The sequence below is a fragment of the Azospirillum sp. A23 genome (genome assembly GCF_042938965.1).
GTDB lineage: Bacteria > Pseudomonadota > Alphaproteobacteria > Azospirillales > Azospirillaceae > Azospirillum > Azospirillum melinis.
Map to the genome: position 1 here is coordinate 57672 of NZ_CP170666.1, position 57671 is coordinate 115342.

The window sequence follows — 57671 nt, forward strand, 5'->3', positions numbered from 1 at the left end:
TGGGCAGCGATGCCGGCGGCGTCGTTCTGCCCGGCCTCCAGCAATGCCGTGACGAGGCCGGGCTCCAGTTGGGCGGACAGCAGCGCTAGCGCATCGCGCGCCTGCTCGGCCATCCCGTCGATGGCGACGCGCAGGCCGAGGCCGAACTCCGCATTGTCCTCGAACAGCGAGTTGGCCCAGGCCGGACCGTGGCCGCTGGCGTCGGTGGTGTAGGGGGTGGTCGGCAGGTTGCCGCCATAGATCGACGAGCAGCCGGTGGCATTGGCCATCACCATGCGGTCGCCGAACAGCTGGGTCAGCATCTTGATGTAGGGTGTCTCGCCGCAGCCGGCGCAGGCGCCGGAGAACTCGAACAGCGGCTCCAGAAGCTGGCTGTGCTTGACGGTGACGGGCACCGACTCACGCGGGATGGCGGGCAGGTTGCGGAAGAAGTCGAAGGCCTCCTGCTGGCCGGCCAGCGCCTGGATCGGGCGCATCTCCAATGCCTTGCGGCCGGAACCGTGTTTGTCTTCCACCGGACAGGCGGCAACGCACAGCGTGCAGCCGGTGCAGTCAGCGGGAGAGGCTTGCAGGCGATAGCGGCCGCCAGGAAACTCGCGGCCCTTGTAGGGGATGGTCTCGAAGCCCTCCGGGGCGCCGGCCAGCGCCGACTCCGGCACCACGGTGGCGCGGATGGCGGCATGCGGGCAGACCAGCACGCACTTGTTGCACTCGATGCAGAGATCGGCGTTCCAGCCCGGCGCCTCCGCCGCGATGTTGCGGTGCTCATATTTCGAGGTGCCGGTCGGCCAGGTGCCGTCGACCGGGAAGGCGGACACCGGCAGCCGGTCGCCATGGCCGGCGATCATCATGGCGGTGACGCGCCTGACGAAGTCGGGGGCGGTTTCCGGCACCGGGGCCGGGCGGCCATGGTCGGCGGTGACATGGTCGGGCACCGGGACGGGATGCAGATGGGTCAGCGCCTGATCGACGGCGGCGACGTTGCGCGCCACCACCTCATCGCCGCGACGGGAATAGGTCTTGGCAATCGCCGCCTTGATCTCGGCGATGGCGTCCTCGACCGGCATGACCTTCGACAGGGCGAAGAAGCAGGTCTGCATGATGGTGTTGACGCGGCGGCCGAGCCCGACCTCCCGCGCGACGGCGCCGGCGTCGATGGCGTGCAAGGACAGCCTGCGCTCGATGCAGAGGCGCTGGACCTCGACCGGCAGGGCATCCCACACCTGTTGCGGCGTGCCGGGGGCGTTCAGCAGAAGGGTGGCGCCGGGGGCGGCCATCTCCGCCACCTCCACCCGCTCCATCAACGGCAGATGGTGGCAGGCGACGAACTGGGCCTGCCCGATCAGGTAGGGCGCGCGGATCGGATCCTTGGAAAAGCGCAGGTGCGACACGGTGGTCGAGCCGGACTTGCGGCTGTCATAGACGAAATAGGCCTGGGCGTGGCCGCCGCTGCGCGACTGGATGATCTTCAGCGAGTTCTTGTTGGCGCCCACCGTGCCGTCGGCGCCGAGGCCGAAGAAGACGGCCCGAGACACGCCCGGCTCCTCCACAGCCCAGTCCACATTCCAGGGAATCGACTGGTGAGTGACGTCGTCGGTGATGCCGACGGTGAAGCGGCGCTTCGGACGGTCGCGGCCCAGCTCGTCGAACACCGCCTTCGCCATGGCGGGGGTGAACTCCTTGGACGACAGGCCGTAGCGGCCGGCGACGACCATGGGGTCTATGGCACTTGACTCTGCGGCGCGGGCTTCGGACAAAGCGGCGACCACGTCGAGATAGAGCGGATCGGCGACGGCACCGGGCTCCTTGGTGCGGTCGAGGACCGCGATGCGCCGCACCGTCGCCGGCAGGGCGGACACGAAATCGGCGATGGCGAAGGGACGGAACAGGCGGACGGTCAGGCAGCCGACCCGCTCCCCCTGCCCGATCAGCCGGTCCACCGTTCCGTTGCAGGTCTCGGCACCCGACCCCATGACCACCACCACCCGCTCCGCCTGCGGATGGCCGTGATAGTCGAACAGGCGGTAGGCCCGGCCGGTGCGGGCGGCGAGTTGGTCCATCATCTCCTGCACGATGGCCGGGCAGGCGTCGTACCAGGGATTGGCGGCCTCGCGCGCCTGGAAGAACACGTCGGGATTCTGCGCGGTGCCGCGGACGACCGGATGGTCCGGCGTCAGGCCGCGGCGGCGGTGGGCATCGACGCAACGGTCGTCGATCAGGGCGCGCAGATCGTCGTCCGCCAGCGGCTCGATGCAGTTGAACTCGTGCGAGGTGCGGAAGCCGTCGAAGAAATGCAGGAAGGGCACGCGCGCCCGCAAGGTGGCGGCATGGGCGACGAGCGCCAGATCCTGCGCCTCCTGCACATTGGCCGAGGCCAGCATGGCGAAGCCGGTCTGGCGGCAGGCCATCACGTCGGAATGGTCGCCGAAGATCGACAGCGCGTGGGTCGCCAGCGTGCGCGCCGCCACATGCATGCAGAAGGGCGTCAGCTCTCCGGCGATCTTGTACATGTTGGGGATCATCAGCAGCAGGCCCTGCGACGCGGTGAAGGTCGTCGCCAGCGCGCCGGCCTGCAAGGCGCCATGGACCGCTCCGGCCGCCCCGCCCTCCGACTGCATCTCCACCACCTGCGGCACGCTGCCCCACAGGTTGGGACGGCGCGCCGCCGACCATTCGTCGGCGAATTCCCCCATCGGCGAGGACGGCGTGATCGGGTAGATCGCGATGACGTCGCTGGCGCGATAGGCCACGGAGGCCGCCGCCTCGTTGCCGTCCATGATGCGGGCCATCCTGTGGGCCATGGCGGGGGCGGACGGGGCGAGCCTGATGGGGTCGGTGGAGGTAGGGCTTTGGGTCATGCCGGAAAAAATCCTTTGTGCTGGCGACAGTCGTCTCCCGAGGGGGGCGTCTTCGATGACGGGGCCGGCGGGTCTTTCAAAAGCCGGCGCGGATTGCGGCAGAAAACGGCGGTCGACCAGGGCGAATGGTCGGTCCGAAGCGGGTCGGACACATTGACGTCGGTCAGTCCGGAGCGGAATTTCCGGGTGCCGCTGCTCTGCGCTGCACAACTGTCTGATATATTACTTTTGCAAGGAAGGCCCCAGATTGTCGCACTGCAACAATTGGCAAGGACCGAGCGTTTCCGCGGAGATGGCAGCGGCATAGCGCCCGTCCCCATGTTGCCGCCGGGACGGAAACAGCGCATAGCCCGTTGATCCAGGTCATTTATGGCGAGCCGATGCTGTGGCTTCCTACAGGCGGCTGAACCGGGCAGACCGGCCCGCCTTTAAAATCCGAACAGCAAAACAGGCCTTTCAACCTTCAATTATATTGCATCGCAGCAAGTAACCGCTCTCGGGAAACGGACGGGTTTTTGCTGCGACTGCGAAGAAATCAGCGCATCGCATCATTGGACTGCGACATTTTCGCAAGAGCCGAAGGCGGCACCGGAAAACCGCTTGCACCCAACACTGATATATTAATATAACTCCGTCAGCGATGCTCCCGCCCCTCTTGAAGCAGAGCGGAAGCGACCCATTCGCCCGGCACCGAACACCCGCCGGCCAGGCATCCCGCCCGAGGATCGCCGCCTGAAGGGCCTGTACGTGCGCACCGGCGCCTGCCGTGGCAGGCATGTGAGGAAAAGATGAACAAGATCCGTGGTTTGCGGTGGCAAATCCTTGCCCTGATGATGCTGGGCACCGTGGTCAACTACATCGACCGCAACACTCTGGGCATCCTGGCGCCGACGCTCAAGGAACAGCTCCACTTCACGACCGAGCAGTATTCCTTCATCGTCAGCGCCTTCCAGCTCTGCTACAGCCTGATGCAGCCGGTCGCCGGCTACATCACCGATCTGATCGGGCTGAAGCTGGGTTACGCGATGTTCGCCGGCGTCTGGGGCATCGCCGCCGCCATGCACGCGCTGGCCGGCAGCTGGCAGTCGATGGCCTTCTTCCGCGGTCTGCTGGGCGTCAGCGAAGCGGCGGCCATGCCGTCGGGCGTCAAGACCTCCACCCTGTGGTTCCCGGCCAAGGAGCGCTCCATCGCCACCGGCTGGTTCAACACCGGCAGCTCCATCGGCGCGATGATCGCCCCGCCCTTCGTCATCTGGCTGTCGCTGACCTATGGCTGGCAGGAAGCCTTCCTCGTCACCGGTCTGCTGGGTGTCGGCATGTCGGCCCTGTGGTACATGCTGTACCGCAACCCGGAAAACCATCCGCGCCTGACAAAGGAAGAGCACGCCTACATCCTGGACGGCCAGGAACAGGTCGAGCTGCCGAAGCCGTCGATGAAGCGCGTGCTCGGCAAGGGCAAGTTCTGGAGCATCGCCGCCGCCCGTTTCCTGACCGAGCCGGCCTGGCAGACCTTCAGCTTCTGGATCCCGCTGTACATGGTTTCCACCCGCGGCATGGACATCAAGCAGTTCGCCCTGTTCGCCTGGCTGCCGTTCCTGGCCGGTGACATCGGCTGCATCCTCAGCGGTTACCTGTCGCCCTTCTTCGTGAAGCGCTTCAAGATGTCGCTGGTCAATTCCCGCATCGCCGGCGTCGGCGTGGGTGCGGTCTGCATGATCGGCCCGGCGCTGATCAGCTTCACCGTCAGCCCGATCGCCGCAATCTTCCTGTTCTCCCTCGGCGCCTTCGCCCACCAGATGCTGTCGAGCCTGCTCTATGCCCTGGTCACCGACACCTTCGAAAAGCAGGACGTCGCCACGGCGACCGGTTTCGGCGGCATGGCCGGCTACATGGGCGGCATGATCTTCTCGCTGATGATCGGCCAGCTCGCCACCACCATCGGGTACGAGCCGCTGTTCGCCTGCCTGACCGTGTTCGACCTCGCCGCCTTCGCCATCATCGCCCTGGTGCTGGGCCAGCGCGGTCCGAAGTCCGCCGCCGCCGTCCCGAACGCCACGGCCGGCGCCGACTGACGGTTCGCCCGTCCCTGAAACGTCCCTTCAGTGTGATCGAGACGCCCTCCGGCTCATCGCCGGGGGGCGTCTTGCGTTTGGGCGCCATCCGGTCAGCGGTCTGGCGCTACTGGATAAAAAATCTGACCGAAGGAAGGAAAGCCGCTTGCCAGACGGATGAGATATTAATATATTAGTCCCGTACCGCTGGATGCGCCGTGGGTTGACCCGGCACAACTTGTTGGACGTTCCTCTCGGACTTCAAAGCCGCTGGTTTTCCAGCGGCTTTTTTTTGTCCGGACGGTCTTGAGGACGGTCAGTTGAAGAGGAACGACTGGCTGTCGATTTCGACCGCAGGGACCGGGCGCTCCGGGGTGGCGGTGACGGCCGCCGCCGCCGCGACGGACAGCAGCGAAGCCAGCGCGAAGGCCGAGGCGACCAGGGCGCGGGCGACGGTGTGGCGGCCAGTGAACTGATGGGCGGGCATGCGGCTGCTCCTGATCGGGGGATTCGATGATCGCGGCGTCGGAGAGCGGCGTCACCATCATCGGCAAACCCATGCTGCCACCGGTCCGCCCCTGTGAAACGCACTGTTACCGCATGTCCTGCATGATCATGTTGCACTGCATCACAGCGCTGTGACTGTGCATGATCCATAATGCGGCAACAGCTCGCAGCGCTCCGATTGCATCGTCTAGGCAGGATACTTACCCGCAACGTAGTTTTACTGCGCCAGCCCGCGGCGCCCGCCGACTTCGTCCAGATGGTCCAGCATATCGGCCGGGTCCTCATAGACACGCAGCGCGCCGGAGCGTTCCAGCTCCTCCCGGCCATAGCCGCCGGACAGCAGACCGATCCCCAGCGCCCGCGCCCGCTTGGCGGCGATCATGTCCCAGATGCTGTCGCCGACCACGAAGGCGCTGGCGATGTCCACGCCGATGCGCGCGGCGGCGGCCAGGAACAGGTCGGGATCCGGCTTGGCATATTCGACCTCGTCACGGGTGATGACCGCGGCCCTCAAGGGATCGACGCCCAGCTTCTCCAGCGCCGGCCGCGCCGTCTCCATCCGGCCGCTGGTGGCGATGGCCCAGGGGATGTTCAGCTCCGTCAGCGTGTCCAGCAGCTCGCGCGCGCCCGGCAGCGGAACCACGCCGGGAGCCAGCCGCCTGTAGGCCTGCGCATGGCGGTGGCGCAGCCGGTCGAGAAGAGCCTGGTCGGCACCGAGGCCGGTTTCGCGCAGCAGCATGTTGGTGAACAGCCCGCCGCTCATGCCGATCTTGCGGTGGATTCGCCAGACCGACAGGGCGATGCCTTCCTCGTCCAATGCCTCCTTCCAGGCCAGCACATGCTGATAGACCGTGTCGGTCAGCGTGCCGTCGAGGTCGAACAGGAAGGCGTTGGTCAGACGGGGGGTGCCGGTCATGTCCAGTATCCGCGGTTTGTGGTGGTTGGACCAAAGATGGGGCGGACCGGCTGCTTTCGCCAAGCTTTTGCCGCGGACGGCAATGGATTTCCCTCAACGATAATCCACGCGAATCGTCGCGGCACTTTCACCACGCAGACGCGAAGACTGCTGCTTCCGCTGGCGCGTTGACTTCGCTACAGTCCACCGCCAAGCTTGCCGCCGGTTGGTTCGGTGCAGTTTCGGGAGGGAGAAAAGCGCGTGTCGGAAAGGCCGGAGGATGGCGACAACCCGTCGACCGACGACGATCTGGTCACCTTGCTGGACCAGGTCAGCCGGCTTGTCTATGGCATCAGCTTCACCGACGGGCTTTTCCCGGCCCAATGGGTGGCGCTGCGCTATTTCCATGACGCGCCGGAGCCGGCGCGCACCCTGACCGCACTGGCGCGGTTCCAGAAAATCCACCTGGCACCGGTTTCGCGCACCGTCTCCACCCTGGTGGACAAGGGGCTGCTGACCCGACGCCCGCACCCCGGATTCAAGCGCGGCTGGCTGTTCGACCTGACCGACGACGGCCGGATCCTGCTGGAGCGCGACCCCCTGCGCCAGTCGCTGAGCCCGCCCATCGCCGCCATGGCAGCCAACGAACGGGCGATGCTGGGCCGGCTGATGAAGCGGATCATCACCCATATGCAGACGGGCAGCGGCGACGGCGAAGCCGGAGGGGAGAAGACGGACGGCACGCCGGTCGCCTGACCCCTCCTGCCGCCTCTCCTGCCCCTGCCCCGCCATTCCGCCCCATCCCATCAGAACGTCAGCCGTTCGATGTTCTGCAGCACCAGCTGGTGATGGTTCTGGTCCTCCAGCGTGACGGTCGTCTCCTGGGTGAAGGTCAGGCCGTGGCCTGACGGGTCCACCGTGTAGGCATGCCCGTCCAGCTGCTGCATCCAGTTGGTGCCGGCATTGGCGACGAAGGCGCCGACCTCCACCACGTCGGTCCACCCCGCCCCGCCGTTGATGGTCAGGTCGCCGCCGCGCGGGGCGAAGATGAACAGGTCGTCGCCGGCCCCGCCGGACATGCTGGTGGTGGTGGTTCCGGCATGCAGGATGTCCGCACCCGCGCTGCCGGTCATCGTCGCACTGTTCGAAACCAGAACCTGCACCGCCAGCGGGTCGCTGGAGAGCCCCTGATCGTCGCTGACCGTCACCTCCAGCGTCCGGGCGCCGCTGCCGGTGGGCGTCAGGGCCAGATGGTGGAGGATGTCGGTGTAGGTCGCGGTGGAGGCCGTGCCGGACAGCGACAGCTGGTGGTTGGCATCGTCCCAGCTGACCTCGATCCCGGTGCCGGCCACCGTCTTGCGCCCGGTCGACGGATCGGTCGCGATGGTCAGGCTGTCGAGGTTCAGCGTGTCGCCGGTCTGCGACCCGGCGGCGATGCGGATCGACATGCCGGACATGACGCTGCTGTCCACATCGGTGATCGTCGCGTCGGAAATCACGGCCGGGTGGTCGGTCGCACCGGCGGCGATCACGGTGGTGGGGTGGGCGGCGGCCAGCGTCGGCTTGTCGTTCACCGGATCGACGGTCACCGCCAGCGTCTGGGTGACCGCCGCGGTGCTGGCCCCGTCCTGGGCGGTCGCGGTGACCGACAGGGTGACGGTGCCGTTGGCGTCGGCCGGCGGGGTGTAGGTCAGGCCGGTCAGGTCGGCCGCGCTGAGGGTCCAGCTGCCGTCGCTGTTGTGCGTGCCGTGGTTCAGGCTGGCGCCCGCCGGCATGCCGGCGATCCGCACCGTCACCGTCTCCGACCCGTCGGTGTCGGTGGAGGCGGCGGTGATGGTCAGCGGGATCGCCGTGTCCTCCGACCCATGGACCGCCGGGATGGTCAGTGTCGGGGTGTCGGCGACCGGCGTCACCGTCACCGCGAGCGAGCGCGACAGGCTGGCCGGCGTGGCGGTGCCGTCGGTCGAGGTGGCGGTGACCGACAGGGTGAAGCTGGTGCCGCTGTCGTGGGGCGGCGTGATCGACAGGCCGGCCAGTTGGGCCGGGGTCAGGGTGATCGCGCCGTTGACGATGGTCAGCGTGTCGCCCGCCGTGTTCGACAGGTGGGCGCCGGTCGGGATGTTGGCGATGGTGACGCTCAGCGTCTCCGACGGATCGGTCAGGGCCGGGGTGATCGACAGCGCCACCGTGCCGTCCTCCGCCACCGCCGCCGGATTGACCAGCAGGGTGGGCGTGTCGGAAACCGGCAGGACCGTGACCGCCAGCTGCGCCACGGTGGAGGCGGGAGCGGCGCTGCCGTCGGTCGAGGTCGCGGTGACGGTCAGGGTGAAGTCGGCATCGCTGTTCGACGGCGGCGTGATCTTCAGCCCGGCTAGCTGCGCCGGCGTCAGGGTGATCGAGCCGTTGCCGATCGTCAGGGTGTTGCCGGCGCTGTTGGTCAGCTTGGCCCCGGCCGGGATGCCGGCGATGGTGATGCTCAGCACCTCCGACGTGTCGGTCAGGGCCGAGGTGATGGACAGCGGGATCGCCGTGTCCTCGTTGCCCGTCGCTGCCGACACAGTCAGGGTCGGGGCGTCGGACACCGGGTTGACCGTCACCGCGAGCGTCGAGGACACCGACACAGCAGCCGCGCTGCCGTCCTTGGCGGTGGCGGTCACCGTCAGGCTGAAATCGGCGTCGCTGTTCGACGGCGGCGTGATCGCCAGCCCGGCCAGCTTGTCCGGGGTCAGCGTGATCGAGCCGTTGCTGACCGTCAGGGTGTTACCGGCGCTGTTGCTCAAGGTGGCGCCGGTCGGGATGCCGCTGATGGTGATCGTCAGCGTCTCCGACCCGTCGGTGTCGGTCAGCGCCGGAGTGATGGTCAGCGCGATGGGCGTGTCTTCATTGCCGGTCGCGGGCATCACACTGAGGGTCGGCGTGTCGGAAACCGGATTCACCGTGACCAGCAGCGGCGCGCTGGTGCTGGCCGGGGTAGCGCTGCCGTCGGTCGAGGTCGCGGTGACGGTCAGGGTGAAGTCGTCGTCGCGGTTCAGCGGCGGCGTGATCTTCAGCCCGGCAAGCTGCGCCGGGGTCAGGGTGATCGACCCATTGCTGATGGTCAGCGTGTTGCCGGCGCTGTTGCTCAGGCTCGCGCCGGTCGGGATGCCGCCGATGGTGACCGTCAGCGTCTCCGAGCCGTCGGTGTCGGTCAGCGCCGGATTGATGGTCAGGGCAATCGCCGTGTCCTCGTTGCCCGTCGCCGCCGACACGCTCAGCGTCGGGGTGTCGGACACCGGGTTCACCGTCACCGCGAGCGTCGAGGACACCGACACCGCGGCGGCGCTGCCGTCCTTGGCGGTGGCGGTCACCGTCAGGTTGAAATCGGCATCGCTGTTCGACGGCGGCTTGATCGCCAGCCCGGCCAGCTTGTCCGGGGTCAGCGTGATCGAGCCGTTGCTGACCGTCAGGGTGTTGCCGGCGCTGTTGCTCAGGGTGGCACCGGTGGGTATGCCGCTGATGGTGATCGTCAGCGTTTCCGACCCGTCGGTGTCGGTCAGGGCGGGGGTGATGGTCAGGGCGATGGGCGTGTCTTCGTCGCCCGTCGCGGGCGCGACGCTCAGGGTCGGCGTGTCGGTGACCGGGTTCACCGTGACCAGCAGCGGCGCGCTGGTGCTGGCCGGGGTAGCGCTGCCGTCGGTCGAAGTCGCGGTGACGGTCAGGGTGAAGTCGTCGTCGCGGTTCAGCGGCGGCGTGATCTTCAGCCCGGCAAGCTGCGCCGGGGTCAGGGTGATCGAACCGTTGCTGATGGTCAGCGTGTTGCCGGCGCTGTTGCTCAGGCTGGCCCCGGCCGGGATGCCGCCGATGGTGACCGTCAGCGTCTCCGAGCCATCCGTGTCGGTCAGCGCCGGGTTGATCGTCAGCGCGATGGCCGTGTCCTCGTTGCCCGTCGCGGCGGACACGGTCAGGGTCGGGGTGTCGGACACCGCGGCCAGGGTGATCGGCACGGTGACGGTCCTGGTCGCCGTGCTGCCGTTGGACTCGATGCTGACGGCGGTGACGGTCAGGGTGATCGCCGCATCGCTGTTGGCGGGCGGGGTCAGGGTCAGGCCGGTGAGCTGGGCCGGCGTCAGGGTCCAGCTGCCGTCGGCGTTCTTCGTTCCGGCCGACAACAGCGCGCCCGTCGGCACGCCGGCAATCGTCAGCAGCCCGAGCCGCTCCGACCCGTCGGTGTCGTACAGCGCCACCGAAAGGTTCAGCGGCACCGCCGTGTCCTCGGTGCCGTTCAGCGGCGCCCAGGTGACGATGGGCTGGTCGGCGACCGGATCGACGCTGACCCGGAACAGCTGGCTGGTGGTGGCGGTGGCGCCGGTGGAGGCTTCCGTCGTCGTCGCCGTCAGGGTCAGGTTGAAGTCGGTGCCGGCATTGGCCGGCGGCATCAGCTTCAGCCCGGACAGCTGGGCGGCGGTCAGGGCGACCGAGCCGGCGGTGGGCGTCAGGATGGTGCCGTTGGCGTCGATCAGCACCGCACCGGCCGGCAGGCCGGACAGCACGATGGCCATCGTCTCCGACCCGTCGGTGTCGACCAGCGCCGCTGTCAGGTTCAGCGCGATGGCGGTGTCCTCGCTGCCCGAGGCGTTGGCGACGATGACGGTCGGCGCGTCGGCGACCGCCGTCACGTCGATATGGATGGTGGCGGTGGTGCTCGCGGTGTCCTTGTTGGAGCTTTCCAGGCTGGTGGCGGTCAGCGTCAGATCCATGCCGCCCGAATAGTTGCGCGGCGGCGTGACGGTCAGGCCGGCCAGCTCCGACGGCTTCAGGGTCCAGGACCCGTCGCCGTTGTTGGAGCCATGGTTCAGCACGGCACCCGCCGGCAGGTCCGACAGGATGACCGCCATCGTCTCCGATCCGTCGGTGTCGACAAGGCTGGCCGACAGGTTCAGGGCGATTGCGGTATCCTCCGCCCCCGTCATGTCATGGACCGTGACGTTCGGCGCGTCGGCGACCGCGGTGTAGCTGACCGAGAAGCTTTTGGTCGACCAGGCGGGGGCCGCCGTGCCGTCCTGGGAGGCCGCCTCCACCGTCAGCGTCACCGTGCCGGCATAGTTGGTCGGCGGCGTCAGCTTCAGGGCCGCGCGGTCGCTGGCCGACAGGCCGGTCAGATCGTAGACGCCGTTGCCGAGCGACGTGCCGCCCGACAGAGTGAAGCCGGCCGGCACCGTCACCCGCAGGGCGGTGATCACCTCGCCGGCGCCGACCAGATCGGTGACCGCGGCGTCGATGGACAGGTTTGCGGCATGATCCTCCAGCGCCGTGGCGGCGCTGACGGAAATGGCGGGGGCGTCGCTGACCGGCGCCACCTCGACACTCAGCGTCTTGGTCGTGGTCGCGCGGTCGGCGTTGCTGATCTCGCGCGAGACCGCCGTCACCGTCAGCTGGAAGGTGCCGCTGGCATCGTGCGGCGGGGTGAATTTCAGCCCGGCCAGCTGGCCCGGCGTCAGCACCCAGCGCCCGGTGGTGGAGTCGAGATAGCCGGCCGACAGCGAGGCGCCGGCCGGCACCCCTTCGATGATGATGCTGGCGAGCGTTTCCGACCCGTCGGTGTCGGCCAGCGCGGCAGTGATGTCCAGCGCGATGGCGGTGTCCTCGTTGCCGGACGCCGTCTGCACGGTCAGCAGCGGGCTGTCGGCGACGGCGGTGACGGTCACGGCCTGCGTCAGCGTGGTGTGGGCGTTGCTGCTGCCCGACACCACGTCGATGGCGAGCGTGAAATCGGCATCGCTGTTCGACGGCGGGGTCAGTTTCAGGCCGTCCAGCTGCGCCTTAGTCAGCGTGATCGAGCCGCCGGTGACGGTCAGCGTGTCGCCGGCCGTGTTGGTCAGGCTGGCGCCGGTCGGGATGCCCGACAGGGTGACGGTGGAGACGTTCTGCCAGTTCGCCAGCCCGTCCTTCAGACCGAGCGCGACCGACGTATCCTCGGCGGTGGTCACGGCATGGGGCCGGTCGCTGCCGACGCTGGGGTCCAGCACCGGGGGCGGAGGCGGCGGAGGGGGCGGGGGCGGAGGGGGTGGCGGAGGCGGGCTGGTGCCGCCGCCGGTGTTGCCCCCATTGCCCGGATCGGTCGAGCCGCCGCCCGAGGAGGCCGTTGTGGTCCAGCTCAGCACGAAGCTGTCGGACACGCTGGTGTTGCGGTCGCCCTCGCTCTCGATGCTGTAGGGGTTGACCGTCAGCGTGACGCTGGCGGTGTCGACGCTGCCGGCCACCGTGTGGGTGATGCCGGTGGCGTTCGCATCCTTGACGGTCAGCTTCAGGCCGCCCTCGGCCAGCGCGGCGGTATAATCCTCCGCGGTCAGCGTCCAGGTGCCGTTGCCGTTGTCGATGCCGCGCGACAGCACCGTGCCCTTGGGCACGCCGCCGATGGTGACCGCCAGCTTTTCCGACCCGTCGGTGTCGGCCAGGAAGGCGTTCAGGTTCAGCACGAAGCCGTCCGGCACGCCGGTCGTCGACTGGTCGTCGACATGGTAGGGCACCGCCGAGCCGTCGGCGGCATGCGACACCGGCGCGTCGGCCACCGCGGTGATGGTGACGGTCGGGGTGTAGGTCTTGGTCAGGGTGTCGGTGCCGTCCATCGCCGTCACCTTGACGGTGATGGTGAAGTCGTCGGCGTTGTTGGCCGGCACGATCAGGCGCAGGTTGCCGAGCTTCGCCGGATCGACCGTCCAGCTGCCGTCCGTATTCGCGGTCAGCGCGCCGGCATCCGAGCTGGTCAGCGTCACCCCGGCCGGCAGGCCGGAGATGACGATGGAGGAGATGTGCTCCGACCCGTCGCTGTCGCCGGTCAGGGCGGAGATGGTCAGCGGAATGCCGCCGGCGGCATCCTCCAGCCCACTGGCGCCGATCGAGACGACCGGCTCGTCCGCCTTGGGATCGACGGTGACCGTCAGGTCGCGGGTGTCCTTCAGCATCCCGCCGGAGGTCACGCCGTTCACGGTGATGATCGGCGCGCCGTTGCTGTCGGTGGTGATGACGTCCACCTTCAGCGAGATGGTGCCGGAGAAGTCCTTCTTCGTCGTCAGGGTCAGTTCGTTGCGGTACTCCGCATCGACCGACCAGCGGCCGTTGCCGAGATAGACCAGACCGCTCTCGTGCCCGGCCGCCAGCGACAGCCAGGAGCCCGACGGCAGGTTGCTGACGACCAGCGACAGGCGCTCCGACCCGTCATTGTCGGTCATCACCAGATCGCCGAGCTTCAGGTTGATCGCCGTGTCCTCGTCGCCGCGGGCGGTCAGCGTGCCGTTCGGCGTCACCACGTCGGCCACGCCCTGCACCTCGACATGGACGGACACCGCCGCCGCGTCGGCGAAGGCGCCGTTGGAGCCTTCCGTCGCCCGCGCGGTGAAGGTCAGGTTGAAGCCGGTGTTGGAGTTGGCCGGCGGGGTGATGGTCAGGCCGGACAGGTCGGCCTGGGTCAGCACCCACTTGCCCAGCGCCGCGTCGTAATGGCCATGGTTCAGCGTGGCGCCCGCCGGCACGCCGCCGACGAGGATGCTGAGGCTTTCCGACCCGTCGCGGTCGGTCAATGCTGCGACCACCGACAGCGGGATGGCGGTGTCCTCGCGCCCCACCGCGTCGGAGGCCGACAGGACCGGCGTGTCGGCGACCGCGGTGACGGTCACCGACAAGGACTGCTGCGCCGAGGTGGCGGTGGTCGCCCCCTCCACCGAGGTGGCGGTGATCTTCAGCGTCAGCGTGCCGGAATAGTTCGGCGGCGGCGTGAAGGTCAGGCCGTTCAGCTGCGCCGGGGTCAGCGTCCAGCTGCCGTCCGCGTTGTGGATGCCGGCGGACAGCGTCGCCCCTTCCGGCAGGTTGGTGATGGTGATGTGGTCCAGCGTCTCGCCCGTCACGTCGGACAGATGGGCGTCGATGGACAGCGGGATGGCGCTGTCCTCGTTGCCCGTTGCCGCCACGGGGATGACGATGGGGGCGTCGGCCACGCCGGTGACGGTCACCGTCAGGGTCGCCGGCGCGGAATCAGCGGTCGAGCCGTTCTCGCGCTCCACCGACGTGGCGACGACGCGCAGGATGATGGTGCCGGAGAAGTCGTGCGGCGGGGTCAGGCGCAGGCTCGCCAGATCGGCCGCGTTGACCTTCCAGCTGGTGCTGCGGTCGCCCTGCGTGCTCAGGACCGTGCCGAGATTGAGGCTCGCCCCCGCCGGCACGCCGGAGATGGTGACGTAGCCGATGCTCTCCGACCCGTCGGTGTCGGTCAGCGCCGGGGTGATCTTCAGCGCGACCGAGGTGTCCTCATCCGTCGCCGCGGCGGCGGCGGTCACGGTCGGCGCATCGGCCACCGCATCGACGGTGATGGTGCCGGTCGCCGACTTGCTGCCGCGCACCGTGCCGGCGCTGGTGCTGTCGATGGTCCCGACCGTCAGGGTGTAGGTGAGATCGGCGTCGGAGTTGCGGGTGGTGACGATCTTCAGGCCGGACACCGTCCAGGTTCCGGCCGATCCGCCGGCCACCAGGGCGCTGGTCGGGATCGTCCAGCTGTAGGTCCCGGTGCCGCTGCGCGTCAGCTCCGTGCCGTTCAGGTACAGCTTGGCGCCGGCCACATCCAGCTGCGAGGCCGACATGGTCAGCGTGACCGTCTCCACCGCCTCCGGGCTGGCGGCATCGACGTCGCTGAGCGTGATGGTGGGGGCGATGACGATGCCGCCGGCCGCATCCTCGTTGCCGCGCGTATTCAGCGTGGTCAGGGTGATGGAGTCGGCGACCGGCGTGACCTTGATGGTCTGGGTGGCGGTGGAGGTGCCGCCATAGCCGTCGGTGACCGTGAAGGAGAAGGTCTCGGTGCCGCTGAAATCGGCGTCCGGCGTGTAGGTGAAGGTGCCGTCGGCGTTCACCACCAGCGTTCCGTGCGTCAGGCGCACCGGCTGGCCGTTGTCGCCGGGCCCCTTAAAGGTCATCGTCTCGTCGGTGCGGTGGTTGGCCGTGTCCTGATCGGTCGCCGCCAGCCGGCCGGAGATGGCGTTGTCTTCCGACGTGGTGGTGGTCGCCGCGGTCGCCGTCGGGGCATAGTTCAGCGCGGTGCGGACATCGACCGGCCGGCCGTCGACATACAGCTCCAGCTTCTCGAAATCGGCCAGCTTGATGCCCAGCGCCGTCAGGGTGGCGGCGTTGGCGACATCGGTATCGTTGGTCGCGGCGTTGGGGTCGGCCGCCGCCGTCTCGATCCGGTCGCGCAGGGTGCGCAGGTCGGCCAGGATCGAAGCGTTCGACAGTTGGGCGGTGGTCAGCATCACCCGGAAGGTGTCGATGCCGGCGTCGCCGTCCTGCAGTTCCGGAGCCGACGAGGTGCCGCCGTCGGTGCCGACGGTGAAGATCGACAGGTCGTCGCCCGCCCCGCCATGGATGGTGTCGGTCCCGGCCCCGCCGGTGATGGTGTCGTTGCCGCCGCCGCCGAGCAGGATGTTGGCGCCGCCATCGCCGGTGATGACGTCGTCGAAGGCCGAACCGGTGACGTTCTCCAGATTGCGGAGCACGTCGGTGCCCTCGCCGGTGCCGACCCCGGTCGCGAGATTGGCGTTCACCGCGGTCGCCGAGCCGGCATAGGTGACGGTGTCGTTGCCGGCCCCGCCGTCGATGGTGTCGTTGCCGGGGCCGCCGGCCAGCAGGTCGTTGTCGTCGCCACCGTCCAGGCTGTCGTCGCCCAGCCCGCCGATCAGGGTGTCGTTGCCGGCCCCGCCGAAGATGGTGTCGTTGCCGTCGCCGCCGTCCAGGCTGTCGTTGCCCTTCGGCGTGTTGCCGAAGCTGACGGTCAGCGTCCGCGGGTCGCTGTCGGCGGTGCTGCCGTTCTCCAGCTCCGTCGAGGTCGAGACGACGGTGAGGGTGATCGGGTGGGTGGTGTCGCCTTCCTTTGCGGTCAGCTTCAGCCCGGACAGCTGGGCCTGGGTCAGGGTCCAGGTGCCGTCGGCGTTGAGGGTGCCGGCGCTGAGTGTCGCCCCGGCCGGGACGCCGGAGATCGTCACCTTGGAGATGTATTCCGACCCGTCGCGGTCGGTCACGGCGGGGGTGATCGACAGGGCGACGGTGAAGGTGCCGCTGCCGTCGCCATAGATCACGTCGTCGCCGGCACCGCCCAGGATGGTGTCGTTGCCGGCACCGCCCGACAGCGTGTCGTTGCCGGCGGTGCCGGTCAGCGTATCGTTCTGCCCGACCGCCAGATCGTAGGAGACGTTGGCGACGGAAACGGTCGGCTTGTCGGCCACGGCGATGACGGTGACGGCCAGGGTCGTCTGCACCGAGACGGGGGACAGGCCGCGGTCCGTCGCCGTGGCGGTGACGGTCAGGGTGAAATCGACGTCGCTGTCGGCCTTCGGCGTGATCTTCAGATTGGCCAGCTGGGCCTGGGTCAGGGTCCAGCTGGTGGTGCCGTTGCTTTCCGTGACGTAACTGCCGGCGCTGAGCGTCGCCCCGGCGGGAACGCCGGTTATCTTGATGCTCAGGCTCTCCGACCCGTCGAGATCGGTCAGCGCCGACCTGATGTCCAGCGCGATGGCGGTGTCTTCGTTGCCGCTCGCCGCGGTGACGCTCAGCGTCGGGGTGTCGGTCACCGGGTTGACGGTGACCACCAGCGGCAGGGTCATGGTCGCCTCCGCAGCACCGCGGTCCTTGGAAACGGCGGTCACCGACAGGGTGAAGTCGTCGTCGCTGTTCAGCGGCGGCGTGATCTTCAGACCGGCGAGCTGGTCGGGATTGAGCGTGATCGAGCCGTTGCTGACCGTCAGCGTGCCGTTGAGCGTGTTGACCAGCGTCGCACCGGCCGGAATGCCGGTGATGCGGATCGTCAGCACCTCCGACCCGTCGGTGTCGGTCAGCGCCGGGCTGATCGTCAGCGGGATCGCGGTGTCTTCGTTGCCGGTGACGGCGGTGACGCTCAGCGTCGGCGCGTCGGACACCGGGTTGACGGTGACCGGCAGGGTCTGGGTCACGCTGACCGCATCGGCGACGCCGTCCTTGGCGGTCGCGGTGACGGTGAGCGTGAAGTCATCGTCGCTGTTCTGCGGAGGCGTGATCTTCAGACCGGCCAGCTGATTGGGGTTCAGTGTGATCGAACCGTTGCTGACCGTCAGCGTCCCATTCAGCGTGTTGGCGAGGATCGCACCGGCCGGGATGCCGCTGATGGTGATCGTCAGGGTTTCCGACCCGTCGGTGTCGGTCAGCGCCGGGCTGATCGCCAGCGGGATCGCCGTGTCCTCATTGCCCGTCGCGGCGGTGACCGACATAGTCGGGGTGTCGGTCACCGGGTCGACGGTGACATGCAGGGTCTGGCTCGTCGTCGCCACCGGCGCGCTGCCGTCCTTGGCGATTGCGGTGACGGTGAGGTCGAAGTCCACGTCGCTGTTGTGCGGCGGCGTGATCTTCAGGCCGGTCAGCTGGTCCTTGGTCAGGGTCCAGGTGGTGGTGCCGTTGCTTTCCGTGACCGAGCTGCCGGCGCTCAGCGTCGCTCCGGCCGGAACGCCGGAAATCCGGATGGTCAGCGTCTCCGAGCCATCGGTGTCGGTCAGGGCCGGGCTGATCGACAGCGGGATCGCGGTGTCTTCATCGCCGCGGGCGGTGGACACGGACAGGGTCGGGGTGTCCGACACCGGATTGACGGTGACCACCAGCGGCGCGCTGACGCTGACCGGAGCGGCGACACCGTCCTTGGCGGTCGCCGTGACGGTCAAGGTGAAGTCGTCGTCGCTATTCACCGGCGGCGTGATCTTCAGGCCGGCAAGCTGGTCGGGATTGAGCGTGATCGAGCCGTTGCTGACCGTCAGCGTGCCGTTCAGCGTGTTGACGAGCGTCGCACCGGCCGGGATACCGCTGATCGTGATCGTCAGGGTTTCCGAGCCGTCGGTGTCGGTCAGCGCCGGGCTGATCGCCAGCGCGATGGCGGTATCTTCGTTGCCCGTCGCTGCCGTGACGCTCAGCGTCGGCGTGTCGGTGACCGGATCGACCGTGACGTGCAGGGTCTCCGTCGCCGTCGCCACTGGCGCGCTGCGATCCTGCGCAATCGCAGTGACGGTCAGGTCGAAGTCCACGTCGCTGTTCGACGGCGGCGTGATCTTCAGACCGGCCAGCTGCTGAGGCGTCAGGGTCCAGGTCGTCGTGCCATTGCTTTCCGTAACCGAGGTGCCGGCGCTCAGCGTCGCTCCGGCCGGAACGCCGGAAATCCGGATGGTCAGCGTCTCCGAGCCGTCGGTGTCGGTCAGCGCCGGGCTGATCGTCAGCGGGATCGCGGTGTCTTCATCGCCACGGGCAGCGGAAACGGACAAAGTCGGGGTGTCGGTGACCGGGGTGACGGTCACCGGCAGCGACTGGGTCACCGAAACCGGGTCGGCAACGCCGTCCTTGGCCGTCGCCGTGACGGACAGGGTGAAGGTGCCGTCGCTGTTGAGCGGCGGCGTGATCTTCAGGCCGGCAAGCTGGTCGGGGTTCAGCGTGATCGAGCCGCTGCTGACCGTCAGCGTGCCGTTCAGCGTGTTGACGAGCGTCGCGCCCGCCGGAATGCCGCTGATGGTGATCGTCAGCGCCTCCGACCCGTCCAGATCGGTCAGCGCCGGGGTGATCGACAGCGCAATCGCCGTGTCTTCGTTGCCGCTCGCCGCCGCGACACTCAGCGTCGGGGTATCGGTCACCGGGTCGACGGTGACATGCAAGGTCTGGCTCGTCGTCGCCACCAGCGCGCTGCCGTCCTTGGCGATTGCGGTGACCGTCAGGTCGAAATCCGCGTCGCTGTTCAGCGGCGGCGTGATCTTGAGGCCGGCCAGCTGATTGGGGTTCAGCGTGATCGAGCCGTTGGTGACCGTCAGCGTGCCGTTCAGCGTGTTGGCGAGGGTCGCGCCCGCCGGAATGCCGCTGATGGTGATCGTCAGCACCTCCGACCCGTCGGTGTCGGTCAGGGCCGGGCTGATGGTCAGCGGGATCGCCGTGTCTTCGTTGCCGCTCGCCGCGGTGACGCTCAGCGTCGGCGTGTCGGTCACCGGGTTGACGGTGACCACCAGCGGTGCGCTGACGCTGACCGGAGTGGCAACGCCATCCTTGGCGGTCGCGGTGACGGTCAAGGTGAAGTCGTCGTCGCTATTCACCGGCGGCGTGATCTTCAGACCGGCGAGTTGATCCGGTGTCAGCGTGATCGAGCCGTTGCTGATGGTCAGCGTATTGCCGGCCGTGTTGCTGAGACTGGCGCCGGCCGGGATGCCGCTGATGGTGATCGTCAGCGTCTCCGATCCGTCCAGATCGGTCAGCGCCGGGCTGATCGACAGCGCAATCGCCGTGTCTTCGTTGCCGCTCGCGGCAGTGACGCTCAGCGTCGGGGTGTCGGTGACCGGATCGACGGTGACGTGCAGGGTCTGGCTCGTCGTCGCCACCGGCGCGCTGCCGTCCTTGGCGATGGCCGTGACCGTCAGATCGAAATCCACGTCGCTGTTGGCTGGCGGCGTGATCTTCAACCCAGCAAGCTGCTGAGGCGTCAGCGTCCAAGTGGTGGTGCCGTCCTGCTCAGTGACCGAGGTGCCGGCGCTCAGCGTCGCTCCGGCGGGCACGCCAGCAACGGTGATCGTCAGCGTCTCCGACCCATCGGTGTCGGTCAGAGCCGGGCTGATCGTCAGCGAGATGGCGGTGTCTTCATCGCCACGGGCGGCGGACACGGACAGGGTCGGGGTGTCGGTCACCGGGTTGACGGTCACCGCCAGGGTCTGCGTCACCGAAACCGGGTTGGCGACGCCATCCTTGGCCGTGGCGGTAACGGTCAGGGTGAAATCATCGTCGCTGTTGTGCGGCGGCGTGATCTTCAGACCGGCAAGCTGATCAGGGTTCAGCGTGATCGAGCCGTTGCTGACCGTCAGCGATCCATTCAGTGTATTGACGAGCGTCGCACCCGCCGGGATGCCGCTGATGGTGATCGTCAGCGTCTCCGACCCGTCCAGATCGGTCAGCGCCGGGGTGATCGTCAGCGCAATCGCCGTGTCTTCGTTGCCGCTCGCGGCGGAGACGATCAGCGTCGGGGTGTCGGTGACCGGATCGACGGTGACATGCAGGGTCTGGCTCGTCGTCGCCACCGGCGCGCTGCCGTCCTTGGCGATGGCCGTGACCGTCAGGTCGAAATCCACGTCGCTGTTGGCCGGCGGCGTGATCTTCAGACCGGCAAGCTGCTGAGGCGTCAGCGTCCAGGTGGTGGTGCCGTTCTGCTCGGTGACCGAGGTGCCGGCGCTCAGCGTCGCCCCGGCCGGAACGCCGGCGATGGTGATCGTCAGCGTCTCCGATCCATCGGTGTCGGTCAGCGCCGGGCTGATCGTCAGCGAAATGGCGGTGTCTTCGTCGCCGCGGGCGGCGGACACGGACAGGGTCGGGGTGTCCGACACCGGGTTGACGGTCACCAGCAGCGGCGCACTGGTGCTGGCCGGCGCGGCGCTCCCGTCCTTCGAGGTCGCGGTGACGGTGAGCGTGAAGTCGTCGTCGCTGTTCACCGGCGGCGTGACCTTCAGCCCGGCGAGCTGGTCGGGCGTCAGCGTGATCGAGCCGTTGGTAACGGTCAGCGTGCCGTTCAGCGTGTTGGTGAGCGTCGCTCCGGCCGGAATGCCGGCAATGGTGACGGTCAGCACCTCCGACCCGTCGGTGTCGGTCAAAGCCGGCGTGATCGACAGCGCAATCGCGGTGTCCTCGTTGCCCGTCGCCGCCGTGACGCTCAGCGAGGGAGTATCCGACACCGGGCTGACGGTCACCGGCAGGGTCTGGCTGACCGAAACCGGGTTGGCGACGCCGTCCTTGGCGGTCGCGGTGACGGTGAGCGTGAAGTCCGCATCGCTGTTCAGCGGCGGCGTGATCTTCAGGCCGGCCAGCTGATCGGGCGTCAGCGTGATCGAGCCATTGCTGATGGTCAGCGTATTGCCGGCCGTGTTGCTGAGGCTGGCACCGGTCGGAATGCCGCTGATGGTGATCGTCAGCGCCTCCGACCCGTCCAGATCGGTCAGCGCCGGGGTGATCGTCAGCGGGATCGCCGTGTCTTCGTTGCCGCTCGCCGCGGTGACGCTCAGCGTTGGCGTGTCGGTCACCGGGTCGACGGTGACATGCAGGGTTTGGCTCGTCGTCGCCACCGGCGCGCTGCCGTCCTTGGCAATCGCGGTGACCGTCAGGTCGAAATCCACGTCGCTGTTGGCCAGCGGCGTGATCTTCAACCCGGCCAGCTGCTGAGGCGTCAGCGTCCAGGTCGTCGTGCCATTGCTTTCCGTGACCGAGGTGCCGGCGCTCAGCGTCGCTCCCGCCGGAACGCCGGCGATGGTGATCGTCAGCGTCTCCGACCCGTCGGTGTCGGTCAGTGCCGGGTTGATCGTCAGCGGGATGGCGGTGTCTTCATCGCCGCGGGCGGCGGATACGGACAGGGTCGGGGTGTCGGTCACCGGATTGACGGTCACCAACAGCGGTGCGCTGACGCTGACCGGAGTGGCGACACCGTCCTTCGCGGTGGTCGTGACGGTGAGGGTGAAGTCATCGTCGCTGTTGTGCGGCGGCGTGATCTTCAGCCCGGCGAGCTGGTCCGGCGTCAGCGTGATCGAGCCATTGCTGATGGTCAGCGTGTTGCCGGCAGTGTTGCTGAGGCTGGCGCCCGCCGGGATGCCGCTGATGGTCACCGTCAGCGTTTCCGACCCGTCGGTGTCTGTCAGCGCCGGGCTGATCGACAGCGCAATCGCGCTGTCTTCGTTGCCGGTCGCCGCGGTGACCGACAGCGTCGGGGTGTCGGTCACCGGGTTCACCGTGACCACCAGGGGAGCGCTGACGCTGGCCGGAGTGGCAACGCCATCCTTGGCCGTGGCGGTGACGGTCAGGGTGAAATCATTGTCACTGTTCACCGGCGGCGTGATCTTGAGCCCGGCCAACTGGTCCGGCGTCAAGGTGATCGAGCCGTTGGTAAATGTCAGCGATCCATTCAGCGTGTTGGCGAGCGTCGCACCGGTCGGGATGCCACTGATCGTGATCGTCAGCGCTTCCGATCCGTCGGTGTCGGTCAGCGCCGGGGTGATCGCCAGCGCAATCGCCGTGTCTTCGCTGCCGCTCGCGGCAGTGACGCTCAGCGTGGGGGTATCGGTGACCGGATCGACGGTGACGTGCAGGGTCTGGCTCGCCGTCGCGACCGGCGCGCTGCCATCCTTGGCAATCGCGGTGACCGTCAGGTCGAAATCCACGTCGCTGTTGGCCGGCGGCGTGATCTTCAACCCGGCCAGCTGCTGAGGCGTCAGCGTCCAAGTGGTGGTGCCGTTCTGCTCGGTGACCGAGGTGCCGGCGCTCAACGTCGCCCCGGCGGGCACGCCAGCGACGGTGATCGTCAGCGTCTCAGACCCATCGGTATCGGTCAGCGCCGGGTTGATCGTCAGCGGAATGGCGGTGTCTTCGTCGCCGCGGGCGGCGGATACGGACAGGGTCGGCGTGTCGGTCACCGGATTGACGGTCACCGCCAGGGTCTGCGTCACCGAAACCGGGTTGGCGACGCCATCCTTGGCCGTGGCGGTAACGGTCAGGGTGAAATCATCGTCGCTGTTGTGCGGAGGCGTGATCTTCAGACCGGCAAGCTGGTCCGGTGTCAGCGTGATCGAGCCATTGCTGATGGTCAGCGTATCGCCGGCCGTATTGCTGAAGCTGGCGCCGGCCGGGATGCCGGAGATAGTGATCGTCAGCGCTTCCGATCCGTCCAGATCGGTCAACGCCGGAGAAATCGCCAGCGCAATCGCGGTGTCTTCGCTGCCGCTCGCCGCGGTGACCGACAGCGTCGGAGTGTCGGTGACCGGATCGACGGTGACATGCAGGGTCTGGCTCGTCGTCGCCACCGGCGCGCTGCCGTCCTTGGCGATGGCCGTGACCGTCAGGTCGAAATCCACGTCGCTGTTGGCCGGCGGTGTGATCTTCAGACCGGCAAGCTGCTGAGGCGTCAGCGTCCAGGTGGTGGTGCCGTTCTGCTCGGTGACCGAGGTGCCGGCGCTCAGCGTCGCTCCCGCCGGAACGCCGGCGATGGTGATCGTCAGCGTCTCCGACCCATCGGTATCGGTCAGTGCCGGGTTGATCGTCAGCGGGATGACGGTGTCTTCATCGCCGCGGGCGGCGGATACGGACAGAGTCGGGGTGTCCGACACCGGGTTGACGGTCACCGCCAAGGTCTGCGTCACCGAAACCGGATCGGCAACGCCATCCTTGGCCGTCGCGGTGACGGTGAGCGAGAAATCCGAATCGCTGTTTGTCGGCGGGGTGATCGCCAGACCCGCCAGCTGGCCCGGCGTCAGCGTGATCGACCCGCCGGAAATGGTCAGCGGATCGCCGGCCGTGTTGGTCAGCACCGCACCGGTCGGAATGCCGCTGATCGTGATCGTCAGCGTCTCCGACCCGTCCAGATCGGTCAGGGCCGGGGTGATCGCCAGCGGGATCGCCGTGTCTTCGCTGCCGGTGGCGGCAGTAACGCTCAGCGTCGGCGTGTCGGTGACCGGGGTCACCGTGACAACCAGGGGAGCGCTGACGCTGACCGCATCGGCACTGCCGTCCCGGGCGGTGGCGGTGACCGTCAGGGTGAAATCCACGTCGCTGTTGGCCGGCGGCGTGATCGCAAGGCCGGCCAGCTGGTTCGGCGACAGCGTGATCGAACCGTTGCCGATCGTCAGCGTGTCGCCCGCACTGTTCTTCAGGCTCGCGCCGGTCGGAATGCCGCTGATCGTGATGCTCAGCGATTCCGAGCCGTCGGTGTCCGTCAGGGCCGGCGAGATGACCAGCGGAATGGCCGTATCTTCGTTGCCGCTCGCCGCTGTGACCGACAGGGTCGGCGTGTCGGTCACCGGGTTTACGGTGACGGCCAGCGGAGCGCTGACGCTCACCGGCGCGGCGCTGCCGTCCTGCGCGGTCGTGGTGACCGTCAGGGTGAAGTCGGCGTCGCTGTTGGCCGGCGGCGTGATCCGGAGGCCCGCCAGCTGGCCGGGCGTCAGCGTGACCGCACCGTTGCTGATCGACAGCGTGTCGCCCGCCGCGTTGGCGAGGCTGGCACCGGCGGGGATGCCGCTGATCGTGATGCTCAGCGTCTCCGACCCATCGGTATCGGTCAGCGCCGGAGTGATCGTCAGCGGGATCGCGGAGTCTTCGTTGCCGGTCGCAGCACTGACGCTCAGCGTCGGGGTATCGGTCACCGGGTTCACCGTGACCACCAGCGGGAGGCTGGTGCTGGCCGGCGCGGCGCTGCCGTCGCGGCTGGTCGCCGTGACGGTGAGCGTGAAATCGGCGTCGCTGTTCAGCGGCGGGGTGATCGCCAAACCCGCCAGCTGGCCCGGCGTCAGGGTGATCGAGCCGCCGGAAACGGTCAGCACCTCGCCGGCCGCATTGGTCAGGACTGCACCGGTCGGAATGCCGGCGATGGTGACCGTCAGCGTCTCCGAGCCGTCGGTGTCGGTCAGGGCCGGGCTGATCGACAGCGGAATCGCCGTATCCTCGGCACCGGTGACGGCCGAGACGCCGAGCGTCGGCGTGTCGGACACCGGGTTGACCGTGACCGGCAGCGTGGCGGTGACGCTGTTGGGCACGGCGGTGCCATCGGTGCTGGTGGCCGTCACGGTCAGGCTGAAGCTGTCGCCGCTGTTGGCCGGCGGGGTCAGCGTCAGGCCGGGGATCTGCGACGCGGTCAGCACGATGCTGCCATTGACCACCGTCAGCACCGCACCGGAGGCGTCGCGCAGAACCGCGCCGTCCGGGATGCCGGCCAGGGTGACGGTCAGCACCTCCGTCCCGCCGGTGTCGGTCAGGGCGGCGGCGATGTTCAGGGCAATGGCGGTGTCCTCGTCACCGGACACCCCGTTCACCGTCAGGCTGGGCGTGTCGGACACCGGGGCCGGGGCCGGAGTCGACGGTGCGGCGACGGCGGGGGCGATTACCGCGGCGGCCTGCAGGAAGGTCACGCCCTCGGTGGCGGGAACCGCCCCGTTGTCGATCACCTGGTTGGGCGACTCCGGCGCGGGGATGTCCGACGCCACAGCCTCTAGCGGGTCGTAGGTCGAGGTCGTGCGCGCAGTCGACAGCAGCTCCGCCCGCTCCGCCGTCTTGCCGGCGGCCCCGCGGCCCTCCCCGTCCATCGGGCCGGAGCCCTCGGGACCGGTCGGGCCGGAACGGCGGGTGCCTTCGGTGCGCAGCACGTCGCCGTTCAGCAGCAGCGCGTTCACCGCCCGGTCGGCGGCGACCGCCACCGATTCGCCGACGACGGCACCGGTCTGCACCGCGCCGCCCACCATAAGATCCTCGGCGCCGCGATAGTCGGTCTGGACATAGCCCAGCGTATCGTCGGGCCGCTGAAGCTGTACCGAGCTCGCCTCATGGATAACGCCGCCCAAGCGGGTGCCGTCGACCTGCTGGAGAAGGGTCAGATCGTCCAGGATCTGACGATCGTCGACCGCCGGGACCTTACCCTGAACCGCTTCCTCAGCCATCGAACCGCTCCATAAGTCGGGTGCAAAATCGCACCGCACCACTCGTCACGACCCTAGGTTCTAGCGCTCCTACTTGCTTGTGATAAGAAACATCCTGTGATGAGTTTCAACATGTTGGACGCTGAACCTCCCACCACCTCTACCCTAGGGGCTCCGCCCGGACGCAATGAAATCCCTTGGATCCGTTGGGTTTTTACCGCTTTCGCGCAAGCTCCGAAGGGCCGCTCGAAATGCGCTTTGTCACTCGGTTGCCTTTTGTTGCTATTCGCGGATTTACCTATCACTAGCAATTATGGTGTTGATTAGCGCTCGGTTAACTCCGTGAAACAGGTCGACCCGCTTGCAGCCCGCCCCTCAGCCCACTTCGCACACCACATCGTCGGCCGACTCGGCCAAGGCCTCGACCGGCCGGAACCGGGGCGACAGCAACCGGGCTGCCGAGAAGGCTGCGCGGCGCCTGCTGTCCGGCATGCTGGGCCCGCGCCGCGACCGGGGGATGCTGATCCTCGCATCCTTCGCCCTGAACATCTTCGGACTGGCCCTGCCGGTCACGCTGCTGCACGTCTACGACCGCATCCTGCCGAACGAATCCTACGGCACCATGCTTCTGCTCGGCATCGGCTGCGGGGCGGCGGCGGTGATGGAGGCGATCCTGCGGGTTGCGCGCTCGGCGCTGACCACCTGGATGGGGGCGAGGATCGAGCACCAGTCGAGCGCGTCGCTGATCGACCGGCTGATGCACATGCCGCTCAACGCCTTTTCCCAGCAGGGAATCGGCACCCATTTCGAGGTCTACCGCGCCATCAAGCTGGTGCGGGAATTCTATTCGGGCCAAGCGCTGCAATCGGCCATCGACATCCCCTTCGCCGTTCTCTACCTGGGCCTGATCGCCCTGCTGGCGGGCTGGCTGGCGGCGATCCCGGTGGCGGTGCTGGGCCTGTTCCTGATCGTCGGCGCCGTGCTGGGCCGGCGGATGCGCCGGGCGCTGGAAAGCCGCCACACGCTGGAAGAGCGGCGCCTGAACTTCATCAGCGAGGTGCTGGGCGGCGTCCACACCGTGAAGGGCCTGGGGGCGGAGGCCGGCCTGCTGCGCCGCCACGAGCGCCTGCAACAGGGGTGCAGCGAGGAGGACTTCACTGTCGCCCGCCTCAGCGGCACCGCCTCCGTCGTTGCCGGCACGCTGGCGCAGGCGACGATGATGCTGGTGGTTCTGCTGGGCAGCGTGTCGGTGATCGACGGCGCGATGACCACCGGCGTGCTTACCGCCTGCTCGATGCTGGCGGGGCGCTGCGTGCAGCCGGTGCAGGCGCTGTTCGACCGCTGGGTGCGCTACCAGTCGGTGTCGCTGGCCCTGCGCCGCATCGGCCATGTCCTGCTGGAGGTCGGATCCGACGGCGCCGCGGCGCCGGTCGCCAGGGACGGAAGCGCCGAGTCGGAAGGTGCGGTCACCACGCCGCTGGCCCCCGGCTCCATCGAGATGGACAAGGTCACCTTCGCCTACGACCGCGGGCCGGAGATCCTGAGCGGCCTGTCGCTGAGCGTCGGGCCGGGCGAGTTCCTGGGCGTGGTGGCGACCAACAGTTCGGGCAAGACGACGCTTCTGCGCCTGATCCTGGGTGTGCTGCGGCCACGGTCCGGCGAGGTCCGGGTCGGCGTGCGCACCCTGACCGGGGCCGACGCAATGATCGGCATCGGCGGCGTCGTCTATGTCGGCGAGCATCCGGAACTGTTCAAAGGCACCATCCTGCAGAACCTGACGCTGTTCGACCCCAGCCGGGCCGATCTGGCGATGGAGGTCTGCCGGCGCCTTGGCCTCGACCGCCGCATCGCCAGTCTGCCGCAGGGCTACGAGACCATCGTCGGCGACGCCTCGCAGGAGGCGCTGCCGCGCGGCGCCCGCCAGATGATCTGCCTTGCCCGCGCGCTGGTCCGCGAGCCGGCCGTCCTGCTGCTGGACGAACCGAACTCGTCCCTCGACGTCGAGTCCGACAAGGCGTTCCGCCGCGCGCTCGACGAGCTGCGCGGCAGCGTCACCATCCTGCTGGTCAGCAGCCGCCCGTCGCTGCTGTCGCTGGCCGACCGGGTGGTGCAGATCGTCGACGGCCATGCGGTGGCCCGCAACCCGGCCGCCGAAGCCATCGGCGGACAGCCGGCCCTGGTGGCTGCCGTCTCCAGCGCCCCGGCACCGGATGCCGAGGCCGGCACCAATGCGGAGCCGATCCGCGCCGCCCATGACGACGGCGACATCCTGCGCCGCCGGCTGGCCGAGGCATCGGCCGTCGGCGCCTGCATGGTGCCGCTGCTCGACGCGCTCGGCTGGCGCGGCGCGCCGCAGACGCTGGCCGAAGCCCTGCCCCACTTCTCCGAGGTGCAGACGGTGGAGGAGCTGTGCGACGTGTTCCAGCGCCTGCATTTCGAGGGGCGCAGCCTGCGCTTCGACCTCGGCCGGCCGGAACCGTCGCTGATGCCCTGCCTGTTCCGCGCCCGCGACGGCGGCATCTACACGCTGCTGTCCGCCGATGCCGATGGCGTCACCGCCTTCAGCGGCCAGTCGCGCGAAACGGTGACGTTGAACTACGGCAAGGGCACGGCCTACGTCTTCACGCCGCGGGAGGCCGCCTCCGGCGCCGGGAACCAGAACTGGGTCGGCTCGGTCATCCACGCCTATTTCCCGCTGCTGTGGGCAGTGCTGGGGCTGAGTGCCGTCATCAACCTGCTGTCGGTCGCCGCCCCGCTCTTCACCATGGCGATCTATGACAAGGTGATCGGCACCGGGTCGTTCGACACGCTGGCGACCATCGCCGTCGGCGCCTTCCTGGTGATCGCCGGCGACTTCGCCCTGCGCCAGATCCGCGGCCGGGCGCTGGCCCATGCCGGGTCGCGCATCGCCCGCACCGTCAGCAACGCCACCATCGACCGCATCCTGATGCTTCCGGTGGGGATGAGCGAACGGGCGGCCATCGGCACGCAGATCGCCCGGGTGAAGGACCTGGAGTCGATCCGCGACTTCATCAGCCAGGGGCAGGTGGCGGCGCTGTTCGACGTGCCCTTCGCCCTGTTCTATCTGGGTGTGATGGCGGTGCTGGGCGGGCCGCTGGCACTGGTTCCGCTGGCCGCCGTGCTGGTCACCGCCGCCATCGGCGCCGCCGTCCACCCGCTGGTGCGCGCCCGCACCGGCACCACCGCGCGCGCCGACACCGAGCGGCAGGAATTCTTCGTCGAGATGGTCGCCAAGATGCCGGCCCTGCGCGCCATCGGCGGGCTGGCCCACTGGCGCGACCGCTATGACCGGCTGTCGGCCCGCACCGCCCGGTCGGGCCACACCGCCGCCAACCTGTCGGCGACCCATGCGGCGCTGGCCGGGCTGGTGGTGCCGGTGGCAGGACTGGCCACCGTCGGCGTCGGCGCCCTCCAGGTCTTCGCCGGCACGATGACGCCGGGCGCGCTGATGGCGTCGATGATGCTGCTGTGGCGTGTGATGGTGCCGTTGCAGACCGCCGTCTCCATGCTGCCACGCATCGAGCAGCTGCGCGCCAACGCCCGCCAGATCAACGGCCTGATGAGCATCCGGCCGGAGCGCGAGCCGCGCTGCGCCACCTTGCAGCCGCGCAAGCTGAAGGGCGAGGTCTCCTTCTCGCGCGTGTCGCTGCGCTACCGCAACGATGCCGATCCGGCGCTGGTCGGCGTGACGTTCAATGTCAAGCCGGGGCAGATCGTCGCCATCGTCGGGCCGGACGGCGCCGGCAAGTCGTCGCTGCTGAAGGTGATGCTGGGGCTCTACGCGCCGCAGGCCGGCAATGTGCGGGTCGACGGCGTCGACATCCGCCAGATGGACCCGGTCGATCTGCGCAAGTCCATCGGCTATGTGCCGCAGGCCAGCTCGCTGTTCTACGGCACCATCGCGCAGAACCTCCGCTTCGCCGACCAGACCGCCGACGAGGCCGAACTGCGCTGGGCGCTGTCGCTGGCCGGCGCGCTGGACGAGGTGGAGGCGCTGCCGCGCGGGCTGGACACCCGCATCGGCGACAACCAGTCGCTGCGCCTGTCGCCCAGCCTGACCCAGAAGATCTGTCTGGCCCGCGCCTACATCCGCCGTCCGCGCATCCTGCTGCTGGACGAGCCGGCGAGCCGGCTGGACTTCGAGGGCGACAAGGCGCTGCACGCGGCGCTGGCCGCCCTGCGCGGCCACAGCACCATCTTCCTGGTCACCCACCGGCCGAGCCACCTGACGTTGGCCGACACGGTGCTGACCATGGATGCCGGCATGATCGGCCCCGCCGCCCCGGCCGGCGGCCTGCCCGGCCCCCGTCCGGTCGGACCCGGCACCGGCCCCAATGGCGGCCCGGGTGGCGGCAACAGCGTCGCCAACGGCATCGCCGGGGCGCTGCTGGGCGGGATCGGGCTGCAACGCCCGCCCGGCGTCGCCGCCACGCCACAACGCTGATCGGCCGCTGACGCCCTTCGCTCTTTCCTCCAGTCCGTGTGAACCGCAAGATGGCCGCTTCAGACCTCGCCCGCCCCACCGGCAAATCGCTCAGCGCCGACGATGCGACGCTGTCGCTGGTCCGCGCCACCATCCTCGTGCTGGTCCTGCTGATGGCGGCCCTGCTGACCTGGGCCACGCTGATGCCGGTCAAGGAAGCCGTCGTCACCGCCGGGCAGGTGGTTCCGTCCGGCAATGCCCAGGTCGTCCAGCATCTGGAGGGCGGCATCGTGTCGTCCATCCTGATCAAGGAAGGCGATCTGGTGGAGGCCGGCCAGCCGCTGCTCGTCTTCGATCCCAAGCAGGTCCAGGCGGAGCGGGAGCAGATGAACGCCCGCCTGCTGACGCTGGAGCTGCGGGCGGAGCGGCTGCGCGCCTTCGCCGGCGGGCGGGCCCCCGATTTCGCCCGCGTCGCCGGCCCCGACACGCCGCAGACGGAGTCGCAGGTCGCCGACCAGACCCTGATCTACGACACCCAGCGCCAGGCCCGCGACACCGCCATCGCCGTTCTGCGCGCCCAGGTGTCGCAGCGCGAGGCGGAGCTGGCGCTGTATGAGGGGCAGTTGGCCAACATCAAGGACCAGATCACCTTCATCACGGGGTCGGTCGACATCCGCAACAAGCTGGAATCGATGGGCCTGTCGTCGAAGCTGCAATCGCTGGAAACCCAGCGCGAGCAGTCGCGCCTGATGGGCGAACAGCGGCGGATCGAGGGCCAGATCATCGCCACCGGCCAGGCGATCACCGAGGCGGGAAACCGCATCCTCGACCAGTCGGCCAAGCTGTCGCAGGATGCCGTGACCGAGATGGGCACCGTCACCGCTGAGATCGCCCAGCTGCGCGAGGCCCGCGCCAAGCTCGACGACCGTGCCCAGCGCCTGACGGTGCTGTCGCCGGTGCGCGGGCTGGTGCAGGATCTGCGGGTCAACACCATCGGCGCAGTGGTGCCGGAAGGCGGCGTGCTGATGCAGGTCGTCCCGGTCGACCATGAAATGACGGTGGAGGCTCACGTCACCCCGCGCGACGTCGGCCATCTCCAGGTCGGGCAGGAGGCGACGGTCAAGGTTCTGACCTACGACTTCGCCCGCTATGGCGCCATTACCGGCAAGCTGCTGCGCATCTCGGCCTCCACCTTCCTGGACGAGCAGCACCGCCCTTACTACAAGGCGGTTGTGGCGCTCAGCCGCAACCATGTCGGCCGCGACGACATCCAGCACCCGGTTCTTCCCGGCATGACCACCCAGGTGGAACTGCCCACCGGCGAGCGGTCGCTGCTGGAATATCTGCTGAAGCCGATCTACTTCGCCCTGTCCGACAGCTTCAACGAGCGGTGAGGAAATCGGCCATCCCCTCTTCCCGCCGGGGAGAGGGGATGACGGCCACCCTCTGAAAACGCGTCAGAAACGAAAAAAGGCCGCCGGTCCTGATTGGACGGGCGGCCGACATGGGAACGGCGTAAAGGGTCAGTAGGCGCCGAGCGACCGGGCGACGGCGGTGAATTCCTCGGCGAGCCAGCCTTCCTGCCGGATCAGGTGTCCCATCAGCTGCTTCAGCGCCGCTTCGTAGGCCTCGGTGCGCTCTTCGGCCGGCAGGCCGGCTGCGGCGAGCCGGGCGACGAAGTCGTCTACGGCCTGCTCGGGCCCGACCTGCTCAGCCTTGCGGGAGTCGACCTGGGTCATGACTTTGAACAACCTGGGGGCGGTGTCGACGATCTGCTGCGGAACCATGTGAGCGCCTTGATGCTGGAGGCGATGCCTGACTCCATAATGAGTGTACGGCACACGTGTGTGAAGAGACCATTTAGCGCTTAAATGAAATAAATTTTGGATGCATTTGATGCATCTCGTTTCAATTGTGTCGGCCCGTCGGCCAAAAGTTGCGGAGGTACTGCATGAAACGGCTCCGACACAGCTCGACAGAATATGTCACGACATACCAGTAGCAATCATTCGTGCCAGTACCTAAAATTGCCGCGATTCAGCAGCGCCCGTGAACGCCAATGGCCGGCCGCCCCAACCGCAGCGCCTCCCTTCAGACCGCTCCGCTCCGTGCGGTCGAACCCGATCCGGCTGCCGTCAGCCTGGACAAGGTGAAGGCGATTCTGGCTCCGCTGGACCGGGCGCAGAAATCCAAGCTGTTCGAACTGGTGCAGGCCGGGCATCTGGAAGACGACCAGATGACGGTGGAGGTCGGCCGGCTGATCGTCGCCATGCTGAACGGCCCGCGCACCGAACATGCGCGCCGCATCTGGACCGGCTGGTTCGACCCGGTGATGCTGCGCACCGACCAGCTGATGCTGGCGGAAAGCCGGCCGCCCGGCTGCATGCATGTGGTCGACGCCAGCGCCTGGTGGTTCGCGCTGCTGCCGCATCTGCGCGAACTGGCCGGACGGGTGCAGTCCGACATCGCCGCCCGCGCCAGCGAACATCCGCTGGACAGGGTCCTCGCCTCCACCGCCGCGGCGGATTGGGCGGAAGAGCTTCGCATCCGCTCGCTGGCCGTCCTGCGCCAGCGCGGCGTGGCCGGGCCGCTGCTGGCCACCGCCAACTCCGAACGGCTGACGCTGCTGCGCAAGCGCGGGCTGGCAGGCGTGGCGCCGCTGTCGATGGGCGATCTCGCGATGCTGGATTCCATGCTGGAGCATGCGCCGCTGTGGAAGGGTGCCGTTCGCCCGCGCGAAACCATCGGCATCCTGCACGCCGTGTCGGAGATGGCGGAGCACGGTTCGCCCGACGGCGCGATGCACTATGCGCTGGCCCTGATCAACGGGTCGCGCGATCCCGATCAGGCGCTGGCCCTTCATGGCATGTCGCCCGGCCCGGCATTGGTGGAGGCCGCGGTCGGGCATGTGCAGTTCGGCTGGCAATGCCTGCGCCAGAAGCTGGAGGATCTGCATCTCGGCCGCCCTGCCCCGCCGCAGCTGACGGCGGGCGAGACGGTGGACCGTCTGCAGGAGCGTGCCTTCCGCTGGTACGACGCGTTGCAGGGCTTCGGCGTCGAGCGCGGCGGACGCAACTGGGCGGCGGTCTCGGCCGCCGTCGGCCGGGTGACCGGGCTGGTCGAGGGCGAGGTTGTGCCGGTGCTGAGCCACCGGCTGCTGACGCTGAACGCCAGCACCTCGGCCCGGCCGCTGATCGACCCGGTGCGCTTCATCAACGGCTTCAACCACCGGCTGCGCCGCCGCGGCATCGCCGCCTCGACCAACCCCTGGCTGACGGCAATCGGGGAGCATCTGGCCGCCCTGTTCCGGCAGATCGGCGCCTATGGCCGGGAAGACGCGCTGTCCGCAATGGCGGACCTGTGCGAACTGGCGGAGGAGGCCGGCTACCCCATCGAGGTGACGGCCATCGACAAGACCCTGCTGGGAATCGCGGAGCGGGCCCTGCGCGACGGCCGTGAGCTGAACACCGGGGAAAGCAGGCTGATCGAGCGCGTCGTGACCGTCGCGACCGAGGAGCGCCGCCGCTGCCGCTGGTGGGTGTCGGGCGAACTCGTCAGCCTGCTGGACGCCGCCCAGCAGCGCGGCATCGGCCCGGCGCCGCAATAGACCACCACCATTTACCGGATCAGGACGACAGCTTCATCCCCGACTTCATGGTGACCAGCGCCAGCTGGGTGCGGTTGCGCACGCCCAACCGCTGCATCACCGTGCGCATATGGACCTTGATGGTGCCCTCCAGCACGCCCAGCGCGCGGGCGATCTCCTTGTTGGACTGGCCTTCCAGCAGCAGGCGAAGCACCTCGCGCTGACGCTCGGTCAGGCCGTTGACGGCATCACTTTCGGTGCGGACCGGCGGCATGGCGGCCGGCAGCGGAATGCGGATCGGCGTGCCGCCGCGCACCGCCGGGGGGGCCGGGGCGAAGATGCCGCCTTCCAGCACGATCGGCAACGCTTGGTCGAGCACCGCGCTTTCGCATCCCTTGTGGACGAAGCCACGGGCGCCGGCGCGGATGCAGGACGCGATGACGTTGCCGTCGGTCGCACCCGAGACCACGATCACCGGCACGTCGCCGGCCGCCTCCAGCATTTCGTCCAGGCCGCTGTGCTCGTCGCTGTCACTCATCTGCAGGTCGTAGAGAATGGCGGCGAGCCCCGGCTCGGAACGGACTTTGCACAAGGCCTCGGCCAGCGATCCCGCCTCGACGATTGCGACATCCTGGTAGCGCTGCCGCAGGGCCAGAGACAGGCCGTAGCGGACCAGCGCATGGTCGTCGACAATCAGAAACTTGAGGGGAGTGTCGGGCATGACCCGGCGGTCTGGCGCCTGATCAAACTTCGCGGAGTCGTGGGCGTGCTGCACGTTATGATCCACGTTTGTTCCCCTTTACTCGTCCAAAGTGCCACTGCCCTTAAAGACGCAGGGCCATGATATACCTTAGGACCAATCCGGTTTCAGGATGAACCGCTCCATTGGCACCCTTCATAGGGCATGGGGATAGCCGCGCACCAAACCGAAGGTGGCGCGCCACGCTATCAATGGTGGCGTCTGCGCCTGTTACGAACGGCCAACGGAACCGTCACAGAGAAAACCGATCCACGGTCCGGCCAGGAACGCAAAGCGATCTCGTGGCCGAGCCGGCCGGCGAGCCGCGCGACGATTGCCAGCCCCAACCCGACTCCACGCCTCTGGTCGCGGCTTGGGTTGCCGAGCTGCCGAAATTCTTCGAAGATAGCCTGCTGGCTGTTCTCAGGGATACCGGGTCCGGTGTCCCAGACGTCGATTCGCAGGTGATCGCCGCAACGGCGGCAGCCCAGCAGGATTTTCCCGGAGACGGTGTATTTCAGCGCATTGGCGACGAGGTTCCGCAGGATGCGCTCCAGCAGTTGGGCATCGCTGTAGACCACCGCAGTCGTCGGCACGACGCGGAAGCGCAGACCGCGCATTTCGGCTTGCGGCATGAACTCGCCATGGATGATTTCCAGCATCAGGGCGAGCGACAGCGGCTCGATCACAGGCTCGATCGCACCGGCGTCGAGCCTTGCGGTATCCAGCATGCCTTCCAGCAAGGTGCGGATCGACAGGTGTGCCGCCAGCAGCCCGCCCAGGATCGGCTGCTCCGCCTCACCCAGGCGGTTGCGCAGGACATCCAGGAACAGCCCCATCGACATCACCGGCTGGCGCAGATCGTGGCTGGCCGACGCCAGAAGCTGCAGCTTGTCGGCATCGGCGGCCTGGAGGCGGCGCAGTTCCTCGTTGGTGCGGCCCAGCTGAATGTTGGCCTCCTCCATCTGTTCCAGCGTGACGCGCAGTTCCTCGTCCATGGCGCGCAGTTCTTCCAGCGAGGCGTTCAATTCGGAATCAGACCGTTCGAAGTCTCTGCCACGGCGTTCCAGCGCGGTCTCGCGGATGGCCAGCCTCTCCTGAATCGCATCCAGCTGCGCCAGGGAGTCGCGGTAGCGTTCCGTCACGATTCCCATTTCGCGATTCTGACGGCTGATCAGCTCATCGGTGTCGCTTTGACGCCGCTCGAGATCCTCGACCAGCGTCTGCGCCTGTTCCAGCTCGACCGATAGGCGCATCACCGCGTCGGGCATCCGGTCTTCCTTCAGGGCCTCCGCCACGCAGATGAAGTGTTCGGTTTCGCCACGCAACCCCACCAAGGGCGTGATGACGAGACTGCACAGATACTCGCTGCCATCCTTGCGCTGGTTGACAAGGGAAACGCGAGACGTATCCCCCAGCCGCAGGTCTCGCCTGATGGTTTCAGTCACGGCGGGATCGGTACGGCGGCATTGCAGGAAGCGTGGGGAAAGGCCGATTGCCTCGTCCGCCCGATAGCCTGTCAGGCTCGTAAAGGCCCGATTGACATAGAGAATGGTCGGTCCCGGTGCATCCAGATGACAGTCGGTAACGATCACCGCATGGTCCAGGTGGTCCCACAAAGGCTGTACAATCAGCGGCCTGGCTTTCCTGCCAGTGGCCACGGCCCCGTCCGCCGCCTTGTATCCGTGCGCATCCGACATTCTGTCCAGCCCCTGCCAGCACCACCGATGAGCAACGTCACAAGAATTCGTTAGTCGGAACCGGCGATAAATTCATTAGCTAAACTGTCGTAATCAGCCACGGTTCCATCCTATGTCTTTAGGTCAATCGATATGAGGTGAATTGGGTATCTGGGCATCACAAGCCCTTGCACAATTGACCAGAAATAAACCCTTCGGATCTCTGTCTACGTCCCCACCACGCAAATCGGTCGGAAAATCAGCTGCCGGCTACCTCCGCGCGGCTGTCGTCGAGCCCGATCCGCTGCCGCTCTGTCACGTCGTGGGCCAGAGCAACAAGGATCGGCGGCTGTTCTTCGCCGAAATACTGCATGCATAGCTCAACCGGGCGGACCGACTGGTCGGGACGTTCAATGGTGGTTTCGAGAACGATCTCTGCCTTTTCACCGGACATCAGCGGGTCGACCAGCCTGCTGAAGGTGGCAACGTCGATGTCCGGCATCAGGTCGTGCAAGGCGATCTGACGCAATGCATCCAGCGAATAGCCCAGCTTATCCTCCGCCCCCTTGTTGACCAACTGGAAATTGAAGGTGGCGGCGTCGAGGAAATAGACCTCGTTCAGCGACTGGCCGATGATCCGACCGAGATATTCGACGAAGGCGTCGGACCGCGCCCGCTCGCTCACGTCCTCGATGATCAGGATGGCGCCGTGGGCCAGACGGTTGTCGTAGAGCAGCGGCGACAGGCGGATGCGGCAGATGACGCGCCGGCCCCGCCGGTCCATCGCCTCGATCTCCACCGGCTCCACCGGGGCCTGGGTGTTGAGGATGTCGGACAGCGGACGGCGCAGCCGCTGCACCGGCAGGCCGATGTCCAGGTCCAGAAAAGCCTCGCCCGCTACTTCCTCGTTCCTCAGGCCCCAGACATTCTCGCTCCAGCGGTTCCAGGACTGGACGGTGAGGTTGTCGTCCAGAACGATGATGCCGACGTCGATGCTGCGCAGGATCGATTCGGAATAGCGACGATACTCGCCCGTCTCCTCGCTATGCCGGCGCATTTCCTCGTTGGCAACCTCCAGCTCTTCGTTGGTGGAGCGCAGCTCCTCATTCATCGTTTCCAGTTCTTCATTTGTGGACTGGAGTTCCTCGTTAGTCGTTTCCAACTCCTCATTTGTGGACTGGAGTTCTTCGTTCGTCGTCTCCAGCTCCTCATTCGACGACTGAAGCTCCTCGATGGTCGTTTCCAGGCTTTCCTGCACTACCTCTATCTGCTGTTGCAGCAGATAGAGACGGCTGGTGTCGAAGAAACTGAGCAGGGTGGCGAAGGGCTTGCCGTCGCGGCTGTAGAGCGGCGCCACCTCGATGGTCAGCCGGATCGGCTCGGCTCCGGGCCGGGTGAAAGGCTGGTGTTCGATGCGGACCGTGCGGTTGAAGTTGCGCACCTCCTCGATCCGGCTGCGCAGCTCCGTCGGGCGGTAGGAGATGGTCAGATCGTGGAACGGGCGGCCGATGTCGCCCTCCTCGACATCGAACAGGCGTCGGGCGTGGGTGTTTGCGAACACCAGCACCCCTTCGGCGTTCACCGCCAGATAGCCGGTGGAACTGCTGTCGACGATGCTTTCCAGCAACCGGACCTGTTGGTTGATGCGGGCGCCATTCGCGTCGTTGGCCAGGGACAGGCTCCCGCCGGCACTGCGGCGCCATTCCTGCGGCACCTTGGCAAAGATGCGGCTTTTCAGGTCGACCGGCTCGAACATGCGGGATCGCGCCAGTTGGGTCTCCGCCTTGCCCAGGAACAGGAAGCCGTCATTGACCAGCGCGTAATGCAGCCGTGGCAGGACGATGCCCTGGGTGTCGGCCTCCAGATAGATCAGCAGGTTGCGGCAGATCAGCAGGTCGATGCGCGAGATCGGCGCATCGCTGACCACATTGTGCCGGCCGAAGATCACGCATTTGCGCAGTTCGCGCTGGAAGACATAGTGGTTGTCGGTGCACTCGAAATAGCGTTCCAGCAGAGGTTCCGGCACCGATTCCACATCGCGCGGCCCATAGGTGGCGTGGCGCGCGGTGTTCAGCGCCGCATCGTCCAGATCGGTGGCGTAGATTTTGACGCGCCGGCAGAACTCGGCCGTTCCCAGCACCTCCGCGAACATCATCGCCAGCGAATAGGGTTCCTCGCCCGATGCGCAGCCGACGCTCCAGATCCGGATCTTTTCCTTGTCGCCCTTGCGCTCCAGAATGCGCGGAACGACCTCCCGCCGCATCACGTCCCACGCCTCGGCGTCACGGAAAAAGGACGTGACGTTGATCAGGACGGTGTTCAGAAGATCGACGAACTCCTGCGGATGAGCTTCCAGAAAGGCGTGATAGGCGGCGAAGCTGTCGCAGCCGACCTCGTCCATCCGCCGGCGGACGCGGCGCTCCAGGCTGGTCCGCTTGTAGCCCCGGAAATCGATGCCGCGGCTTTCCTGTATGTGACGGATCAGACTGGTGAACTCGCTGTCGGATTCGTTGATCTTCTTGGTCATCGTCTTGCGTCGTCACAGAGCCGAAACAAGCATAATCCGTTCTCCCTTCCGCGCTCAAGCCGCGTGACGACCTACGCCTCCTTCAGGACTCGTTGGAAGGGGGATAGGAATTATTTGGGTCATGATGAGGCGACATGACGCCGACGCTGTTGTGACTCCATGGAAAAACGCGACATCATCGTCATCGGCGCCTCGGCCGGCGGACTCAACGCGCTCAGACGTCTGTTCGGCGCCATGCCAAAGGACTGTGCACCGACGGTGTTCGTCGTCATGCACATCACAGCGAGCGCCCGCAGCGTCCTGCCGCAACTGCTCGACCGGATCGGCTGGCTGCCGGCCTTCCATCCCACCGATGGGGAGCCGATCCGGTGGGGGCACATCCATGTGGCGCCACCCGATCACCATCTGACGGTCCACCGGGACCGTGTGCTGATCCGCCGCGGCCCACGGGAAAACCGGACCCGTCCCGCCGTCGACCCGCTGTTCCGTTCGGCCGCCGCCGCCTTCGGCGGCCGGGTGGTCGGCGTGGTCCTGTCCGGCGGGCTGGACGACGGTGCGTCCGGTCTGCGGGCGATCCGACGGTGCGGCGGGGTCGGCGTCGTCCAGGATCCGCATGATGCGGAGTGGCCGGGAATGCCGCAATGCGCCATCGACCGCGGCGAGGCCGACCATATCCTGCCCTTGGAGCCAATGGCTGCCCTGCTGTCCCGGTTGGCCGCCGAACCGGCACCGCCGAGCCCGCCCGTGCCATTCGACATCGCCACGGAGGCGCGGATCGCCGAGCAGGAGTTCACCACGATGTCCGAGGATACCCAGGCGGTCGGCAAACCGACCACCCTGTCCTGCCCGGAATGCGGCGGCGGACTGAGCGAAATCCGCGACGGACCGGCCCTGCGCTTCCGCTGCCACGTCGGTCATGCCTACAGCCCCGACACCATGGAGGCGGCACAGGCGGAAGCGATGGAAAAAGCGCTGTGGGTCGCCCTGCGCACTCACGAGGAGCGGGTGGAGATGTTCCGGCGTCTTGGCGACCATGCCCGCGAACGCGGCCAGGACCTGACCGCCGCCAATTGGGACAGTCAGATGCAGGAAGCACGGAAGAGCGCAGAACTGCTGCGCACCGTTCTATCCAAGCCGGGGATCGGCAACAGCAGTTCCCCGAATACACGATGAGCCTGCGAGGGGGGAACCGGACGGCATCCGGCGGGTTTGATCCTTTCGGAACCTAAGTTCCGGTCCCAGGAGCCTGCCCCCGAAATGTCGCAAGACCACCCCCCAGAGTATCGCCCCATGAGCATCGACGGCCTGTCGGACGACAAGGACACCCCGCATTACGACGGTCCGGCCGGCGGCTGGGGATCGGTCGGGTCGATGGCCCGCATCATGGGGGAGGAACGGCCGACCCCTGGCGTGCTCGACACGCTGCGACGGCAGAACAAGCCCGGCGGCTTCATGTGCGTGTCCTGCGCCTGGGCCAAGCCGGCCAAGCCGCACACCTTCGAGTTCTGCGAGAACGGCGCCAAGGCGACGATCTGGGAACTGACCAGCCGGCGCTGCACCCCCGACTTCTTCGCCCAGCACACGGTCAGCGAATTGAAGGGCTGGAAGGATTACGATCTGGAGCAGCAGGGGCGGCTGACCCACCCCATGCGCTATGACCGGGCGAGCGACCGCTATGTGCCCTGCGGCTGGGACGAGGCCTTCGCCGCCATCGGGGCGGAGCTGCGCGCCATCGATCCGCAGCAGGCCGTGTTCTACGCCTCGGGCCGCGCCAGCCTGGAAACCTCCTATCTCTACGCACTGTTCGCGCGGCTCTACGGGCACAATAATTTGCCCGACAGTTCCAACATGTGCCACGAGACGACCTCGGTCGGGTTGAAGAAGGTCATCGGCTCGCCGGTCGGCACCTGCGTGCTCGATGATTTCGAGAGCTGCAACGCCATCTTCTTCTTCGGCCAGAACACCGGGTCGAACAGCCCCCGCCTGCTCCACCCGTTGCAGGAGGCGGTGAAGCGCGGGGCGAAGATCGTCACCTTCAACCCCGTGCGGGAAAAGGGTCTGGAGAGCTTCCGCAACCCGCAGAGCCCGCTGGAGATGCTGACCGGCAAGGACACCCAAATCTCCACCCTCTATTTCCAGGTGAAGGCCGGCGGCGACATCGCCGCGATCACCGGCATGATCAAGCATGTGCTGGCGGCCGAGAAGGAGCGGAAGGCGGACGGCAAGCATGTCCTCGATCACGACTTCATCGCCCAGCACACGGCCGGCCTCACTGAGATGAAGGAGCGGATCGACGCCATCGGCTGGGAGGAGATCGAGGAGGAATCCGGCCTGACCCGCGCGGACCTCAAGCAGGCCGCAGACATCTACATCGAGGCGGAACGCTCCATCGCCATGTACGGCATGGGCCTGACCCAGCAGGTGCGCGGATCGGAGACGCTGGCGGCGCTGGTCAATCTGTGGCTGCTGAAGGGCAACATCGGCCGCGACGGCGCCGGCATTTCCCCCGTGCGCGGCCATTCGAACGTCCAGGGCCAGCGCACCGTCGGCATCTCCGAAAAGCCGGAGCTGGTGCCGCTCGACCGGCTGGCCGAACAGTACGGCTTCGAGCCGCCACGCAAGGAGGGGCTGAACACCGTCAAGGCCTGCGAGAAGATCCTGTCGGGCGAGGTGAAGGCCTTCATCGGGTTGGGCGGCAACTTCGTCCGTGCCATTCCCGAGCGCGAGCGGATGGAGGCGGCCTGGACGCGCCTGCGCCTGACGGTGCAGGTGGCGACCAAGCTGAACCGCAGCCACCTGATCAACGGCGAAATCGCCTATCTGCTGCCCTGCCTGGGCCGGTCGGAGGAGGATGTGCAGGAGAGCGGCGCGCAGGCGGTGACGATGGAGGACAGCCTCAGCTGCATCCACGGCTCGCTCGGCAACAACACGCCGGCCAGCCCGCATCTGAAATCGGAGGCCGCCATCGTCGCCGGCATGGCGAAGGCGACCCTGCCGCCCAATCCAAAGGTGACATGGGACGCGTGGGTGGCCGATTACCGCCGCATCCGCGCCCTGATCGAGGCGACCTATCCCGACCAGTTCCACCATTTCAACGAGCGGGTCTTCACCCCCGGCGGCTTTTACCGCGGCAACCCGGCGCGCGAGCGGATCTGGAAGACGGACTCCGGCAAGGCCCACTTCACCCCGCCGGGCCGTCTGCGCGCCATCGGCTTCGAGGACGCGCCGGGGCGCTGGCGGCTGATGACCATGCGGTCGAACGACCAGTTCAACACGACGATCTACGGCTACTCCGACCGCCTGCGCGGCATCGAGGGCACCCGCGACGTTCTGCTGATGAACCCGCTGGACATCGCCGCGGCGGGTTTGCGGGAGGGTCAGGTGGTCGCGCTGGCGAGCGATGCCGGCGACGATGTCGACCGCCGGGTGGGCGGCCTGACGGTGACGCCCTTCCACCTGCCGCGCGGCTGCCTCGGGGCGTACTACCCGGAGATGAACCCGCTGATTCCGCTGTGGTATCACGACGAGGCGTCGAAGACGCCGGCCGCGAAGGGCGTGCCGGTGCGGATCGTGGCGTAGGGGGCAACTGGCATCCCCTCTCCCCGGGGGGGAGAGGGGGATACTCGTAAACCTCAGTGCGCCTCTTCCCAGTTGTCGCCGATCCCGGCTTCCGCCACCAGCGGCACGCCGAGCGTCGCCGCACCCTCCATCACTTCGCGCACGATGCGCGCGGCGTCCTCGGCTTCCGCTGCCGGCACCTCGAACAGCAGTTCGTCGTGCACCTGCAACAGCATCCGCGCGTTGCTGCCCGCGGCGGCGAGCGCGGCCGGCATGCGGTTCATCGCCCGCTTCATGATGTCGGCGGCGGTGCCCTGGATCGGCGCGTTGATCGCCTGACGCTCGGCGAAGGCGCGGCGGGCGGCGTTCTTCTCCTGGATGCCGGGCATGTAGCAGCGGCGGCCGAACAGCGTCGCCACATAGCCGTGCTGACGGGCGAAGGCCTTGGTCGCCTCCATCCACACCTTCAGCTCGTGGAAGCGCTCCAGATAGGTCTTGATGAAGGCGTTGGCCTCCCCCGGCGCGATGCCGAGCTGGCGGCCGAGCCCGAAGCCGGAGATGCCGTAGATGATGCCGAAATTGATCGCCTTGGCCTTGCGGCGGATGTCCGGCGTCATCTGCTCCAGCGGGATGCCGAAGACCTGGGCGGCGGTGGCGGCGTGAATGTCCAGCCCGTCGCGGAAGGCGTCCTTCAACGCCTGGATGTTCGCCATCTCCGCCACCAGACGCAGCTCGATCTGCGAATAATCGACGCTCAGCAGCTTGTGGCCGGGGGATGCCACGAAGGCGCGGCGGATCTTCTTGCCCTCCTCCGTCCGCACCGGGATGTTCTGGAGGTTGGGGTCCGTCGAGGACAGGCGGCCGGTGTTGGTCGCCGCCAGCGCGAAGGCGGTGTGGACGCGACCGGTTACGGGCGAGATCTTCTCCTGGAGCGCGTCGGTGTAGGTGCTCTTCAGCTTGGCGAGCTGGCGCCAGTCGAGCACGCGCTGGGCGATGGTGTGGCCCTGCTCCGCCAGTTCCTCCAGCACGCTGCTGTCGGTGGAATAGGCGCCGGTCTTGCCCTTCTTGCCGGTGCCGAGCTTCAGCGTGTCGAACAGGATTTCGCCCAGCTGCTTGGGCGAGCCGATGTTGAAGCTCTGTCCGGCCAGCGCATGGACGTCCTTCTCGATCTCGGCGAGGCGGAGCGACAGGCTCTGCGACAGGTCGGACAGCGCCTTCTTGTCGATGTGGACGCCGGCCCGCTCCATGTCCGCCACCACCGGCACCAGCGGGCGGTCCAGCGTCTCGTAGACGGTGACCATGCGGTCGTCGACCAGCCGCGGCTTCAGCAGAGTCCACAGCCGCAGCGTGATGTCGGCGTCCTCGGCGGCATAGGCCAGCGCCTTGTCCAGCGGCACGCGGTCGAAGGTGATCTGGTTCTTGCCGGTGCCGCAGACCTCCTTGAAGGGGATCGGCGTGTAGGCGAGGTGCAGTTCCGCCAGCTCGTCCATGCCGTGGCCGTGCGACCCGCCCTCCAGCACATAGGAGATCAGCATGCTGTCGTCGACCGGCGACACCGCGATGCCGTTGCGGGCGAACAGCTGGTGGTCGAACTTGAAGTTGTGGCCGATCTTCAGGACAGACCGGTCCTCCAGCACGTCCTTCAGGATCGCCATCGCCTCGTCGGTCGCGATCTGTTTGGGCGGCGTCGGGGCTTCGAAATCGAGCTGGCCGGCCGCCGCCGCTCCCTCCGCCTTGTGGGCGAGCGGGATGTAGCAGGCGATGCCCGGCTCGGTCGACAACGAGACGCCGACCAGCGTGGCGGTGGCCGGGGTCAGGCTGTCGGTCTCGGTATCGACGGCCAGCACGCCGGTCTCGCGCGCCCGCTCGACCCAGCGGCGCAGCGCGTCGGCATCCTGCACCAGCTCGTAGCGCACCTCCGGGACGTTCAGCACCGTCTTGCGGGCCGGGCGGTCCTCCGCGGCCGGGCTTTCGGCCGTCGCCGGAGATTTCGCGGCGGGGGTGGGCATGGAGCCGGGGGCCGGGAGCGAACCGCTGGCGCCGTCGGCGATGCGGCCGTCCTTCTGCATCTCCATCTCGACGCGGGAGACGATGCTGCGGAAGCCCTGGGCGCGCAGGAAGTCGATCAGCCGCTGGTGGTCGGGCTCGCGCACGCGCAGATCGTCCAGCGGCTTGGGCGGCGGCACCTGATCGTCGAGCAGGACCAGACGGCGGGAAACGCGGGCCAGATCGGCGAACTCGATCAGCTTCTGGCGGCGGGCCGGCTGCTTGATCTTCTCGGCATTGGCGAGCAGGGCTTCCAGGTCGCCATATTCAGTTATCAGCTGGGCGGCGGTCTTCACGCCGATGCCGGGCACGCCGGGAACGTTGTCGACGCTGTCGCCGGCCAGCGCCTGGACGTCCACCACCTTCTCCGGCGGGACGCCGAACTTCTCGAACACCTCGTCGGGACCGATGGCCTTGTTCTTCATCGGGTCGAACATGCCGACGCCGGGACGGACCAGCTGCATCAGGTCCTTGTCCGACGACACAATGGTGACCGGCCGCCCGGCCTCCTGCGCCAGACGGGCGTAGGTGGCGATCAAATCGTCGGCCTCGAAGCCCTCCAGCTCCAGGCAGGGCAGGCAGAAAGCCTCGGTCGCCTCGCGGATCAGCGCGAACTGCGGCTTCAGCTCCTCCGGCGGCTCCGGGCGGTGGGCCTTGTAGTCGGGATAGAATTCGTTGCGGAAATTCAGCCGCTTGCTGTCGAAGACCACCGCCACGGCTTCCGCCTTGGCGTCGGCCAGCAGCTTCAGCAGCATGTTGGAGAAGCCCAGCACCGCGTTGACCGGCGTCCCGTCCGGCCGCGTCAGCATCGGCAGCGCGTGGAAGGCGCGGAAGATGAAGCCGGAGCCGTCAACCAGATACAGGCCGCTGCCATCACCGCCCGAATTGGTGCCGCCCGAAGCGGGGCTGCCGGTGGCGGGGGTGTTCTCGGAGGCGGCGGTGGCATCTGTCATGGTGGTCTCTCGTCCCTTCCTTGCGGGCGCTACCATCGCCGAAGGAGGGCCGGGAGTCGAGTGCCGAGACCGGGGTGGAGACCCGCCGCCAACGCCCCTCGCCGCCGGCAGCGCGCCGCCGGCAGCGTGGCTTCAGTCGGCGCTGTCCTCCACCGCGCTGGTCACCACCGGACCGACGAAGGCATAGCCGACGCCATGCACCGCCTGGACCGGCAGGGCGCAGCCGCTGCGCTCCTCCACCTTGATGCGCAGGCGGCGGACCAGGGAATCGATGGAGCGGCTGTAGGGGTCCCAATCGCGGCCGGTCAGGGTGACGGAAATGTCCTGGCGGCTGACCGCTTCGCCGGGGGCGGCGACCAGCAGCGAGAGGAACTTGTACTCCGTCGCGGTCAGCGGCACGGCGGATCCGGTCGGCGGCTGGATGCGCCATTCGATGTCGTCGAACACCCAGACCTTGCGCGAGTCCGCAGGGGCGTGAGCGGGGACGGGAGTCGGACCGGCTGCCGGCACCGGCATCCCCGCCGATGGCTCCGCAGCAGAGTGCGGTGCGGCGCCCTTCTGCATCCGGCGCATCAGCGCCTTGATCTGCGCCTCCACCTCGCGGAAATCGACCGGCTTGACCAGATAGACGTCTGCGCCCAGCTCCAGCCCGATGACACGGTCGATCAGCCCGGATCGCGCCGTCAGCATGATGATGGCGGCCGAAGAACTCGCGCGGACGCGGCGGGCGACCGAGAAGCCATCCTCGTCCGGCAGATTGATGTCGAGCACGATCACATCCGCCGGGCCTGCCTCCAGTAGGCGGTCCAGCTCCGCGCCGCGCGACGCACCCCCCACCTCGAACCCGCAGCGGTCGAGATATTCGACAAGATCGTCACGAAGGTCGGCTTCGTCCTCGACCACAATGATCCGGGCCACGACGCCTCACGCCCCCATTCACATTCGTATGAAGTTATATTAAACGCCCGAAGCGGTTACGCAAACCATATCGGACGAATGGGATAAACCCCGGTCCCGCAAATCCGGTTCCGACCCGCTACCTTTGGGACAGGTAGCGGTCGCCGACCGTCGCGGAATAGCGGCCCACCCACTCGCGGTCGATGGCGTCGAGGCGGCCCTTCGCCTTCATCTCCGCAAGGCAGCGGTCGAAGTCGGCGCGCAGCTGTTCGTCGCGGAACACCATGCTGTAGGCGGTGGGCGGGAAGATGGCGGTGAACTGCACCGGCTGGGCCGGGTCGAAAGGCAGGCCGCCGGCCGCCTTCGCCTTTTCCTGAAGCTGGCGGTTGTATTCGGCGAAGATCAGGCCGTCGGCCAGAACCGCGTCGACCCGCCCGGCGAACAGCAGGTTGGAATGCACCATCTGGTCGGCGCGTTCGCGGAAATCGCCGAAGCTGGGGATGGCGGCACGCAGCCCCGGCAGCACGTCCGGCGCGCCGGAAAAGGTGATGACGCGCTTGCCCGCCAGATCGGCCAGCGACTGCACGGTCAGGCCGCTGCTTTTCAGCACGGAGGCGCCGTTCTGGTAGAGGATGTAGGGGGCGGAGCGGGGCCCCGGCATCTCCATGCCCGCCGGGACGGTGGAGACGGCGTCGACCTGCCCTCCCGTTTGCCCGCCAACCTGCGCACTTCCCTGGACGCTGTCGCGATAGTCGTTCCAGTGACGGCCGAAGGGAACAACCTTGAAATGCGCCTCATGCCCGCAGGCAGCCAGCGTCTCCGTGATGATGCTGGCCTCGCGCCCGGTGCCGTCGGCGCTCATCATCGGCGGCAGTTCCGGCGCCAGCACGGTCACCGGACGCGCGGCGGCGGGCAGCGCCGTCGCCGCCAATGCGGCAAGAACCGCCACGCCGGCAGCGGCAAGTCTGGCCGGAGCGATCCGCGGGACAAAGAACGCACGAACACCAAACGCCATCCTTCGCTCTCCCCAGAAGACAGCTCCAGCCGCCGGTTCTTGCCACAAGCAACTGTATCCGAAGGTAGCACGGCCGAGGACGCGGGCGTCCACGGGAAAAACCACTGTCCCCCAAAGGCCTCAGCCGGTTGGCCGTGCCGTTGTTACACTTCGTCGCAATTGGACGGAAATGGTCTCCGCCAGTTCCCGATTGTTCTGATTTCCCCGAACGTTCCGACACTGTATGAAACCGGTGCCGAATGTTATTTCAGGACTGATTAATCCCGTTGTGCTAAGGGTAAGCTCGTCCGCCACATGCATCATGTCCGCCGGCCGGTTCGATGACTGTCGGCATGCTGCACGTGAGGGTGGATTTACTGATGCGCTTGGGACTATCGCGGGCTTGGAAACCAGGGCCGCGGCTGAATTGAAACCCGCCATGAACACGGAATGCCCGATCGGCCGGGTCAGGAGGATGTGGATGAGCGTCACGGGATGGGACGACACCGAATCCTATACGCTGCGCGGCGCCGGCCCCCAGGGGTCGGGCGACGAGGTGGTCCGTGCCGGCGGGTCGTCGCTGCTGACGCGCGTCATCCTGATGATCGTCGGCTGCACCCTGCTGGTCGGGCTGATCGCCATGGGCGTCTCCTCCGTCCTGGTCGGCCGCCAGCAGAGGGAGGCGCTGACCCACCGCGCGACCCTGGTCGGCACGCTCCAGGCGTCGGCCATGGGGCAGGCGGTGTGGGAATTCGACACCCGCGCGGTGGAGGGGATGATCCGCGGCCTGTTGGCCGAGGACCCGGCGGTGCGCAGCGTGAAGGTGTGGGCGGCGTCCGGCGGCCGCGGCGGCCATGGCGAGCCGCTGGTGGCGCTGGAGCGTCCAGCCGGCCGGGCCGAACTGACGACCGTCGAAAAGCAGATCGTCATGTCCGGCAGCAACGGCGAGCGCACGATGGTCGGCCTGCTGCGCATGACCTATTCGCTGGAGGAGGCGGAGAGCGCCACCATGACCGCGCTGGCGCCGATGGCAGGCTTGGTCTTCTTCTCGCTGCTCGCCGTCATCGGCATGATCAGCATCCTGCTGAACCGGCTGGTGCTGGCGCCGCTCGCCCGGCTGACGCGCTCCGCCGGCGCCATCGCCGCCGGCGACTACCGCGTCCGTCTGCGCAACACCCGCGCCGACGAGATCGGGCAGCTGACCGTCGCCTTCAACCATATGGCGGAAACCGTCCACGACTATACCGAGCGGTTGGAACAGCGCGTCGCCGAACGGACGGAGGAGCTGCGCCAGTCCAACGAGCAGCTGGCGGTGGTCAACCGGCAGGTGATGGACAGCATCCAGTACGCCAGCCTCCTGCAATCGGCCATCCTGCCCGACGAGCGGGAGATGGCGCGGCATCTCGACGGCGTCTGCGTGCTGTGGCGTCCGCGCGACGTGGTGGGCGGCGATTTCCACATCTTCCGCGAGTTGGAGGACGGCCGCTTCCTGATCGGCGTTGCCGACTGTTCCGGCCATGGCGTGCCGGGCGCCTTCATGACGATGACGGTGTCGGCCATCCTGGACCATGTGCTGTCGGAAACGCCGGACAGCGATCCGGCGACGATCCTGGGCGGGCTGAACCGCATGGTGCGCGCCGCCTTGGCCCGCGGGCGCGACAACCCGCGTTTCGACAATGGCTTGGACATCGGGCTGTGCCTGGTGCGGCCGGACAAGGGCGACCTGCTGTTCGCCGGCGGCCGGATCGGCCTGCACATCGTCGACAGCGCTGCCAGCAACAGTCCCAATGCCGGCACAGCCGGCGGGACCGTCGGCGAAGTGAAGGGCGATGCGCAGAGCCTGGGCTATCGCCGGTCCGACAGCGGCCACCGCTTCACCACCCACCGGGTGGAACTGGCGCCGGGCCGCAGCTTCTACCTGACCACCGACGGCTTCCTCGATCAGGCCGGCGGTACCCGCGGCTTCGGCTTCGGCAACCGCCGCTTCACCGCGATGCTGCTGGAGCATGACGCAATCCCGATGACGGAGCGCCGGGCCGCCTTCGCGCAGGCCCTGGCCGGGCATCAGGGCGAGCGGGCGCAGCGCGACGACATCACCCTGGTCGGCTTCACCGTTTCACCGGCCGCTGCACCGGCCGCAACACCGGTGCTTGCGGCGGCATCCGCGCCCGACGCATCCTCATCCCACCCCGTTCACCCGTAAGGCAGGTCGTCAAGGTACGATGAAAGGCAACGAACTCTTCAACCTTCAGGAGCTGCTGTCGCGGCAGAAGCTGCTGATCTGCTTCAGCGGCCCTTTCAGCCACAGCGTCATCGAAGAGCTGGGCAAGGCGGTCCGCAACCATCTGGAAAATGAGCGGATCGAAAAGTCGGCGATCATGGACGTCTTCTCCGTCTATGTGGAGCAGGCGCAGAATGTCCGCAACTACACGGCATCGCGGGAAGCGCTGGGCCGGCCGATCCCGGCCAACAGCGGCATCGTGGTGATCGGCAAGGAGGACGACCATTACGTCGTCAGCTCCGGCAATCTGGTGGAGGCGGACGACGTCCCCGGCCTGTCGGCGATGCTGGAGAAGCTGCGCGGCCTGGACAAGGCCGGCCTGAAGGCGGTCTACAAGGAACAGTCGCGCAAGCCGCGCGAGGCGGGCGCCAGCGGCGCCGGGCTGGGCCTGATCGACATGGCGCGCAAGGCCACCCGGCCGCTGGAATATTCGTTGCGCGCGGTGGATGACACCTATTTCTTCTTCAGCCTTGAAGTGCAGCTATAAGAAATCACGGAATACACATAATGGACAGTTTGCGGATCGAGGCAACCTCCTGCTCTCCCCTGATCGATTTCGATCCGGCGGCCGGGCTGCTGCGCATCGAAGGCGAATCCTATCCGGAGAACTCCTTCGATTTCTACGCGCCGGTGTTCAACTGGCTGGAGGATTATCTGAAGGCCCCTGCCCCGGCGGTGGTGCTGGACATCGGGCTGAGCTACCTCAACACCAGCAGCATCAAATGCATGATCGACGTGCTGGAGATGCTGGACGGCTCGCACCAGAAGGGTCAGACGGTGTCGGTGCGCTGGCATTACGACAGCGACAACGACCGCGCGCTCGACATGGCGGAGGAGTTCGCCGAAGACGTGTCGCTGCCGTTCGAAATTCTGGCCCATTGACGGCACACTGAACATCCGGGATGACGATGCGGTCGCAGGAACAGGAACTGCGTCAGTGGGTTCAGCGGCTGGCCGAGGATCCGGCCAATGCCGGCAACCCGCTGCTGGCGGAATTCCAGACGCTGGCGGAGCGGCACGGCAAGCTTTTGCGCCAGTTCCGCAAGATCGCCAAGATCAGTGACCGTCTCCAGACCGAGACCAAGGAGATGGCGCGCCAGCAGCGGCAGTTCGTGCTGATGGTCAGCCACGAATTCCGCACGCCGCTGGCGATCATCGACAGCGCCTCGCAGATGCTGGAGCTGGAGCCGAAGCTGCCGGTTTCGGCGATGCCGCGGGTCGGCAAGATCCGCAACGCGGTCCAGCGGATGCTGCACCTGATCGAACGCTGCCTGACCAACGACCGGCTGGGCACCGCGGCGGCGCGGCCGGTGGCCTTCGACCTTGCGGCGATGCTGACCGCGCTGGCGGGCGAGATGGCAGGGACCGCCACCGCCCACCGGTTCGAACTGCACGGCCTCGACCGTCCGGTGCCGATTCCCGGCGACCGCGACCTTTTGGCCGTTGTGTTTTCCAACCTGATGGAAAACGCTGTCAAGTACTCGCCGAACGGGGGCACGATCCGCCTCGACCTCTCGGTCGGCGACGGCGCTGCCGGCAGCCCCTGTGGAGGCCCTGGCGGTCAGGTCACGGTACGGATCACGGACCAGGGGATCGGCGTCAACGCAGCCGACGCGGCGCGGCTGTTCGACAAGTATTTCCGTGCGTCCAATGCGGCGGGGACGACCGGGGCCGGGCTTGGCCTCCACCTTGCCCGCTGCATCGTGGATACCCACGGCGGCGGCATCTCGGTGGCGAGCGAGCCGGGCCAGGGCTCGGCCTTCACCGTCCGGTTGCCGATCGCACGGGCAACGACGCCCACGGCGGCTCCGGCTGCAGCTTCGGCGGCGGTTCCGGTACCGGAGACCTCGCCATGACAGGGGATGCCGACTCCGAGGTCGGCAATTCCGGCGGCACGACGGTAACGGGCTTGCCCAGGCGCTGGGCCTTGCGGCGGGGAACGATGGGCATGATGCTGCAGGAACAGAAGCTTCAGGATTGGGTCGCCCGTCTCGCGGCGAACGAGGATTATGCCGGCCATCCGCTGATGCAGGAGTTCCGCGCGCTCGCCAACGATCACATGAAGCTGATGCGGCAGCTGACCAAGATCGCCAAGATCAGCGACCGCATGCAGACAGACACCCGCCAGATGGCGCGCACGCTGCACGCCGCATCGCAGACCGACCCGCTGACCGATCTGCCGAACCGCCGCCAGATGATCGAGCGGCTGGAGGCGGAACTGTGCGGCATCAGCCGCAATGGCGGCGGCTTTGCCCTGATCATGCTGGACATCGACCATTTCAAGAACGTGAACGACGCCTTCGGCCATGCCGCAGGCGACCATGTGCTGGTGGAGACCGCCGGCCTGCTGCGCCGGAACCTGCGCCTGCATGACCTGTGCGCCCGTTGGGGCGGAGAGGAATTCCTGATCCTGTTGCCCGGCAGCGATCAGATCCAGGCCGAAACGGTCGCGGAAAAGCTGCGGCAGCTCATCGCCCACCATCCGTTCGTCCATCAGGACAGCAGCATCACGGTGACGCTGAGCCTTGGCGTTGCATCCTATCGCCAGGGGCAGACCGCCGACGCCTGCATCCAGGCGGCCGACGACGCGCTCTACATCGCCAAGCGCGCCGGACGCAACCGCTGGGCGGCCGCCGCCTAACTCGAAGACGGTGCCGCTTCGGCAACCGGTACCGGTGCGGCACCGATGTTCAGCTCCTCCAGTTGCGCCAGCGCCCCGGCCATGCCGGTGGCGACCAGATTGGCGTCGGTCTCGGCGCTGGCCCGCTCCGGCACCTCGGATTCCGGGTGGGCGCTCCACAGACAGAGCAGGATCGGCACGCGCGGGCCGAAATGCATCCGCAGACGGCGCATCATCCGCCGGCAATGGCCCAGCGCCGACGGGTTGAGCGAGGACAGCACCACCGCGTCCACTCCCGCGGTGCCGAGGCTGGCGATGGCGCGGGTCGACGCCTTCTCGCAGGGCACGACGTCGGCATGGATGCCGCGGGCAGCCAGCAGATAGGCCAGAAGCCCGGCGGCCGACTCGTCCAGATTGTTGCGGGCCCCGACGCAGAGCACGCGCGGCGCGGCGTCGCCGGGGACGGTCGTGTCCGCCAGCTCGTCCAGCAGACCAGCCATGCCCTCCGCCACCGCCTGCCGGCCCTCCGGGTTCAGGGTGCCGCGCTGTCGGTCCTGTTCGGCCAGCGATAGCACGGGCAGCAGAAGGCCATCTGCCAGTTCGACGGGGGTCGATTTACCGAGCCGCTCCTCGGCGATCTCCGTCGCCTCCGTGGGATCGCGGGCCAGAAGGCGCTGGTAGATCTTCGCCTCGTCGGGCAGGACGGGGCGGTCGCCCAGCATCACCTCCAGGAAATGCAGCTGCGGCACATGGCGGCCGAGAACCACGAGGCAGACGGTCAGCGGCGTCGCCAGCAAGAGGCCGATCGGCCCCCACAGCGTCGTCCACACCACCGCCGCGACGATGATGGCGAGCGAGGACAGGCCGGTCGCCGATCCGTAGAGCCAGGGCTCCACCACATTGTTGGAGAACAGCTCCACCGCCACGAACAGGGCGATGCACAGCAGCGGCAGGGTCCAGCCGGAGTCGACCGCGAAGGACAGCATGATGGGAAAGGCCGAGGCGATCACCGGACCCAGGAACGGGATGAAGCGCAGCACCGTCGCCAGCAGCCCCCACAGCAGCGGGTTCGGCACGCCGAGCAGCCAGAGCCCGATGCCGATGGGCAGCCCATAGGTCACGTTCACCACCACCTGCATCAGTAGATAGCGGCTGACCCGCTCGCCGGCGTCGTTCATCGCCTCCGTCGTACGGCTGAGGTCGCCGGAACCCACCAGCCGGATCATGCGGTCGCGCAGATCCTCCCGCTGCAACAGCATGAAGATTGTGAAGACCAGCACCATGCCGGCGGTGGCGATCGGCGTCATTGCCGGGCCGAGCACCCGGCCGACCAAATCGAAGACCCCGGTGTCGGACTGGTCGATGCGCACCGGAACCGGTTCGCGGTGCGTCGGCGTGCCAGCCTGCGGCGCCGGACCGGTGCCGGGCAGCTGATTGGCGGGCGCAGCGCCGGCAGTGGCGCGCTCGATCTCCTGCTGCAGGTCGCGGAAGGCGTCCGTTGCCTGCTTCAAGGCGCCGCGGTCACCGGTCGAGGCGGTGACGCTGCGCAGGGACTCGATCTTCGTATGGATGTTGCGCTGGTAGGTCGGCAGATTGTCGGCCAGATCGCCCAGCTGGCTGCCCACCACGGCACCGAAGCCGGTGATGCCGAGGAACAGCAGCGCAACCACCGCCAGAACCGACGGCACGCGGCCGAGACGCCAGCGCTCCAGCCGGGTGACGATGGGCGTCAGCACGAAGGCGAGCAGCACCGCCAGCGCGATGGGCATCAGGATGTCCGCCGCCAGATACAGCGTCACCACGATCAGCGTGATGATCAGCAGGATCGTCTGGGTGGAGACGGGAGGAGCGGCCTTCGTCACCGCGATGGGGCGTGCCTGTAGTCGGCGAGCGGTGTCCTCGGCCATGATCGTCGGGCTTTCCGGAAGGGAGAATGCCCGACATGAACACCGGCCGCGCCGGCACGTTCCCTCGCCTGCCCCGTCACGGCGGCGAGGGCCGCCAAACTCTGATTGGGCCCGTCAGGGAAGCGGCTGCTGCTGGGTGATGCAGTGGATGCCGCCGCCGCCGCGGACGATGTCGAGTGCTGCGATCTGCACCACCTCGCGGTCGGGGAAGGCCTTGCGGACGACGCGGAACGCCTCGTCGTCGGCCGGATCCTCGAAGGCCGGCATGACGATGCCGCCGTTGGCGATGTAGAGGTTGGTGTAGGACAGGGTCAGGCGCACGCCGTTCAGGTCGCGGCGGGCGGGCTGCTGGATGGTGATGACCTCCAGTTCGCGGCCCTTCGCGTCGCGGGCGCGCTTCAACCGGTCGAGATTGTCCTGGAAGATCTTGAAATTGGGGTCGCCGGGATCGTCGGTGGTGATCGCCATCACCACGCCGGGACGCACGAACAGCGCGATCTCGTCGATGTGGCCGTCGGTCTCGTCATCCTGATAGCCCTGCCCCAGCCAGATCACCGTCTCGACGCCGAGATGGTTCTTCAGCTGCTGCTCGATCTCCTCACGCGACAGGCCGGGATTGCGGTTGGGATTCAGCAGGCACTGTTCGGTGGTGATCAGCGTCCCCTCCCCGTCGACATGGAAGGAACCGCCCTCCATCACCAGCGGGGCGGAAATGCAGGGAAGCTTGAGATGGTCGAGAATCAGGCGGCCGACCTGCTGGTCCTTGTCGCTGCCTTCGTAATTGCCGCCCCAGGCGTTGAAGCCCCAATGGACACCGGCCAGCCCGCCCTTGCCGTCGATGACGAAGCTGGGGCCGGTGTCGCGAATCCAGGAATCGCTGATCGGCAGCGGCAGGATCTGGATGCCGGGGCCGCAGGCGAGCGAGGCTTCCGCCACGTCCGCCGGGTCGCACACCATCGTCACCGGCTCGAAGCGGGAGATGGCCTGGGCGACCTCGGCATAGGCGTCGCACGCGGCGTCGAAGGCGCCCTCCGGCCAGGTTTCCGGCCGGCAAGGCCACGCCATCCAGCATCCGCTGTGGCTGGCCCATTCGCCGGGCATGCGGAAGCCTTGACCCGTCCCTTCACCCGTCGGCATCGGGGCGTTCGGTGTCGTCATGCGTCGATCCCTCTACCCTTTTTCAAAATCCTCTGCCCTTCGCGGCCGCAACACCGGAACAACGGTCGGCGGGCCGCAAGGGACCGGGACATTTTTCATCCCCATCCACCCTAACCACGGGAGCGCGCCTTTGGCAATCGCGTCCGCCGCAGCGGGTGCTTGGCCTGATGGCAGAGGGGCGTCTTGCAGAGGGGCCTTGCGGCGAAGGGATTTTAAAAAGACGCGGAAGGACGTCGCGTCGGCATGCCGGGAAAGGGAACCGGCATGAGGTCCGGCTAGAGGCCGGACGGCGGGCGCAGGGCGCGGCGGGCGGTGACCGAACGATTGGTCGCATAGGCAGTGGAAACGGGACTGAAAAATCCAAGTCTCAACAAGGGGAACCACAGGAGCGCGCGCATGGCACGACCTCTTTCGCTGTTGACGATGACATCAACATAGCAAAAGAAACGGGCAATTGCCATCCGCGGCGGCAGAGGTCTGCTGCGCGCGGATGGGTAGGTCTGCGGAACGCTTCAAAAAAGCCGGTCAGCCGCTCCGGATCAGCCGTTCTGGATCGCCATCTGCTCGTCGCGTTTGCGCTGCCGTTCCTGGCGGGCCATGACGATGCTGGCGACGAAGATGCCGGTCGCCACCACCAGAACCATCAGCGTTGCCAGCGCGTTGATCTGCGGGCTGATGCCGAACTTCACGCTGGAGAAGATCACCATCGGCAGCGTCGTCGATCCGGGGCCGGAGACGAAGCTCGCCACCACCACGTCGTCCAGCGACAGGGTGAAGGCCAGCAGCCAGCCGGCGACCAGCGCCGGGGCGATCAGCGGCAGGGTGATGACGAAGAACACCTTGGCCGGGCGGGCGCCCAGATCCATCGCCGCCTCTTCCAGGCTGCCGTCCATGCCGGCCAGCCGCGACTGGATGACCACGGCGACATAGGACATGGTGAAGGTGGTGTGGGCGATGGTGATGGTGGTGACGCCGCGCCCGTCGGGCCAGCCCAGCCATTGCTCCATCGCCACGAACAGCAGCAGCAGCGACAGGCCGGTGATGACCTCCGGCATGACCAGCGGCGCGGTGATCATGCCGCCGAACAGGGTGCGGCCGCGGAACCGCCCGAAGCGGGTCAGCGCCAGCCCGGCGCAGGTGCCCAGCAGCACCGACAGCGTCGCGGACACCGCCGCCACCTGGAAGGACAGGAAGGCCGCATCCAGCAGGGCGTCGTTGTGGAGCAGCTCGGCATACCATTTGGTCGAAAAGCCGCTCCACACCGTCACCAGCCGCGACTCGTTGAAGCTGAAGACGACCAGCAGCGCGATGGGGACATAGAGGAAGGCATAGCCGAACAGCAGCGCCCAGGACAGGAACCCGAACCGTTTCATTGCCCGGCCTCCGCCTGTTTGCCCTGCACATGCTGGAAGATCATGATCGGCACCACCAGGACCAGAAGCAGCGCTATGGCGACGGCCGACGCCACCGGCCAGTCACGGTTGGCGAAGAACTCGTTCCACAGCACGCGGCCGATCATCAGCGTGTCGGGGCCGCCCAGCAGTTCCGGCGTCACGAACTCGCCCACCGCCGGGATGAAGACCAGCAGCGAGCCGGCAATGATGCCGGGCAGCGACAGCGGCAGCGTGATCGACAGGAAGGACTTGAAGGGACGGGAGCCGAGGTCGGCCGCCGCCTCCAGCAGGCTGGGGTCCATCTTCTCCAGAGTCGAATAGAGCGGCAGGACCATGAAGGGCAGATAGCAGTAGGTCATGCCGATATAGACGGCCCAGTCGGAATAGAGGATCTCCACCGGCCCGCTGGTGATGCCCACCCATTCCAGCAGGTTGCTGATCACGCCGTTGCCCTTGAGGATGCCGATCCAGGCATAGATGCGGATCAGGAAGCTGGTCCAGAAGGGCAGGATCACCAGCATCATCAGCGGCCCGCGCCGGGCCGGATCGGCCTTGGCGATGGCATAGGCCATGGGATAGCCGATGGCGAGGCACATCAGCGTGGTCACCGCCGCGATGCGCAGCGAATTCAGGTAGGCGAGGATGTAGAGGTCGTCCCCACCCAGCCGGAAATAGTTGCTGATGTTCAGCAGGATCTGCAGCTTGGAGGTGCCGGCGTCCTCGTCGGTCAACCATTCCACCAGCGACGAATAGGGCGGCTGGGCGATGATTGATTCGGAGAAGCTGATGCCGAAGACGATCAGGAAGGGCACCATGAAGAACAGCAGCAGCCACAGATAGGGGATGGCGACGACCACGCCGCGGCCCCACAGCCCGATCCGGCTGAGCCCGGAAACGAGGACGGAGACGACCGTCCTCATTGGGTCAGCACCACGCCGGCGAAGGGACGCCAGGTCAGGGTCACCTCGTCCTCCCAGGTGATCGGCATCTCGGTGCGGCGGGTGACGTTCGGGGCGGTGACGCGCACCGTCTTTCCGGTCGGCAGCTGCACCAGATAGATCGACACGTCGCCGAGATAGGCGATCTCGCGCACGATGCCGGTCGTTTGGTTGCGGCCGTCCCCACCCGCCAG

Annotated in this window: 28 protein-coding genes (2 of these 28 cut by a window edge); 12 read left to right on the forward strand and 16 right to left on the reverse strand. The window is 67.5% G+C overall.

From position 1 onward, the window contains the following. Positions 1-2801, reverse strand: the 5' portion of a protein-coding gene (gene nifJ, locus ABNQ40_RS09500) for a pyruvate:ferredoxin (flavodoxin) oxidoreductase (protein WP_391347399.1). It extends 742 nt beyond the left edge of the window; 2801 of the gene's 3543 nt are visible here — the first part of the coding sequence; its start codon is at positions 2799-2801; its stop codon lies beyond the left edge, outside the window. Between the two features lie 845 nt (positions 2802-3646). On the opposite strand from nifJ, the gene ABNQ40_RS09505 reads away from it, so the two are divergent. Continuing rightward, the gene (locus ABNQ40_RS09505; protein ID WP_109050644.1) at positions 3647-4930 is read left to right on the forward strand and encodes an MFS transporter; all 1284 of its coding nucleotides are present in this window, start codon (positions 3647-3649) and stop codon (positions 4928-4930) included. A gap of 295 nt (positions 4931-5225) precedes the next feature. Here ABNQ40_RS09505 and ABNQ40_RS09510 read toward each other — a convergent pair whose 3' ends face one another. After that, positions 5226-5396 (reverse strand): hypothetical protein, encoded by a 171-nt coding sequence (locus tag ABNQ40_RS09510; protein ID WP_391346305.1) that lies wholly within the window; start codon positions 5394-5396, stop codon positions 5226-5228. A 237-nt stretch (positions 5397-5633) separates the two neighbouring features. Next, a complete protein-coding gene (locus ABNQ40_RS09515) occupies positions 5634-6332 on the reverse strand; it encodes an HAD family hydrolase (protein ID WP_109050645.1) in 699 nt (232 codons plus the stop codon). 240 nt (positions 6333-6572) lie between these two features. Between ABNQ40_RS09515 and ABNQ40_RS09520 the strand changes: the two genes are divergently transcribed. Next, positions 6573-7067, forward strand: coding sequence for a MarR family transcriptional regulator (locus ABNQ40_RS09520; RefSeq protein ID WP_109050646.1), 495 nt, complete (start codon positions 6573-6575; stop codon positions 7065-7067). A 50-nt stretch (positions 7068-7117) separates the two neighbouring features. Here ABNQ40_RS09520 and ABNQ40_RS09525 read toward each other — a convergent pair whose 3' ends face one another. Then, on the reverse strand, positions 7118-25777 hold the full coding sequence (locus ABNQ40_RS09525) for a beta strand repeat-containing protein (protein WP_391346308.1): 18660 nt from the start codon (positions 25775-25777) through the stop codon (positions 7118-7120). A gap of 340 nt (positions 25778-26117) precedes the next feature. On the opposite strand from ABNQ40_RS09525, the gene ABNQ40_RS09530 reads away from it, so the two are divergent. Together ABNQ40_RS09530 and ABNQ40_RS09535 are read left to right on the forward strand one after the other, a co-directional pair. Continuing rightward, positions 26118-30221 (forward strand): peptidase domain-containing ABC transporter, encoded by a 4104-nt coding sequence (locus ABNQ40_RS09530; RefSeq protein ID WP_247879528.1) that lies wholly within the window; start codon positions 26118-26120, stop codon positions 30219-30221. 50 nt (positions 30222-30271) lie between these two features. Continuing rightward, the gene (locus tag ABNQ40_RS09535; RefSeq protein ID WP_109047727.1) at positions 30272-31594 is read left to right on the forward strand and encodes an HlyD family type I secretion periplasmic adaptor subunit; all 1323 of its coding nucleotides are present in this window, start codon (positions 30272-30274) and stop codon (positions 31592-31594) included. A gap of 129 nt (positions 31595-31723) precedes the next feature. Here ABNQ40_RS09535 and ABNQ40_RS09540 read toward each other — a convergent pair whose 3' ends face one another. Then, on the reverse strand, positions 31724-31987 hold the full coding sequence (locus tag ABNQ40_RS09540) for a hypothetical protein (protein WP_247879527.1): 264 nt from the start codon (positions 31985-31987) through the stop codon (positions 31724-31726). 272 nt (positions 31988-32259) lie between these two features. Between ABNQ40_RS09540 and ABNQ40_RS09545 the strand changes: the two genes are divergently transcribed. Continuing rightward, entirely contained in the window at positions 32260-33807 is a 1548-nt protein-coding gene (locus tag ABNQ40_RS09545) for a hypothetical protein (RefSeq protein WP_109047726.1), read from the forward strand. Positions 33808-33826: 19 nt separating this feature from the next. Here ABNQ40_RS09545 and ABNQ40_RS09550 read toward each other — a convergent pair whose 3' ends face one another. From ABNQ40_RS09550 to ABNQ40_RS09560, 3 genes are all read right to left on the reverse strand, one after another. Next, entirely contained in the window at positions 33827-34507 is a 681-nt protein-coding gene (locus tag ABNQ40_RS09550; protein WP_109047725.1) for a response regulator transcription factor, read from the reverse strand. Positions 34508-34734: 227 nt separating this feature from the next. Beyond that, positions 34735-36225 (reverse strand): HAMP domain-containing sensor histidine kinase, encoded by a 1491-nt coding sequence (locus ABNQ40_RS09555; protein ID WP_109047724.1) that lies wholly within the window; start codon positions 36223-36225, stop codon positions 34735-34737. A 238-nt stretch (positions 36226-36463) separates the two neighbouring features. After that, entirely contained in the window at positions 36464-38731 is a 2268-nt protein-coding gene (locus tag ABNQ40_RS09560) for a CheR family methyltransferase (RefSeq protein ID WP_109047723.1), read from the reverse strand. 159 nt (positions 38732-38890) lie between these two features. Between ABNQ40_RS09560 and ABNQ40_RS09565 the strand changes: the two genes are divergently transcribed. Together ABNQ40_RS09565 and ABNQ40_RS09570 are read left to right on the forward strand one after the other, a co-directional pair. Next, complete coding sequence (locus ABNQ40_RS09565; RefSeq protein ID WP_391346312.1) at positions 38891-39904, forward strand: chemotaxis protein CheB; 1014 nt, start codon at positions 38891-38893, stop codon at positions 39902-39904. Positions 39905-40021: 117 nt separating this feature from the next. After that, positions 40022-42310 (forward strand): FdhF/YdeP family oxidoreductase, encoded by a 2289-nt coding sequence (locus tag ABNQ40_RS09570; protein WP_109047721.1) that lies wholly within the window; start codon positions 40022-40024, stop codon positions 42308-42310. Positions 42311-42363: 53 nt separating this feature from the next. Here the strand turns inward: ABNQ40_RS09570 and polA are convergent, their stop codons facing one another. The 3 genes from polA to ABNQ40_RS09585 all read right to left on the reverse strand — a co-directional run bounded on the left by polA (position 42364) and on the right by ABNQ40_RS09585 (position 47200). Continuing rightward, complete coding sequence (gene polA / locus ABNQ40_RS09575) at positions 42364-45288, reverse strand: DNA polymerase I (RefSeq protein ID WP_109047720.1); 2925 nt, start codon at positions 45286-45288, stop codon at positions 42364-42366. Positions 45289-45420: 132 nt separating this feature from the next. Beyond that, positions 45421-46206, reverse strand: a complete 786-nt coding sequence (locus ABNQ40_RS09580) for a response regulator transcription factor (RefSeq protein WP_109047719.1) — start codon at positions 46204-46206, stop codon at positions 45421-45423. A gap of 118 nt (positions 46207-46324) precedes the next feature. Next, entirely contained in the window at positions 46325-47200 is an 876-nt protein-coding gene (locus tag ABNQ40_RS09585; protein ID WP_109047718.1) for an ABC transporter substrate-binding protein, read from the reverse strand. 460 nt (positions 47201-47660) lie between these two features. Here ABNQ40_RS09585 and ABNQ40_RS09590 point away from each other — a divergent pair, with 460 nt between their 5' ends. From ABNQ40_RS09590 to ABNQ40_RS09610, 5 genes are read left to right on the forward strand one after another with little or no spacing between them, the layout of a single operon-like run. Continuing rightward, on the forward strand, positions 47661-49382 hold the full coding sequence (locus ABNQ40_RS09590; RefSeq protein ID WP_247879526.1) for a SpoIIE family protein phosphatase: 1722 nt from the start codon (positions 47661-47663) through the stop codon (positions 49380-49382). 19 nt (positions 49383-49401) lie between these two features. After that, complete coding sequence (locus ABNQ40_RS09595) at positions 49402-49947, forward strand: SiaB family protein kinase (RefSeq protein ID WP_109047716.1); 546 nt, start codon at positions 49402-49404, stop codon at positions 49945-49947. Between the two features lie 20 nt (positions 49948-49967). Further along, entirely contained in the window at positions 49968-50342 is a 375-nt protein-coding gene (gene siaC, locus ABNQ40_RS09600; protein WP_109047715.1) for a biofilm regulation phosphoprotein SiaC, read from the forward strand. A 20-nt stretch (positions 50343-50362) separates the two neighbouring features. Beyond that, the gene (locus tag ABNQ40_RS09605; protein WP_109047714.1) at positions 50363-51316 is read left to right on the forward strand and encodes a sensor histidine kinase KdpD; all 954 of its coding nucleotides are present in this window, start codon (positions 50363-50365) and stop codon (positions 51314-51316) included. Further along, positions 51313-52101, forward strand: coding sequence for a diguanylate cyclase (locus tag ABNQ40_RS09610; RefSeq protein ID WP_109047713.1), 789 nt, complete (start codon positions 51313-51315; stop codon positions 52099-52101). Before ABNQ40_RS09605 ends, ABNQ40_RS09610 begins: the two co-directional genes overlap by 4 nt. On the opposite strand, the gene ABNQ40_RS09615 is transcribed toward ABNQ40_RS09610, so the two are convergent. The 5 genes from ABNQ40_RS09615 to ABNQ40_RS09635 all read right to left on the reverse strand — a co-directional run. After that, entirely contained in the window at positions 52098-53987 is a 1890-nt protein-coding gene (locus tag ABNQ40_RS09615; protein WP_109047712.1) for an AI-2E family transporter, read from the reverse strand. The two genes, ABNQ40_RS09610 and ABNQ40_RS09615, sit on opposite strands and share 4 nt — an antisense overlap. 114 nt (positions 53988-54101) lie before the next feature. After that, the gene (locus tag ABNQ40_RS09620; protein ID WP_109047711.1) at positions 54102-55145 is read right to left on the reverse strand and encodes an agmatine/peptidylarginine deiminase; all 1044 of its coding nucleotides are present in this window, start codon (positions 55143-55145) and stop codon (positions 54102-54104) included. Between the two features lie 539 nt (positions 55146-55684). Continuing rightward, positions 55685-56518: an ABC transporter permease subunit gene (locus ABNQ40_RS09625; protein ID WP_098738030.1), complete on the reverse strand. Its 834-nt coding sequence runs from the start codon at positions 56516-56518 to the stop codon at positions 55685-55687. Continuing rightward, positions 56515-57459, reverse strand: a complete 945-nt coding sequence (locus ABNQ40_RS09630) for an ABC transporter permease subunit (protein ID WP_109047709.1) — start codon at positions 57457-57459, stop codon at positions 56515-56517. Before ABNQ40_RS09630 ends, ABNQ40_RS09625 begins: the two co-directional genes overlap by 4 nt. Then, positions 57456-57671: the 3' portion of an ABC transporter ATP-binding protein gene (locus ABNQ40_RS09635; protein WP_109047708.1), read on the reverse strand. The gene runs 936 nt beyond the window's last position; 216 of the gene's 1152 nt are visible here — the last part of the coding sequence; its start codon lies beyond the right edge, outside the window; its stop codon occupies positions 57456-57458. Before ABNQ40_RS09635 ends, ABNQ40_RS09630 begins: the two co-directional genes overlap by 4 nt.

Excerpts from the sequence above, each read along its gene's own strand:
- ABNQ40_RS09505 (WP_109050644.1), top strand. The coding sequence starts at position 3,647 with ATGAACAAGATCCGTGGTTTGCGGTGGCAAATCCTTGCCCTGATGATG.
- ABNQ40_RS09510 (WP_391346305.1), bottom strand. The coding sequence starts at position 5,396 with ATGCCCGCCCATCAGTTCACTGGCCGCCACACCGTCGCCCGCGCCCTG.
- ABNQ40_RS09515 (WP_109050645.1), bottom strand. The coding sequence starts at position 6,332 with ATGACCGGCACCCCCCGTCTGACCAACGCCTTCCTGTTCGACCTCGAC.
- ABNQ40_RS09525 (WP_391346308.1), bottom strand. The coding sequence starts at position 25,777 with ATGGCTGAGGAAGCGGTTCAGGGTAAGGTCCCGGCGGTCGACGATCGT.
- ABNQ40_RS09535 (WP_109047727.1), top strand. The coding sequence starts at position 30,272 with ATGGCCGCTTCAGACCTCGCCCGCCCCACCGGCAAATCGCTCAGCGCC.
- ABNQ40_RS09540 (WP_247879527.1), bottom strand. The coding sequence starts at position 31,987 with ATGGTTCCGCAGCAGATCGTCGACACCGCCCCCAGGTTGTTCAAAGTC.
- ABNQ40_RS09545 (WP_109047726.1), top strand. The coding sequence starts at position 32,260 with ATGGCCGGCCGCCCCAACCGCAGCGCCTCCCTTCAGACCGCTCCGCTC.
- ABNQ40_RS09550 (WP_109047725.1), bottom strand. The coding sequence starts at position 34,507 with ATGCCCGACACTCCCCTCAAGTTTCTGATTGTCGACGACCATGCGCTG.
- ABNQ40_RS09555 (WP_109047724.1), bottom strand. The coding sequence starts at position 36,225 with ATGTCGGATGCGCACGGATACAAGGCGGCGGACGGGGCCGTGGCCACT.
- ABNQ40_RS09560 (WP_109047723.1), bottom strand. The coding sequence starts at position 38,731 with ATGACCAAGAAGATCAACGAATCCGACAGCGAGTTCACCAGTCTGATC.
- ABNQ40_RS09565 (WP_391346312.1), top strand. The coding sequence starts at position 38,891 with ATGGAAAAACGCGACATCATCGTCATCGGCGCCTCGGCCGGCGGACTC.
- ABNQ40_RS09570 (WP_109047721.1), top strand. The coding sequence starts at position 40,022 with ATGAGCATCGACGGCCTGTCGGACGACAAGGACACCCCGCATTACGAC.
- polA (WP_109047720.1), bottom strand. The coding sequence starts at position 45,288 with ATGACAGATGCCACCGCCGCCTCCGAGAACACCCCCGCCACCGGCAGC.
- ABNQ40_RS09585 (WP_109047718.1), bottom strand. The coding sequence starts at position 47,200 with ATGGCGTTTGGTGTTCGTGCGTTCTTTGTCCCGCGGATCGCTCCGGCC.
- ABNQ40_RS09590 (WP_247879526.1), top strand. The coding sequence starts at position 47,661 with ATGAGCGTCACGGGATGGGACGACACCGAATCCTATACGCTGCGCGGC.
- ABNQ40_RS09595 (WP_109047716.1), top strand. The coding sequence starts at position 49,402 with ATGAAAGGCAACGAACTCTTCAACCTTCAGGAGCTGCTGTCGCGGCAG.
- siaC (WP_109047715.1), top strand. The coding sequence starts at position 49,968 with ATGGACAGTTTGCGGATCGAGGCAACCTCCTGCTCTCCCCTGATCGAT.
- ABNQ40_RS09605 (WP_109047714.1), top strand. The coding sequence starts at position 50,363 with ATGACGATGCGGTCGCAGGAACAGGAACTGCGTCAGTGGGTTCAGCGG.
- ABNQ40_RS09610 (WP_109047713.1), top strand. The coding sequence starts at position 51,313 with ATGACAGGGGATGCCGACTCCGAGGTCGGCAATTCCGGCGGCACGACG.
- ABNQ40_RS09615 (WP_109047712.1), bottom strand. The coding sequence starts at position 53,987 with ATGGCCGAGGACACCGCTCGCCGACTACAGGCACGCCCCATCGCGGTG.
- ABNQ40_RS09620 (WP_109047711.1), bottom strand. The coding sequence starts at position 55,145 with ATGACGACACCGAACGCCCCGATGCCGACGGGTGAAGGGACGGGTCAA.
- ABNQ40_RS09625 (WP_098738030.1), bottom strand. The coding sequence starts at position 56,518 with ATGAAACGGTTCGGGTTCCTGTCCTGGGCGCTGCTGTTCGGCTATGCC.
- ABNQ40_RS09630 (WP_109047709.1), bottom strand. The coding sequence starts at position 57,459 with ATGAGGACGGTCGTCTCCGTCCTCGTTTCCGGGCTCAGCCGGATCGGG.